Origin of the sequence: Bacteroides fluxus YIT 12057, from assembly GCF_000195635.1 — a bacterium.
GTDB classification, from domain to species: domain Bacteria; phylum Bacteroidota; class Bacteroidia; order Bacteroidales; family Bacteroidaceae; genus Bacteroides; species Bacteroides fluxus.
This window is the reverse complement of sequence record NZ_GL882693.1, coordinates 1-55,388: the sequence shown is the minus strand read 5'-3', so window position 1 is coordinate 55,388 and position 55,388 is coordinate 1. Positions and strand designations below refer to the sequence as shown.

Below are 55,388 nucleotides of genomic sequence, written 5' to 3'. Positions count from 1 at the left end.
CATTTTAGTATCTTTGAACCATTGGAAACAGTTAACGTTATTTGCGGGCAATTTGCCCCGTAGTTGTGATTTGCTTTCATTTTAGTATCTTTGAACCATTGGAAACAGTCGCAACATGGCAAATCGGAGGGGTCAAGCCGTTGTGATTTGCTTTCATTTTAGTATCTTTGAACCATTGGAAACAGTAGAGTATATATAATTATTTGATATGCAAATATTTATATTAAGTATTAGAATCTAAAAAAGGATGCCGTTTTCCAAGAAAAAATCCCGCTATCATGCGGGATTTTCTTTTAAAACAGCTCCAATTGTTGTCCGGGAGTGTTCACATCTACTGTCTTTTTGCCATAGAAAAGCTCTATATTTCCAAATTGCTTGTCCGTAATGCACATAATTCCAACATTTCCATGCTCCGGCAAGAAGGATTTAACTCTTTTTATATGTACCTCTGCATTCTCACTACTTGCACAATGACGAACATATATAGAGAACTGGAACATGGTAAATCCATCCCTTTGCAGATTTTTTTTAAAGTCCGCATACGCCTTTTTATCCTTCTTTGTTTCGGTAGGCAAATCAAACAACACTAGCACCCACATAATGCGATATTCACTAAACCGGTCCATTACATCTCCGGATAAAATATTTTGCGCAATTCACCGCTGAAACATTTATATAGAGAAGCTGTAGTCTGTCCCACAGCCACCATCAAGGGACTACGCTTCCCTGAAATAACAGTTTCTAATATAGGAATTGTCAATAACCTCGCTTTCTGTTCTTTCGTCAACTCACTACAATTCAATCCTTCTTCTTTGAACATGTCATATACCAACCTATCCACATACGGACGATAAGGTTCCATTATATCATCTGCCAGACAATAAGCATTATAACGATTATGGTGATGTATCCCTAAAGTAGGTAAAAGTCCACTTGTAACCAATCCACGGGCAACAACTGCCCGCAAAATGGCATACCCATAATTCAACAGATTATTGGGAGGAATACCTTCTCTATCTCTTGTAAAACCCTCTATCTTAAACAAATTCTTCCAATAATAAGCAGCTGCACGAGCCTCCAAGTTATCCGGATCCCCACTCTTCACATCGGCAGCCCATACCTTCATACACTTTATTTCTTCTCCAGCACACTCACGCAGTACCACTGCCTGATTTTCTATTTTGGCTTTTATTGTTTGCTGCCAAAGTTGCTTCATTAATGGTAAAGAAGCACCTAGTTGATGACGAAACCTTTCGTTCTGTGTAGTATTTCCATATAAAGGAAGCATTAAGCCAACCGGCATACTTTTAGAATCGCAAGTTATGACTGCACAATTATTTTCAAGCAAAGCCTCCAACACTCCCGAAGTAATGGTTATCTGCTTATTGTCCAATACCACTACTCCAATATCTTCTATTGGTTTAGTTATCTCAGACATTTGCTTGAATCTTTCAGGCAAAGTGCTGCTTTTAACCACTTCCGGTAATCTAATTACCAACTGGCCATTTTTTAAAGACAGATAAACCGGATTTCCAAAATAAAGTGTTTTCTTAATCATAGCATATAGATTTTACAATTATTCATTCATCATTTTCAAAGAAAGGAAGTTCTAAAGTATCATCCTGCTTATCGGAATCCGATAGAAAATTTTCAGGAGAAACAACACTTCCACCCAACTCTTTTTCGGCTTGCTCACGAGCCACCCCAGCAACGTTTCCGCCACGCTGTGCCACTTGTTTATTTTTGGTAAATGTATCCGGTTTCTCTTTCTGAGATATTTCGGTAGTAACACGCTCACCAAGCATCGTAAATATCAGTTCCAAATCGGACATGTGGTCACGAAGATTTTGACTTTTCTTTGTCAGTCCTTTATACATTTTATAGTCTGAGGGGATTTCCTGTACACGCTCATACCCCACTTGTGCCAGCCAAAGCTTGAAAGGTTCAGCCTTAGGAGAGGTGAATAATACGAAATAAAGCCTGTACATTTGCCGCCAAAGTTTTTCTTTTTTTTCCTGTATCTGTTACCATTTCTATCTGGGGACAATTTGTCCCTAGATAAGTAGCCAGTTCTTCATCCCGTTTTCGCATCTTCTTCAAATAGTCTGTAGGATTCACACTGTCAGTCAATACACAAACTACATCTACAACAGAGAAATACCATTACTATTCTTCCTCGTTCCACACGGAACGAATCTTTTTTTCTTGAAATAACTTTATATTATTCATTTATTCTATACTTAACTTCTATAATACGACCTAACCTATCAACTTTTACTGGAATACAAATATTCTTTATCATTGCACCATCCCATGACCTTTCTGCTTTATTATTAGCCCCCAATTCTTTAGTGGGAATAATAGCATTTGATATACTTTGAGGTATAAAGAAGCATTGATTACCAGAAGATGAAACCATCTTATAAATCCTTCCCCTATCTATCGGCTCATTTATTCTACCAAATTCCAGTTCTTCTTCAGTTGGCAGATATACCAAATCATTAGGAGACAGCCAAAACAACAGTTTATCTCCCTTTTCATTTTTATCCGGAACAGGAGCAAGTCCTTGTTTCTCACGTTCTATAACCATATTTAAAGGAATAGTCTCATACGTTCTTTTTCCATCCTCCGTTATATAAATAGCGAAAAACAAATTGGTTCCTTTGGCAGCTTCCACCCATTTAGTTCCTTTATTACCAAGTACACCGACACTAAATTTATTTCCACGTGGTTCATATACCCTTACCTTATATATCGGCTGATGCCTTTTACCATTATTCAGCTGCAAAAGATTACGGTTCATTTCCTCTATGCCTTCCGCAGAAAATGCTAAATCGGGCTTTCCTTCCTTTGTACACAAATGATTTAGAAGTATTTTCTGTATGCCGGTGTCTGTTACCGATTCTTTTATTTTCTTCTCATTGAAAGTTGAATCGAGAGGTTTGCGTACTGCAACCAAAGGTTCTGTCGTAGCTTCTGTAAAATAATAAACTGCAACTCTAGCCAAATCCAGTTCTTTCCACAAGACAGCATTCTCTTTAAAATATTTTTCAATTCTCTTCTTATCATATTTATAAGACAGCAGTTCAAACACTTTGTTCTTCACTCTTTTATCAACAATCATGGTAGGAGCATCCAAGGCTACCGATAATCGCACAACTTTTACTTTTCTCAGGTTCACCGCTCCAAAGACTGTATCTTTATGCATCGGTTTACGGATAGCCCAACTATCACCGGTTTTCTGTTTCTCATAAACACGATTCCCAGTTGCATCCAAATGCCGATAAACGTTAGTTGTCTTATTTATAATGCGCAAATTCTGCTTCAAGCTAACCACTATTTTGCTCAATACCTCCCTCGCATCTTGCGTAAAAGTATCCCACGGCTTCTTTATAACCCACTTATAATTGCCATTATCATCTGTCCTACTCTTGTCACACAACAATCTTTGCAAATCATAACGAGAGATTTTCGCATTCCGGCTTGCAGACTCATTGCTTAGGTAGTTCACATGATTCCGCGTAGCACAAGCTATCACTATTGCATCCATAGCGTGATGCCGATGGTCAATGCGTTTCTTGCTGAATCCTTTCTGATATTCAAGAGGCAACTCCGTTTGAAAGACTTTCTTCCCGCTTTTATTCTCCCAATGCCCAAAACTCTGAGTATCAGTCAAGGAGTTTAAACGTTCAAAACGGGGATATACAATACTGTTCCAGACATCATTCATTCCCCAATCCCTTTTCAGCCTGTCCGTCACGCTTCCTGTGCAAACTACTATATTTTTGGAAACAGCCTCCGGTTCATATTCACCGCTATCATTCTTTTCACGAACAATATTTGACAAAAGTCCCTTGATCACCTTACTGATGTACCGGCTATCATTCAACTGCCGTTCTATAAATTGTTCGGGAATATCATCCATCAACATTTTTTTCATTTTCACGGCAGATTTGGCATATTGCTCTTTTACAAATCTTTCGTAACTATCCACAGAAAAGATTTCGACCGATTTTCCAAAACCCACTTCAACTTTCTGCCCATGATGGTTCTTGATAAATTCATATCCCAGCTGATTGTCTTTCAACTTATTCACAGCAGACTCACATATCACCTTATTGGAAAATGAATCATCAAAATAGCGGGATTGAGGAATGACATGCTCTATCTCATAAGCAGCAGTAAACAACTTGCCCAAAGGTATCAGCTCACCGGTATAAGGCGAACGATATTTCTGCTCCAGCCATAATTTATAACGCAGGAACTCTGATTTGGTCGGCACTTTACTGCTATTGAACTTTTTCAATATTGCATCTATCTCTTCAGGCAATTGGTCTTCGGCATGTAAAACCATATCTTCATAAATCCGCAAGATTTCTTGCTGGCTTGGTGAATAAGGACGAACATTCTCTATCTCATATTCCGGATTCATAAATTCAGCAAGCAATGCCTTTATACGCAGATTGGCATTCTCATTTTCCAAAATCTGCGCAGTCATTCTTTTACGTTTATCCGCAGGATTTTTCATCTCACGTCCTAACTCTATATGGATTTCATCAATTCTCCCCACCTGCTTCCAAATATCCCGGACAACACGCAATGTTTCGGTTATCACTTGTTCCACAATAGGATTGCGTAATGAATGTTGCTTAAAAGAAGCCAAATAAGCATCAATATCCGCAGGACTTTCCCACTTGACCGCTTCCTTATCCTCCGAATGACGATTGTACACAATGTAACAGGCCAGCCATAATGGAAGCCTCTTAAAACAAGAAATATCCGATAAGTTCATCACCTTATCCCTAACCTTGACGGCTATTCTCTCATCATACTCACCTGCAACAATCTTTTTGATTCTTTCTTTGGTTGTATCATCAATCGAAGATACATCCCAATATTTTCCGCATCTCATCAAAGGCAACAGTTTTTTTATCGCCTTGGCAGAATAGGCCCCATATTCAGATTTGAATGGAGGGAACTTCTTAAACGCTTCCACAAAAGACTCATCCAACCCATTCTTTGCCGCAAAAGTTCGTAAAGCTTTCTCTATTTCCTGCTTGTCGCTTACAGAATATAGAATATGCCACAAAGCTACCTCTTTCTCATTTGATAAGAAATCAATACAGACATTGGCTTTTTCCAAACGGGAAAGAATAGCATGCCGTGTCTCATTGCACGGATACTGTTTATCTTCTACATAATTCCACCGATAATTACTGATTTCCTTTTTCAATCCAAATTTAGGGTATTTTAGGAAGGTCTTTTGTTCTATTTCCTTCCGAGAATTCAGCCAATCAAACAATGCCACATAATCATCCTCTGTTTTCAAGAACTCTGCTGTCACATCCACATCAAGATGTAAAGTTCCATTTATTTCTTTTTCTTTCTGGTATATCCGAATATTAGAAAGGAAATTCCACAAACGGAACTCTTGAAAAAGAGGGTGTGATTTGGCTATACATTTTAAAGGAGCCTTTTTTATTTCGCCCGTTTCCCGATCTACATATTCATTCTCCTCGTAAGGACAATTGGCTATCAACGACTTTTTGGTTTTTAACGGCCTTTGATAAAACAAGACATCATCCATTAATAAATAAACAAAATCCCGATTGGCTATATTCCTCCGTTGCACTTCATTGTTCGGATACAACGCTTCAACACACCTTGCATATAAAGTTCTGTCCTGCAACTCAGCATGGAAGGCACACTGTTTCTGCAATATCAAGCTCAGTTCGTCCCTATAAAGTTTCCGCTCCACCGTCTTCACCAGTTTTCCTATTATTTTTTGTTGCGGTTTCTGCAACAAAGTATCATAAATATAGGCTCCAACAGTTTTATGAGTATTGGCAATGTCAGCTTCAGTCCTTTTCTTTATCAACATCCAGTCATCCTCCTTAGGAGCTCTGAAAGAACGCTTTACCTCTCCATATTTATCTAATTTCGGAGTACTATCCGGATTCAGGTCAGTAGTTACAATAAACTCTTTTATCTGACCTTCCCAATCCAAAGGCACACTGCTGCTTCTACGATATATCCAACCGTTTTCCAAATGTACATTATACCATACGTCCCGGCCTTTCTTTTCATCAGTCGCTTCCACTGTCAGCACTTTCAACGCATAAAATTCAACTGATTTCCCGGCATTGTCTTCCTCCTCTTCTCCTCTAAGTTGATAATAACCGCGTTTCTGATTAAAGTTCAAAAGAATCCAAGCCAATTCTTCCTTACTAATCATTTCTGTCAAAGCTTTCTTGCGAAGATAATAAATTGTCCAATCGTAAGGTATCTTTTTATCACCAGAAACCAATGAAGGCTGATGTATTGCAAAATCCGCCAACATTTCATCAAATGCAGCTTGAAATAAAAACGTATATTTCCCTTGCTCATCTTTTACCCACGGTAATTTAGGCTCGGCATCGGATAAGAATTTTCCGGGATGCTTCTCAAAATCAATATATTCTAAGTAATGATTGGGCAAAAAACCTAAAATATTCAACACTTTATGTAATCGTTCACGACGTAACAATTGACGTTCGCGCAACCGGCGAACCCCTCTGAGCCGTGTCCTTTCAGATGTCTGCGATATAGAATTTCCTTTGTCGAAATCTCCCAATACAGCAGCATCCATCGGAATAATCCTGCTTCCGGCCATTTCTATCCAAATTCTTTCGGCCTGCTCTTTAATTACAGAGTTTATTACAGCCCATCCTACACTATTGGTTCCCAGATCCAATCCAAGTATCGTTTTCATAGTATCATATTTTGAATATTTTCTTCAAAGGTATTTTTTTTATTTATATAAGCATTGTATTTCCATATTTATTTTATACATTTGCCATACTAAAATGAAGCAAGTCACAATAAGGATTATTCCGTTGTGAAAACATTAGGTTCCCTCGTCCTTAACGGGGGATTTTTGTCTCTCCATATATATTTTATACGCCAAAAGAAAGCAGAAACTTCCTGCAAACTAAAACTTTCCTCCCCAAACACTACCCTTCGTATCGCAATATTTTATACCTTTGTTCACTAAGAATTAATCGTCCCATACCCATTTCTGTTTCGTCCGACAGCTGTCGGACGATAATTAAACAACTGTCGGACGATAATGCAACAGTTGTCGGACGATTAGTTTTTAGGAAGAAGAAAATTAATCTGCTTAGCGACAAAAATAATTCCCCGAAGCGACGAGAACTGTTTATCGCTATAAACAAAAACAACTATCTTATGAGCGCATATTACGACCTTTACGAAACGCCTTCGCCCGACGGGAAAGAAGACAAGAAATCACTCCATGCACGTATCTGCCCGAAAAGGACTTATACCCAAAAGGAGTTTGTGGAACATGTCTCTACATTCCAACATCTGCCCAAGAATGTGATAGGGGCAGCACTGGATGCCTGCATCGACGAACTTTGCGACCTGCTGGCCAACGGAAACATCGTGGAGCTGGGAGAACTCGGATTCTTCAGCACTTCACTGAAATGCTTGCGCGAGACCGACGACGAGAAAAAGAAAATCCGCTCCGAATCCGTCCAGTTCCAAAACGTGCACCTGCGCATCAGCAGCACGTTCCGCAATAACATCAAGAAGAAAATGACGTTGGAACGTGTACACTCCACTACCAAGAAATCGAAAAAGGCAGTAGAGACCACCGAAGAAACAAGAAAAGCCGAATTGGAATTGTTCCTCAAGCAGAATGTATGCATCAACAAAAACGAATACATCCAATTGAGCGGGCTGACCAGGCATGCCGCCATAGACGAACTGAACAAATTCATCCTGCAAGGGTTCCTGCGCCGCCGCGGGATGGGAAGGTCAACGGTCTATGTGCGACAAGAAAAAGACACAGCAAACGAAATTTAGGGGGCGAACACAGAGACAACACAAAGACACAGAAATGAATGCTTTATCTCTTTGAAAAGAGTCTCTGTGCCTCTGTGTTCCCGTGTTCATCCCCCCCTCAAAAAAAAATAATAGAAAACAAGCAATGGAAGATTCAACAGAAATCAAACCCTCCACGCAGTGGTTCGTCTTCTTCAAGGACCAACTGCTATTGAAGAAAGGATATACGGAAAAAGGAGAGATAAAATACAGCGTACCCGTCAGCATAAATCCACCCTTGACACCGGAAAGCGGATGCAATATACACGACGTATTCCCGCCCAACGGCAAGCAGGTGCGTGCATTTGCTGCGGGACAGCCCGTCGCAGAAACCGAAGAATGGGTGATGATAGGCTTGCGGGCTTCATACGACTACATTTCTGCAGACGAATACCGGTCCGCCGGAAAGGCATACCAGATACTCTACTGGGACGAGCACAGCCGCTTCTGTCCCGTATGCGGTACGCCCATGGAACAGCAAACCCCTATCATGAAGAAATGCCCCAACTGCGGCAACGAAATGTATCCGCCCGTTTCCACCGCCATCATCGTATTGATACAAAAAGGCAAAGAAATCTTGCTGGTACATGCCCGTAATTTCCGGGGGACGTTCTACGGACTGGTAGCGGGCTTCCTGGAGGCCGGCGAAACACTGGAAGAATGCGTGGAACGGGAAGTCATGGAAGAAACCGGACTGAAAGTGAAAAATATCCGATACTTCAGTAACCAGCCCTGGCCCTACCCCAGCGGGTTGATGGTGGGCTTCATTGCCGACTACGAAAGTGGGGAAATAAAACTGCAGGAAGATGAACTCAGCGCAGCCGCATTCTTCTCCAAGGAAAATCTGCCGGAAATACCGCGCAAGCTAAGCATTGCACGGAAATTGATAGACTGGTGGCTGGAGAAAAATGAAAAGAAGGAAGGATAAGGAATGAAAAATGGGAAAAGAAGTATTAAAAAGGGAAAGGAAATAAAAACAGATTGCGGAAGGCACGCACTCACAAACGAACAACTACGAATGAAACGACTCTCATTCACATCAACCAATCGGCGTGCGACCGCAATCTGTAGTACAACCTGTCAACTCATTGACTTCTGTCGCATATAGAAACAGCATCCGACGGATAATGATTACGAATACCGGCTTAAAGAAAGCAAAAGAAGCTTAACTCTTCCGGAACTTCCACATTTACAGGCAAAAGAAAAAGGGTACAGACCGCATTCCGGTTGTACCCTTTCATTTTTATTTATGGAAACCGTTCTTTCTGCCAGAACGTACAATCCTTAAATCCCAAGTGACTTGCGCACTGCTTCCACTTTCTTTTCAGCTTCCGCATTGGCACTGACGTAACATTTGGGACATCCCATCTCACCTTTCACCTCGATATAGAACTTGATTTTCGGTTCCGTACCCGAAGGACGAACAGAAATCTTCGTACCGTCTTCCGTGAAATATTGAAGAACATTGGATGATTCCGGCATGTCCAGTCCAACCACCTTACCTGCGGCATCAGTCTGCTTCAAAGTCTTATAGTCCTTGATCAGAGAAACCGCCGAACCGCCGATTTCCTTTGGAGGATTGGCACGGAAATTATCCATCATGGCCTTGATTTCCTCGGCGCCACTCTTGCCCGGTTTCACGACATTCACAGTGGTTTCCTTAGAGAAACCATATTCCACATAGATATCCATCAGCACGTCATAGAGCGTCTTGCCCTGATCTTTTGCCCACGCACAGATTTCTGCCAGTAAGGAACATGCAGAAACGGCATCTTTATCGCGGACGAAATCTTCTGCCAGGAAGCCGTAGCTTTCTTCGCCACCGCCGATGTACTGCTGCTTGCCTTCGCTCAGACGGATTTCACGGGCAATCCATTTGAAACCGGTATAGCAGTCACGCATTTCAATCTTGTTCTTGTCCGCCACAGCCTTGATAAGTTCAGTGGTCACGATGGTCTTCACGATAAAGTCATTCGGCTGCATCTTGCCCATCGCAATACGGTTCTTGATGATGTAATACAAGAAAATCAGGCAAGTCTGGTTACCGTTGATAAGTACCCATTCTCCCTTGTCGTCTTTGCAAGCCATGCCTACACGGTCGGCATCCGGATCACTTGCCATCACAATATCGGCATCAATCTTCTTGGCCAGGGCAATAGCCATGGAAAGAGCTTCGGCATTTTCGGGGTTCGGAGATACCACAGTCGGGAAATTGCCATCCTTCACCATCTGTTCGGGCACACAGTTCACATTCTCAAATCCCCACTCTTTCAGTGAATCGGGAATGAGCACACGTCCTGCACCATGAAGCGGAGTATAAACAATATTAAGGTTCTTCTGACGCTTGATTACTTCCGGATCAATAGAGATAGAATGTACCTTATCCAGATAAACTTGATCGACGTCCTTGCCGATAATCTGAATCAGCTCCTTGTTTCCGTTGAATTTGATGTCGGCTACAGTCACCTTGTTCACTTCGTCAATAATGCCGGTGTCGTGCGGGGCAAGTACCTGGGCACCGTCATCCCAATATGCCTTGTATCCGTTGTATTCTCTCGGATTATGGCTTGCAGTGATGTTGATACCGCTTTGGCAGCCAAAGTGGCGAATGGCGAATGAGACTTCCGGTGTAGGACGAAGGTCATCGAAAAGATAAACTTTGATACCGTTTGCGGAGAAGATGTCGGCAGAAATCTTGGCAAACTTGTCACTATTGTTACGGCAGTCGTAACCCACTACCACAGAAATCGGGCCTTTGCCTGCAAAGCATTTATTCAGATAATTGGACAGACCTTGTGTGGCGGCACCTACGGTATAGATGTTCATGCGGTTTGTACCGGCACCCATGATGCCGCGCAGACCGCCCGTCCCGAATTCCAGATCCTTGTAGAAGCTGTCTATCAATTCGGTTTTATCTGGGTTTTCCAACATGCGTTTCACTTCAGCCTGAGTTTCTGCATCGTATGCCGGGGTAAGCCATTTTTCGGCTTTCTCAGTCACCTGTCTAATCAGTTCCTTATTTTCCATAAGACTATCATTGTTTTTAAAGTTAATATAAACTACTTGTTGAGTCACAAATGTAGGAGAATAAGTTCAAATATCCTAATTTTTTTCAACACAGATTGTGCGGATTGCATACATTTACACAGTTTTTACAAGAGAGATAAACAAACGCTGTAACCCGCACCAATGTTTTATTCAGGCATTTTATATCTGTCTCCTGTCTGCTTGACATACTCCTCCAAAAACTCCTTCGGATAACCCGGACGGACAACACCTGCCGGCTGGCCGATGGAGTTGCGTTCGAACTTACCGTCTTTCATACGTTTCACCACACCGTCATTATATTTTACGATAAGGAATTCGCCGAGACGCTTCCAAGTGTCAAAGGCACTTTGGGCAGTCATATGGGTATAGTTGGTAAGAAGGGCTTTTGCCTTGGCAGGATCTTTCTCCAGCAGTTTTACGGCAGCAGACTCAATGCCTTCCTGTGCCTCATTGAAAGTAGTTTCCAGCTCTGTCTGAGTGGCACGTACATCATCCATCATCAAATCATAACGGGGATAAACCATATTGGCAACCCAATTGAATATCCAGAAAGCGGAATTCCATGAGAAGGTGATATAATCGGCACCATCGACACGGGTGTAGCACACGGGAACTTTGTCTGTGCAACAATATACCGGAGTAAAGACAGCCATATTGGCATCGTCCGTACCAAACCACAGCACACCGCCTACAGCATCGGGCAATGTGGAACGCATCTGTGCCACAAATACAAAACCCGACTGCTGGGTAGAAATCGGACGCTCGTTAAAGTATTCCTGGTCACCTACTTTAAAGGACAGAGGCGAAAGACGGTACGGAGTATGATACGGGCCGGCACCGAAATCCTTGCTGATGTCAAGCGGAGTACCTTCGTAATGGTCGCGCATGGCATTCTTCACATCCTGTACGGAAATTTTACGGTTGGGTTTCACAAACAAAGGCATCGGGGTATCGGTGTCACCCAATATATAAGGCAGAAATTCGTTGCCACGGTCGGTAAACATATTAAAGTAACTCCATACACGGGCCTCACAGTAACGGCGTGCGCCAAAATCAAGGGGCGCATATGCATCGGCAAAACTGAAGTCCTTGTTTACTCCTTCAAAATACCCCTTTTCGCGGGCAAAAGAGATAACATCCGAAGAATACATACAGTTCTCCTTATCGTTCATATTGAATTGATGAATACGACTTTGGTTGGCATGTGCGGAAATACAGTCATCGGGCACACGGACAGCCACCCATACGGCACCGCGTACACCGGGTCCCTTGCCAATCATTTCCATGATCCAGATCTCATTAGGATCGGCAATCGTAAATGACTCGCCGCTGCTGTAGTAGCCGTATTCCTGTACCAGTTCAGTCATCACCTTAATGGCTTCACGAGCTGTACGCGAGCGCTGTAATCCCACATAAATAAGACTTCCATAGTCAATGATTCCGGTCGTATCCACCAGCTCGGGACGCCCGCCGAAAGTGGTTTCACCGATGGTAAGCTGAAACTCATTCATATTACCGATTACGTTATAGGTCTGACGTGCCTGTTCAATTTGTCCCAGATATTTTCCTGTATCCCACTCGTGGATATCAATCAGCGTTCCTTTTTTGTGCAAGCCTGCCGGATAGTGATACAACTCGCCGAACAGTCCGTAAGAATCGGCGGAATAGGACACAATGGTAGAGCCGTCGGCAGAGGCGTTCTTGCCTACTATAAGATTGGTACAAGCCAATGCATTCACTACGGCTGCCACAACAAACAAGACGGAAAGAGTCAGTCTTTTATTTTTCATACTTCTAATAAATTAAGGCCTCATCCCCGTCCCTCTCCGAAAGAGAGGGGAGAAGAGAATGATAGCCTGTTACACATATTTATATTACACTTATTCATTACACTATATACAGCAAAAGTAACTTCCAACCTCCCCTCCCACCGGATTGCTCTCCCCCGATAACGGGGAAGCCGGGGGCAGAGAGGAGGTGTCTTACCACACAAACTCGTACTGTTCCGTTGTCTGGTTGCCGCATCCGTCAGTCACGGTCATTTCCACCAGATGCTTTCCTCCCTTTTCCACATGTTCCGGATCAAGTTCACAAACTAGATTTCCGCTGATGGAGTTCGGCTTGCCAAACAAAGCATATTTACCGTCAATCGTACCACGGTAACTGTTGATGCCCGTCTCTTTGTCCTTGGCCTTGAACACAACACGTCCCGTACGTCCCCATTGGGTCTGGTTTACAGGGGAAATCACCGGCGGAACGGTATCGACAGCAACCGTATACGTACCCAAATCGCGGATACGCACTTTCATAAAACCGTCTTCGTACTTGCCTCCGATACTGTATTTTCCACCACGGGCTGTGACACCCGCCACATAATATTTCGTCATATCCTCCACCGGACGGCGGCGCAAACCGATGCGTAAGTCACAGGCTCCATGCAGGGGGATGCGCGTATCATGAAGCTGATAAGTAAAGGCAATGTCACCGCTATCGGCACGCACGGCATAGTTCAGCCACGCGTCATCATACAACATGCCACGGGGAATAACCAACTCCAGTCCCGGTTCCTGCAGATAGTTCACTTTATCCCACTTGAACACATACTTTTCACGATGTTCCACCGGAAGAATATCCGCTCTCTTGCCCTGCACAGTGAAGCGGACCTTGGAAGTATTACCCAATGCGTCACTCAGGGTATAGACAAACAGATAAGGACGCTCCTCTTTAATATCTACCCATCCGCGGTTACCATTGGATGCATGCAACATACGCAAATGATTGCCCGGCTCAATGAACGACTTCATATATTGTCCGTGCGTCCACGAATTGATATACCGGTTTTCATTATATGCAAAACGATCTACCGTGCTGCGGAACACTTCTTCACCATCTACTTCCAGAACAACGGTCTTTACTCCATACCGGTTATGCACTCCGTCCATATAATCATAGGCACGGATACCGGCGCCCACCGTTCCCCAGGCAGTGATTGTCTTGGCAGGCCTGACAGGAAAAGCCCGGCGTGCCTGCTTCCCATCCACTACCCCTTTGCCGGGACGGGGAAACAGCATGATACCTTCGGCACGCGGAGCCGTATGATCCTTCACTTCCTTCATGAAGAAGGGCAACGGATCCACATACTCGTCCGTTTCGGTTTCAATCATATCCAGGTGCAAATGAGGACCAAAAGAATAACCTGTATTACCACTCAGTGCAATGACCTGTCCCGCCTTGACCGGATATTCCCCCGGCTCGGGAGTGATTTCCACCTCCCAGCTCTCCTCTTCATATTGGAGGTCTTTCACTCTACGGGCTATTTCGCCGACAAAAGCACTGAGATGGCGGTTGATAGTCGAATAACCATTATTATAGACTACATCGAGTACATATCCCGAACCGTGAGTGACACGGATGCGTGAAATGTAGCCGTCGGCCAATGCGTGTACCTGCTTGCCTACAGTCCCCCCGGTCTTGAAGTCCAGCCCGCCATGAAAATGATTGGCACGAATCTCACCGAAATTTCCGGAGAAAGTGATGGGGAAATCAAAAGGAGGAATAAAGGAAGCATTCCGCAAAGGTGTATCCTCCGTTACGGAGGAAACCTCCGCAGCATGTACGGTATCCAATGTGTCGGCTACTTCCTGCGCCTGCATTCCCGACGGCAGCGAGAAGAAGAAAAAAGAATATAAAATGGGATTTGTTATTATTTTCATTACAATAAGTCATTTCAAAACACGGACAAAGATAAAAAGAATCTATATCTTTGCCCCATAAAAGCAAATAAACAATGAGGCATATCCACAAATTCCCATGACAAGCACCTTCATTGTAAGCAACCGGACTACCGAAGAAGCAGAAGGTAGAGCCGATATGGACGTACTCAAAGACAAACTCATTCCGGATACGGCACACCAACTGATTTCCTGTTTTTAAACATGGAGGATACGATAACACCCTACCTTCCATTTTCGTATCTTGCGACATGTTTAACCCCCTAAATTCTTAAGGTTATGATTATCGGAGTACCTAAAGAAATCAAAAACAACGAGAACCGTGTAGGAATGACCCCTGCCGGAGTAGCCGAGTTGGTGAAACGCGGTCATACGGTGTATGTACAAGCCTCTGCAGGTGCAAACAGCGGTTTCTCTGACGACGATTACATCGCCGTAGGTGCACAAATGTTGCCAACCATTGAAGACACTTATGCAGTAGCTGACATGATTGTCAAGGTAAAGGAACCTATCGCACCGGAGTACAAACTGATAAAAAAGGGACAAGTGGTGTTCACCTATTTCCACTTCGCTGCCGATAAATTACTGACCGAAGCCATGATTGAAAGCGGCGCCGTCTGCATCGCCTACGAAACGGTAGAAAAAGAAGACCGCTCATTGCCGCTGTTAACTCCGATGAGTGAAGTGGCCGGACGTATGGCCACCCAGGTAGGAGCCCGTTTCCTTGAAAAGCCCCAAGGCGGAAAAGGTAAATTGATGGGTGGTGTGACAGGGGTACGTCCCGCACGTGTACTGATCCTGGGCGGCGGCATTGTAGGCACCAATGCCGCACAAATAGCTGCCGGAATGGGTGCCGAGGTTCTGATTACAGATATCAACCTTCCCAGACTGCGCTACCTCAGCGAAGTGATGCCCAAGAATGTAAAAACGCTCTACTCTTCAACCCACAACATCAAGATGGAGTTGCCCAATATAGATCTCGTTATCGGTTCCGTCTTGATTCCCGGTGACAAAGCACCTCATCTCATCACCAGAGAGATGCTGAAAATGATGAAGCCCGGCACCGTCCTTGTGGATGTCGCCATTGACCAGGGAGGTTGTTTTGAGACGTCTCATCCTACCACGCACAGTGAACCTACTTATGTGATAGACGGTATCGTACACTATGCAGTAGCCAATATTCCCGGTGCCGTACCGTTCACTTCCACCATGGCATTGACAAACGCTACACTGCCCTATACCGTGGCCTTGGCATGCAAAGGCTGGAAGCAAGCCTGCAAAGACGATCCGGCACTGGCACTTGGCCTGAACATTGTAGAAGGGAAAGTAACCTACAAAGCCGTAGCGGATGTATTCGGACTGAAATACGAACCCATCGGCCTGTAAACCGCCAATATGGATAAATCTCCCGGGCGCGGACTAACGGAGCACCGGATGCGCTCCGCATAGCCCGCGCCTGAAAATGAATATCCATGAATGAACTGTTCCTCTACAATCTATCATCAAACAAGAAACTTTTCCTCCTTGCATACGCCCAATACATGGCAAGCAAAGTGACGCAAAGATTAAAGATGAAGGGGAATTCCTTTGAATGGGAATGAAACAAGTGCTGGAAGGAATCCGTAATAAAGGGAGACAACAGGATAGCCAGATAATTCATCACCATCACAAAAGCCAGTGCCAGTGTCGTCTTCTCCGGCATGGCCGTATCTGCCGTCTTATCATAAACAAGAGGCTGGATCACTCCATATCCCAAACCGACTGACAGACATCCCGGTATAATCAGCCACTCGACAGGTGCAATCCAAATCAGCAACAGTCCCAAGGCAATGGACAACAGACTGTAGAATTTGGTTTTCTCACCCAGAACCTTCACAATACGGTCCAATGCAAATCCAGGAGCCATGACAGCAAGGAAAAACAAGGAAATCATCAATCCGGAATTGCCACTTGAAAAATGATGTGCCTCCATCAAAAACGGCAAATTGAAGGTTACCGCCAAAACAACATAAGTAACCAGACCATAGAACAGCATCAGATGCAAAAGATGCGGAAGATGAATACCGTATTTTCCGGAAATGGCAGGTGACTGCTCTACAGGAACAGCAGCAGCCTGCACCGTCGTTTCAACCGGCCGGCTATCGTCATTTTTTAAGTATGCAGAAAGCAGAAGGGAAATCAGAGGCAACAGATAAACAACAAACGGCAAGTGCCAATTGACCTCTGCCAAATATCCGGTTACCGCTGTAGCTACCACCAGCGTTACATTGGTAATTGCCGAACTGTAGCCGAACTGTTTCACCCTGTAGGTTCCCGTGAAGTAACGCGATATCAGACCGGTGGAAAGTGGAATAATCAACCCCGAACCTATCCCCAACAATGCACTGACCGCCATCAGTTGCCACATCTTGCTTGAAAACAGATAAAGCACTCCACTGGCGGCAAACATCCATAATCCGGCCCGCAGCAAACGGATAAAGTCCCGTTTTTCGGCCAACTTGCCCGCCAGCAACACAAAAGGTATAATCAGCAGTGAAGGCAGGGAGGCAAGCATCTGTATATCCAGTTCCGTAGCCTTCGGAAAAATGGCGGAAAGTTGTCCGAGGATAGGCGATACAGCCAAACCAGGCAACGAGGTCAATGCTGAAATAGACCAGATGCCTATAAGCGTGATAAGAGGAATCGTTCCCCTTCCGGTATTGACTTGCATATAGATAAATATTTTATATGAATAATGTGGAAACAACAAACCACTCCTAAGAATGTTCGTTTTTTAAGATGTTACCAGCCTCCGCTTTAATAAACGCCAAATAATGTAAAACCCCGGAACTTTCCTCAATGAATGCCGTTGTTGTGGAAAATCAGACGGGGAAAAGCCCCGCCGCCTAAACCTTTAAAAACATTATTTATATGGAAGATTTGAATTTCAGAAAAGGAGATGCCAAAACTGACGTGTTCGGCTCAGACCGTATGTTGCAACCGTCACCGGTAGAGAAAATACCCGATGGGCCCACTACCCCGGAAGTCGCCTACCAGATGGTAAAAGACGAGACCTTTGCCCAGACACAGCCGCGCCTGAACTTAGCCACATTCGTCACCACCTATATGGATGACTATGCCACCAAGCTGATGAACGAAGCCATCAACATCAACTACATTGATGAAACCGAATACCCTCGCATCGCCGTAATGAACGGCAAATGTATCAACATTGTCGCCAATTTGTGGAATTCGCCCGAAAAGGATACCTGGAAAACCGGCGCGCTCGCCATCGGTTCTTCAGAAGCCTGTATGCTGGGTGGTGTGGCAGCCTGGCTACGCTGGCGCAAGAAACGCCAGGCTCAGGGCAAACCGTTCGACAAACCGAACTTTGTCATCTCAACCGGTTTCCAGGTGGTATGGGAGAAATTTGCCCAACTGTGGCAGATTGAAATGCGTGAAGTACCCTTGACTTTGGAAAAGACCACGCTCGACCCCGAAGAAGCACTGAAGATGTGTGATGAAAACACCATTTGCGTAGTACCCATCCAGGGCGTTACATGGACAGGACTGAACGATGACGTTGAAGCTCTCGACAAAGCCCTCGACGCATATAATGCCAAGACCGGCTATGACATTCCTATCCACGTAGATGCCGCCAGCGGCGGTTTCATCCTTCCCTTCCTCTATCCCGACACCAAATGGGACTTCCGCCTGAAGTGGGTACTTTCCATCAGTGTCAGCGGCCACAAATTCGGACTGGTTTATCCGGGTCTGGGTTGGGTCTGCTGGAAAGGCAAGGAATATCTGCCCGAAGAAATGGCGTTCAGCGTCAACTACCTCGGCGCCAACATTACCCAGGTCGGCCTGAACTTCTCCCGCCCTGCCGCACAGATTCTGGGACAGTATTACCAATTCATCCGCTTAGGATTCCAAGGATACAAGGAAGTACAATACAATTCACTGATGATTGCCAAATACATTCATGATGAAATCGGCAAGATGGCTCCATTCGTAAACTACTCCGACGAAGTTGTGAACCCGTTGTTCATCTGGTACTTGAAACCGGAATATGCAAAGACCGCCAAATGGACCCTGTATGACTTGCAGGATAAGCTGTCTCAACACGGCTGGATGGTACCTGCCTATACATTGCCCGAAAAGTTGGAAGACTACATAGTCATGCGTGTCGTTGTCCGCCAAGGTTTCAGCCGCGATATGGCAGATATGCTGTTGGGCGACATCAAAAATGCCATTACCGAACTGGAGAAACTGGATTACCCGACCCCTACCCGTATGGCACAGGAAAAGAATCTACCGGTAGAAGCCAAACTGTTCAACCACGGCGGCCGTCGTCACAAGAAAGCCGCTAAATAAACCAACAGAGGATTAGACGACCAGACGATTTACGATGTACGGTTACAGCATGTCCTGAACCAAAATTCAGCCTACAGTAATCTCAATCGTAAATCGTCCATCGTCCAACCGTAAATATTACAAATGTATGGAAAAGAAAATATCAATTTCACAGATCAAGGAAGTTGCACAGCAAGCCTACAATGAAGTCAAGGGCCATACGGGAGGGAAGAATGCCGACTACATCCCCTACCTTGCCAATATAGATTCCCACCTGTTCGGCCTCAGCATTTGCCTGATGGACGGACAGACCATCAACATCGGTGACACGGATTATCATTTTGGCATAGAGTCTGTATCAAAGGTGCACACCGCCATTCTTATCCTGCGCCAATACGGTGCACAGAAAGTATTGGATATGATCGGAGCCGATGCCACGGGCCTGCCGTTCAACTCAATCATCGCCATCCTGCTGGAAAACGACCACCCTTCTACCCCGTTGGTAAACGCAGGTGCCATTTCTGCCTGCTCCATGGTACAGCCGGTGGGGAACTCCGACAAAAAATGGGCTGCCATCGTGCAGAACATCACCGAACTTTGCGGCTCTGCCCCGCAACTTATTGACGAACTGTACAAATCGGAAACAGCCACCAACTTCAATAACCGTTCCATTGCCTGGTTGTTGAAGAACTATAACCGTATCTATGACGATCCGGATATGGCTCTCGACCTCTATACCCGCCAATGCTCCCTGGGCATCACCGCCCGACAGCTGGCCATTGCAGCAGGAACCGTTGCCAACAACGGCGTAAACCCCGTAACCAAACAGACAGTATTCGAGGCCGGCCTCGCACCGAAAATCACTTCAATGATTTCCACCGTAGGTTTCTACGAACATTCAGGCGACTGGATGTACACGGCCGGAATTCCCGCCAAAAGCGGTGTAGGAGGCGGTGTTATGGCAGTGTTACCCGGTGTAATGGGAGTCTCAGCTTTCGCTCCTCCTTTGGATACGGCAGGCAACTCCGTCAAATCACAGCTGGCAATCAAGTTCATCATGAACAAACTCGGACTGGGTGTGTTCAACGGTGACAATGTGACAATTACCGAATAAAGACAGGTTGTCTTCATCATGAAAATGGCTCTATCAGAATTTTCTTTGCGGGAGAAAGGCATTTATGGCATACTGCATGTCATCATCCTGCTGCTTTCGCTTTTCCTGGTTATCAGCATCTCCATCGACACATTCAAAGGAATACCCTTCTACGAACAGTCGGTATATATGAAAGTACAGTTATGGATTTGCGCCCTGTTCCTGGCAGATTTCGTATTGGAATGGATTCTGGCGGAAAACAAGGCACGCTATGTATCCACACACTTCATTTTCCTGCTGGTAGCCATACCCTATCAGAACATCATTGCCTATATGGGATGGACCTTCTCGCCCGAAATCACCTATATGTTGCGCTTCATCCCGTTGGTACGGGGCGGATACGCCATGGCTATCGTAGTGGGGTGGCTGACGTACAACCGTGCGTCAGGACTATTCGTATCCTACCTGACAATGCTGTTGGCCACCGTTTACTTTTCCAGCCTCGCCTTTTACGTCATGGAGCATGGCACCAATCCTTTGGTCAAAGGTTACGGTGATGCTCTGTGGTGGGCATTCATGGATGTAACGACGGTAGGCTCCAATATCATAGCGGTCACCCCCACCGGACGGGTACTGTCCGTACTGCTTGCAGCACTGGGCATGATGATGTTCCCTATCTTTACAGTCTATGTAACAAGCCTGGTACAGCGGCGCAACAAAGAAAAAGAAGATTTCTACAGCCGGATGACGCAAAAGCGGGTACAAACGCAGCAGGAAGCATCTTCCTCTGCCCCCACTGCCGATGCGTCCTGACTGTTAAAACCCGATTTTTCTCCAACACGCCGGAAACAACTGCTACCGGGCATTGTTATAAACGCTGATTTTGAATATATTTTTCACCAAAAACCTTAACTTATGGCAAATATCAAACAAACTGTGAAGCTGGGAGTATTCACCCTGGCTATCATGAATGTGACGGCTGTAGTATCTCTGCGTGGACTACCGGCCGAGGCCGTATACGGAATGAGTTCGGCCTTCTACTACTTATTCGCAGCCATCGTATTCCTCATCCCGACATCACTTGTCGCTGCGGAACTGGCTGCCATGTTTCAGGACAAACAAGGCGGTGTGTTCCGCTGGGTGGGTGAAGCCTACGGCAAGAAACTGGGTTTCCTCGCCATCTGGGTACAATGGATTGAAAGTACAATCTGGTATCCTACAGTCTTGACATTCGGTGCCGTTTCCATCGCCTTCATCGGCATGAACGACGTACATGACATGTCCCTGGCAAACAACAAGTATTACACGCTGGCCGTTGTGCTCATCATCTACTGGCTCGCCACTTTCATCTCATTGAAAGGTATGGGATGGGTAGGCAAGGTAGCCAAAGTCGGCGGTATGGTCGGCACGATTATCCCGGCAGCCCTGCTGATTATCCTGGGAATCGCTTACCTGGCAAGCGGAGGACACTCCAACCTCGATTTCCACAGCAGCTTCTTCCCGGACCTTACCAACTTCGACAACGTCGTACTGGCAGCAAGCATCTTCCTCTTTTATGCAGGTATGGAAATGGGCGGTATCCACGTAAAGGATATGGATAACCCCTCCAAGAATTATCCGAAGGCTGTATTCATCGGCGCTGCCATCACGGTCATCATCTTCGTGCTGGGCACGTTCTCACTGGGAGTCATCATCCCGGCCAACGACATCAGCCTGACACAGAGTCTACTCGTAGGCTTCGACAACTACTTCAAGTATATCCATGCCTCCTGGCTGTCACCGATTATCGCCATCGCATTGGCATTCGGCGTGTTGGCTGGCGTGTTGACATGGGTTGCCGGTCCTTCCAAAGGTATCTTTGCCGTAGGCAAAGCAGGTTATATGCCTCCGTTCTTCCAGAAGACCAACAAACTGGGTGTACAGAAGAATATCCTGTTCGTGCAAGGTGGCGCCGTAACCGTATTGAGCCTCTTGTTCGTGGTTATGCCTTCCGTACAGAGTTTCTACCAGATACTCTCTCAGTTGACGGTAGTCCTTTACCTCATCATGTATATGTTGATGTTCTCCGGAGCCATCGCCCTGCGTTATAAGATGAAGAAACTGAACCGTCCGTTCCGTATCGGTAAAGCAGGCAACGGACTGATGTGGTTTGTCGGCGGACTTGGTTTCTGCGGCTCATTGCTGGCATTCATCCTGAGCTTCATTCCGCCCAGCCAGATTTCAACAGGCAGCAATACCGTATGGTTCTCCGTACTTATCATCGGTGCCCTTGTCGTAGTGATTGCCCCGTTCATCATCTACGCTTCCAAGAAACCGTCCTGGATTGACCCGAACAGTACTTTCGAACCCTTCCATTGGGAAGAACAGCCTGCAGATAAAGAAATACAGGCATAAAGAAGAAAAGGAATATCACCGGTAATCCGGAGGTATTCCTTTTTTTTTAATGTTTACGTTCTATGATTTAAATACAATCCAACGGATTACGTTTAACAACAAGAGGATAACATTCTTCTTCCTTCATTTTACCAAGACACTTCCTGCATCCTTTCCCATGCCCTTTTATACTCCTCCACCAGTTCCCGCATCACCGCCGGTACAGACTGTACCCCTTTTCCATGAAGCAAAGAAGCAACCTGTCCTATCTCCAGTTCACCCTCTTCAAGATCACCTTCAAAGATACCGCGTTTGGCACGGCCACGACCTAAAAGAACGCGAAGTTCCTCTTCCGTTGCACCCACAGCCTCGGCAGCTTCCACGGCATCACGGAAGTTATTGCGTACAAGACGGACAGGCGCCAGCTTTTTCAATAACAAGCGCGTATCACCCTCTTCCAGGTGCAGGCAATAATCCTTGAATATCTCACTGGCAGAACTCTCGGCTGTCAATGCAAAACGCGTACCGACCTGCACTCCTTCAGCTCCCAATGCCCGCACGGCAAGCATCGCTTCTCCGGTAGCAATACCTCCGGCCGCAATCAGCGGTAGCGTGGTCGCGGCACGTACGGCAGGTATCAGACACAAAGTAGTCGTCTCTTCTCTCCCGTTATGGCCCCCCGCCTCAAAGCCTTCGGCAACAATGGCATCCACTCCCGCCTCTTCCGCTTTCCCGGCAAAACGGGAAGATGAAATGACATGTACCACAGTGATGCCACGGTCGTGCAGCCAACCCGTCCATTTCTTAGGACTACCGGCAGATGTAAATACAACCTTTACCCCTTCCTCTGCCACTATCTGCATGATTTCTTCTATCTGGGGATACATCAAAGGAATATTCACACCAAACGGATGAGGGGTAGCCGCACGGCATTTGCGAATATGTTCCCGCAGCGTTTCGGGATGCATGGATCCCGCTCCCAACAGGCCCAATCCTCCCGCATTACTTACCGCGGAAGCAAGCCTCCAGCCACTGCACCACACCATTCCCGCTTGAACAATCGGATATTTTATCCCCAAAAGAGAAGTTACTCTGTTCATTGTTATTTTTTTTAAGGGTTATCAAAGAATAACAAGAAAAAAAAGAAGAAAGTTCATTTCAATTCTTTCACCGGATGCTTGATTAAAACCGTCGTCGAGTCTCCATACGCTTTCAAAACCTCCAATGTACGCGCACGGCGTCTGCGTCCTTTAAAATTCCAGAACTCACGGGTAAAAGGAGTCATTAAATCAAGGCTGCCTATTCCGCCGCCACCGACTCCCTGCCAGCTTCCTACCGGCATATTGTTGGCACGTTCCGTAACCCGATAACGTTGTCCGGTAGCTTCAATCTGTTCCACACTCTCACGGGGGCCGATATCCAAAGGCGTCTTCGCCCAATTCGTATAGATAAAGAGCGTTTTGAGTTCATAATAAGGATCCCCCCTCCAAGTATTCTTCCCGACATTGATCTTCTTCTGATAGACAGGATCCCAATTGTATTTCGTATTGGCCGTATAGGGACGCAGAGTCAGTTTGATTTCTTGCTTGGGTTCTTTCTGCAACGAAGTGGGCAAAGTGGGGTCAAAGTCCATCCAAGACTTGTTTACCGATACTTCCGGAGTCCCCAAAATATTCCTTTCGAGTTCCTTCAAAGCATCCGGATTCACCTTTACCTCCCCGTTTCCCTTCAGCAACTGCTGCAACTTCAAGGAATCCTGCGGCGTCCAGTTTTGGGCGCAAAGAGGAAAGGCTACCGCATAGAGCAGCCCTATTATAAGTATAGATTTCCTCACCTGATAATTTTGATTACTTAATACCTGATACCTGATCTTTAATACCTGAAATACATTCTACCACCACATATACCCGCTTCCGCAAAGCGGCTCATCATAGCAGGGGTCAATAGTCCACATGGTACGCGGATACTTCCGGCCTTCCCACCAGCGGCGGTAACGGGCAGCGGCATCCAGCACCTCCTCATCCGTAAGGAAATAGATTCCTTCGTAATTCTCGGCATCCGCATGCACCATCTTACATCCCATCGAGGCATTGTGCCCAAGACGGATCGTCTCGACCGTCCATAAGATGCACTCGCCTAAACGAAGTTTCCCGCCAGCCGAATAAGACACCGGAGCCAAGGGAAAAGCAGGAATCACGGTCAGATCTTCGGCATACTTCAGCAATTCCTCTATATCCTCGGCAGTAAATTTCGGCATGCTGCTCAGCCCATCCGGACTTTGGGTGGAATATTTACCGGCTTTCAATTGCTTTACAAACAAATCCACGTCCGGATGGTTGTAGTCCAATGCTTCTTTTGCACAGGAAGCCAATGAGAGAGTAAAGAACACGAGCAGTAAAATACGCCCGAATATAGGTAAGTTATCAGATAGAGTTTTCATCTTCATATTCCATTTAAGATTAATAAGTCATGCGTACCCCGCACAATAAGTTCAGATTAACGGGACGTTCCGTACGCAATGATTTCGTTGGTGAATCCGTATCAAAGTGATGGGAAACGGACGGTTCGGCAAACAGGGCAAAACGGTCATTCACCTTATACCGGACTCCCACCCCGGCAGCCACAGACAACTGCACCGGTTCTGCCTTGAAACTATTGTCGGGCGCACCTGCAATGCACTTTTCAATGGCACCTCCCAAGGTAGCATAAAAATCCACTTTAGGAGAGCTTGCAAGCATGGCATTCAGTTTTACGGGAACTGCCAGCGTATGCAGAGTATGGTCGGCAGGCAGGCAATTATACTGTAGCCCTGTCTCCAAAGCCAAATATTTATTCAAGCGGCGTTCTACTGTCACTCCGGCAGTGAAAGGCATATCAAAATTGCTTTGGGGCAAAGAAGTTCCCACGGCAGCCTTTATTGCCCAATAACGAGGCTTCAAGGTAGTTTCTGTTCCGGCCGTTGCCGTCTTGTCATCACCGGATGCCGCAGTGTTCATGTCCGGATTTGTATTTTTACAGTCCGAATCTGCCTGGTACATACCATTCCGGGCTGAATTCTGACTGCTGTAGTAACCGTTCCCCGGCTGACGGTTATTGCCGTAAACCCGCTGTGTAATTGTGATGGAAACATGAAGTGAAACAGACTCTTCGTCCGCATCGGCCACCAGTCCTGCCGGTGCACCGTTTGCCGGCTGTTTTATTCCGGGCTTATTCGCTGTGGGATTCGTCTGATGAATGGACGGGAAACTTTCCTGTACGACATCCCCTTTCAGACTGCCCTCGGGTGTCAAGGCTGCCACTTGCGTAAAGGCTTCCTTTATCTCTTCTTTAGGAGAGAAATACCAAAAAGCCGCGGAAGCCGCTCCCAACACGAAGACTACCGATGCGGCTGCAGCCACCCGACAAAATCTCGGAGAAAGAAGAATTCGCTTCTGACGTCCTGCTTCCTTCCGGGACAAATCGCATTGCAACTCTTCCCAAAAGTTATCCCGCACAGTCATCCCTGCACCGCCCAGACGGCTACGGAACAAATCGGTTATTTCATCTTTTTCTCTCATCATCAGTATATTCTTTAATTCTTTTTGCTAACAAACATTTGGCACGATGCAACTGCGAAGTAGATGAATGCTCCTTGATATGAAGTATTTCGGCGATCTCCTTGTGGGATTTCTCCTCAAAAACATACAAGTTGAACACGGTACGGCATCCGTCCGGAAGTTCCGCAACAAATGCCATCAACGCCTTCTCGGAAATACGAGTGCCGCTTTCTGCGACACCGGTTTCATCCGGAATATCAGGAAGCTGCTCCTCGTTCACCACCAGTTGGCTGAAACGCTGCCGTTTCCGCAAGTAATCTATAGCCTGCGTCACCATTACTCTTGTCACCCACGTGCTCAATGCACATTCTCCACGAAAAGTGAAGTGGGTAAAGATTTTGATGAAACCATCGTGCAATACGTCATGGGCCGCATCGACATCGCCCGTATAGCGGTAACACACCGCCAGCATCTGCTTGGAGTAGAGGGTGTATAGTTCCTTTCGGGCGGAATCCCTTCCTGCCCGGCAGCCCTCAATCAGTTCTATCTCATTTTCCAATGTCAGTGCTCGTTTTTACGGACGCCTCTTCGCGTCGTTTGTTAGTTAGACGCAGCATTCTTGAAAATGCTGCTGAATTCATTCTAAAAAGAAGTTAAAGGCCGGAGATTATTTCATACTACTTCCACTCTATCATCCATCACCCTGAAACGCATCATCCGTTGCAGCCAAACGCATCATCTGTTTGGGACGAACAGATGATGCGTTTCACCCGAATACATCATCTGTTTTTCAAGAATCGTCAATACTCTGATTATGAAGAAAAAAGCCTCTCATAAATCTGCCATATCGCAGCATTCTTTATGAGAGGCTTTCCTATTATTCTGTAATATTACTTTCTGCCTTTGTCAACACGCTTTAAAACTCATATCCAATCCTTTTACGGAATGGGTCAAAGCGCCCACTGATATAAAGTCTACACCACATTCGGCATAATCACGCAATGTATCGAAAGTGATACCACCGGATGATTCGGTTTCGTAACGACCGGCTACCATCTCCACAGCCTTCTTCGTCATTTCGGGTGTGAAGTTATCAAACATGATACGGTCTACCCCACCCAAGTCGAGCACTTGCTGCAATTCGTCGAAACTGCGTACTTCGATTTCAATCTTGAGGTCCTTACCTTTCTCCTTGCAATAGTCTTTGGCACGGGTAATGGCTTTGTCGATACCTCCGGCAAAATCCACATGATTGTCTTTCAGCAGAATCATGTCGAACAAGCCGATGCGATGATTTACGCCTCCACCAATCTTGACTGCCATCTTTTCGAGGATGCGCATGCCCGGAGTAGTCTTACGGGTGTCGAGTACACGGGTATTCGTACCTTTCAGCTTCTCGGCATATTTGTGGGTCATGGTAGCAATACCACTCATACGTTGCATGATATTCAGCATCAAGCGCTCGGTCTGCAACAAAGATTGTATCTTACCTTCTACAATCATGGCAACATCGCCCGGTTTCACTGCCGTGCCATCGTTGATAAAGACTTCCACTTTCATAGTGGGGTCAAAACGGCGGAATACCTCCTTAGCTATTTCAATACCGGCAAGAATACCCGCTTCCTTAATCAGCAGTTTGGACTTACCCATTGCCGTAGCAGGGATGCACGAAAGGGTGGTATGGTCACCATCGCCTATGTCTTCGGCGAAAGCCAGGTCAATCAGCCTGTCAATCAATTCTTCTTCTTTATTCATTGGTCTTATCTATTCTTATTTGATGTATGACATATTTGTTTTGCACTCTTCTGAAGAAACAATTCACCCGAAAGTTTCCATTGGCTGTCGTCAAGGTACCGATGACGAAACTGGATTCATCACGCTGGCCTTGATGGTTCACATTGAAACCGCTGACCTTGTTGCTGGAGAAGAAACCGGACAAGGTTCCCTCTGCCGTCCCCCGGTCAACGTTGGTCGATTTATTCTGAATAATCAGATCCACCTTATCACCCAGATACCTGTTAAGTTCCTGAGAGTTTCCTTTCTTGAAGGCCACAATCACCCCCACAGGCACATCCTGGGCAAAGAGCGAGGACATCCAAATGAAGAGACCGGTCAACAACAAAACTACTCGTTTTTTCATTTTCACAAGTATTAATGATAGGCAAAGGTAAGCATTTATCGCAAAATACAATAAAAAAGTGCTAAATTTGTGCACGAATCAAAACAGAACCGATATGAAAACAACCCTGCTCGTAGTAGGACGAACCGTAGAACAACATTTTATTACGGCCATCAACGACTATGTACAGCGCACCAAACGCTACCTTTCCTTCGATATGGAAGTCATTCCCGAACTGAAAAACACCAAAAGTCTTTCTATGGAGGTACAAAAGGAAAAGGAAGGCGAGCTGATACTGAAAGCGCTCCAGCCGGGAGATGTCATTGTCCTGCTGGATGAAGGCGGAAAAGAAATGCGCTCCATAGAGTTCGCAGACTATATGAAGCGCAAGATGAATACCGTCAACAAACGGTTAGTCTTTATTATCGGCGGGCCTTACGGATTCTCCCGTAAGGTATATGAAACCGCACACGAGAAAATGTCCTTGTCACGCATGACCTTCTCGCACCAGATGGTACGCCTTATTTTCGTAGAGCAGCTCTACAGGGCAATGACCATATTGAACGGAGGACCCTATCACCACGAATGATTTCCTGTTTACGAACGGGACACCTGGAATCCCTTGTCAGAGAGTGACATTTCCACAAATCTCGCTCTCGGGTTCGGGGCATTCTGTGTCAGAATCTCACGGATGCGGACCGCTGCCTGCGGATCCTTGGCCACCATATACAGATAACCTCCCCCACCGGCTCCCGGCAACTTATATCCTAACGTGTAATCCTTTATCTGATTGATAATAGCCTCCACAGCCGGAGGATTCGTGCCATAATCCAAGGCCTTGTTCTGCGCCCAGGTCTTTCCGACCAGTGCACCAAAGCCCATGAAATCATTCCGCTGGACTGCTTCCGCCATATCAAGGGCATGCGCTTTCATTTCCTCCAACAATCCTAAATGCAAGGACGAGTTCAGGAACATCGACCTGACGATTTCAGCAAGGATACCTTTTGCCGTCCGCGTAATTCCCGTGTAGTACAGCAAGTGGCAATCCCTGTATTCCGGATGGGTGAACAAGTGTTCGGGCAGCCAGCGCACCAACGGCTGCTGGGCAAACCCGGTTTCGGTCTGCAAAAGTTTGATGCCCTGCAATACACCGCCATATTGGTCTTGCCAGCCTCCACCCGTCGTCAGCAGCTGCTCCAAAGCAAGGGTACGGCGGCATATTTCATTCTTGTCCCACATCAGCCCGCAGAAATCACTCAACGAACCCAAGACTGTAGAAGCCAATATGGAGCTGGTACCCAGACCGGAACCTGCCGGTATCGCAGAAAGCAACGTGATTTCAATGCCCGTTCCGAAAGCTTCCAGCAGCTTTTCAAGCGAAGGATAGTTCTTTTCCGAGAATGCAGGCACAAAACCCGCCAATGCCAATGCGGCTTTCGGAATGGAGAAAGGAGACCCTACCTTACAGTAATCTTGCAGTTCTTCGAAAGTATTCACCACTTCCATCGCCCCCATATCTATGGAACGCAACACGATGCGATATTCCCGGCACGGCTTGACATATACCTGCAAAGGAGGCTGTCCGTTCAGTTCAATGGCGATATTCACCACATTTCCTCCGGCAAACAAAGAATAAGGAGGGGTATCCGTCCACCCACCTGCCATATCTATGCGCACGGGGCTACGCCCCCATACTATCTGGTCACTATATACATTCAGGTGGGGCAAGCTCTTGCGTTCATACAAATCGGCCAGCAAGCCCTCGCGCAACAAGCCGAATGCCGCCTGTTCATCTACTTGAAAGTCTTCACCGTTCAGTTTCTCCACCTGCGCCCGCAACATGCGGTTATGGATGCGTTGCATCAACGGGGCGTCCGCAGGCAGGACTTCCGGCTTTCTGAGACCGAATTTATGGAACTCACCGGCCACATCGGCCAAATCGAGCTGATAGAACACACTCTTTTCATGGTTACGTGCCAACACCTCCCAATTCCCTCTGCAGAAGTTCGCCCGCTGTGCATACAGCATACGTAAATCCGCCTGTGCAGAGATTTCATCGGCAGACAGACGACCGCTCTTCAGCCAGACTGATTTCCCTGCTTCCAAGGCAGGTTCGGAAACCATCCAGCGAAGTACCTGTCCCATTTCCGCCTCATCTTCTACTATCGGAAAGATGGAGGCAGCCTGCAAGTCATCTTTTCTACCCTTTATATCTTCTGTGGTCAAGCCACGTTCTCCCAGCCAGGTCTGGAAAGGCACTCCCAGGAACAATGTCTTTTCGTCACGGATATCTCCTTTGAAAACATCATCAAAACCGTACGGGCGCACCGCCCAACGTCTGTCTCCCAAGGGAACCACGTCAATACAGACCCCGTCGGGAACAGCCAGCATCCAGTCATTTTCCGGCACTCCGGTAATGATTTGCCGCGCACCCAGAGTCCATGAAGCGCCGATAAAACTATTTTCAATCCAAAGGCTGTCATTCTTGGGAGAGAGCTGTACCTTCACTTCCGCATTCTGCACAAAGATAGCCGGATTGGGTTTCACCTTCCGGTGCATTATCTGCCGCTGGTCATATACCTTATTCTGCAAAGTCACCGTAGATGACAGCAGTTCACGGCTTGTACCGTAATGGTAGAATTCACCGCCCGGCAACGGAAGTATGGCTACAGACAAACTGTTTAACTCCTCATCGGCAATGCGCGGATGATTTCCCAAAGACAAGCCGAAATCGGAGTACAGGTCATAATACTTCAAGTCAGCATACGGCATGCCCCCCTCCGAAGCACCGTCTTCTTTCTGCGAACGTTTCATCAACAGTTCCACTGCCCGGTCACTCAACAGCCAGATGCCGATATCCATCAGAAACAGATGTGTCTTGGAGAGATTCTCCAATTCTTCCAATGAGGGCTTCTGCAACATGAAGTCAAGTGCCTCCGGATGTTTGCGATCCGAAACGAACACGCCATGGTGGGTAGCCAACAGCGGGTCAACCCATAAGCCATAGCACACGACGTCCGCATCGGGTATCTCCTGCAAAGGTTTCTCGGCACGGATATAGACATCACCGCTTGCAATCAGCGTACGCAGATTTTCCGGTGCACGCTCCATTATTTTCTCATAAAGCGGAAGTTGGAGGGAAAGCAGGTTCTGTCCCAGCTTCTGCCCGCGCGCCCAACGGAATACCGGTATCGGAGTCAGGATCTTTCCCGAAGGCGCATACCCCGGTAAACGCCTGCTCTGCCCTCCGGCATGGAGCAAGATACGTTTCTCCGCCGAGTGTTCCATTTTTCGATTCTTATACCATTCACGCAAGAGCCAGGTCGTTCCCCCACCCGAACCCAGTTTCATACCTACCGGGTCGGAAGTGCAAAACCATTCCGTACGATCTACATTTTCCAGTTCATAGAATGCCGACACCAGATTAGGCGGCAAAGACAATAATTTCTGCATATCCGTTTGCTATATTGCTTAATATTCAGCGGCAAAGTAAAGCATTCTTGAGCAATTAACATAAAAAGTTTCAACTTATTTAGGGAACATAAAAAGAAAAGGCGGTAAAGATTCAAAATCTCCACCGCCTTCCGATACAATTATGGTTTAACTGTCAGCTATGATCATGCATTCATTACATCCCCTCTACTTTACGGTTGGCTTCTTTCACTCCTTTTTCAACAGATTGTGCGGCGCTTTTCAATGCCTTTTGCACTTTCTCCAGTATTTCCGGAATCCCGACGTGTCAAAGCATACAAAATCTTCAGTAACGAGATCTTGGCACTTACATAGAATGTTACTTCTCCCTTGTCTTTTTGAATGTGCAAGTATAGGATTGCCCCCTCCTTGCTTTCCTTATTGTCGGCCTTAACAAACTGTCCGGCAGCACCGCCGTCTATAGATTCGGCAGGTAGGGCTTTTTCGGATTTGTCCAATCACCCGTTATCTTACTATAGCCTCTTTTATGCACTCTACAATATAGTGCACATCTTCATCGGTCACCCATGGACCGGCAGGAAGACACATGCCGATTTTAAAAATGGCTTCGGATACCCCATTGATATAAGCCGGAGCATCCTTATAGACAGGTTGCTTGTGCATAGGTTTCCAAACCGGGCGTGCCTCTATTTTCTTGTCAAGCATAAAAGCACGCAAAGCTTCCACATTCTCGTTGGGCTGGCAGTCCGTTGTTGCACAATCTACGGCATGAATCACACCTGCAGCACCGCCTACGGCAGTCTTGACAACATCCTTATAGGCATTTTCCTGCCCTTTGACGCGAAGTAAAGGATCCAGGGTAATTGTACAGAGCCAGAAGTTGGAATCATAATCAGCCGAAGGCGCTTCATGGAGTAATACACCTTCCACATCCTTGAGCAGTTTCCTATAAAGAGCCTGTACATGCCGGTGATGTGCAATATGCTTATCGGCAACGGTCATCTGACCACGGCCAATACCTGCACAGATATTACTCATGCGATAGTTATACCCTATCGTCTCGTGCTGGTAATAAGGATAAGCCTCACGAGCCTGCGTGGCATACCACATGATTTGATTCTTGCTTTCGGTATCATTGCAAATCAACGCACCTCCGCCACTGGTAGTAATCATCTTGTTACCGTTAAAACTCAGCACTCCAAACTTACCGAACGTACCCAGCACCTGTCCCTTAAAACGAGAGCCAAAACCTTCGGCAGCATCTTCCACCACCGGAATGGCATACCTGTCGGCGATCTCCATGATACGTGTACAGTCATAGGGCATGCCGTACAATGCTACAGGAACAATAGCTTTCGGCTTCTTGCCTGTCTTGGCAATGCGGTCCTTGATGGCTTCTTCCAACAAATCCGGAGACATGTTCCAGGTTTCTTTCTCGGAATCCACAAATACCGGAACGGCACCCAGATAAGTGATCGGATGTGAAGACGCACAGAATGTGAAGCTTTGTACAATCACTTCGTCACCCTGTCCCACTCCGCAAGCCAGCAGAGCCAAATGTACTGCCGCCGTACCAGCCGAAAGTGCCACCACTTCCTTGCCTTCACCTACAAAACGTTTCAAATCCTCTTCAAAGGCATTCACGTTAGGACCGAGAGGAACCACCCAATTCGTATCGAAGGCTTCTTTTACATATTTCTGTTCAATACCCTCCTCGCTCATGTGGGCAAGGCAGAGATAAATGGTTTTATCCATAAATATATATGTGATTATTTAATGATCAGACTTCGGATTCCTCACATAGTGGGGAATAAAAAGAAAGGAAAGAAGCTTATAAATCCTTTCCAGATATCGGGAGAATTTGCTCATAAATGTTTCCATGACCGGGATACAGACTGCAATCCTTTATTAATTCCATGATACGTTCTTTCGAAATCCGTGCATCTTCCCTATCGCTGTTAGGGAATGAGGCAATGACTTTAACACCCGGGATATATGAATCACCCGAGAAAACATTGTTCTCAACCTTATAAGTAAGACAACTTTTATCATGTCCGGGAGTTTCAAACACTTCCACGAAAATTCCCGGAAATATTTCCACTTTATCATTCTCATGTAAAACCGTCACATTATCTCCCACCCATATTACAGGATCATTGTGATAACGGGAAAAATTAAGTTTATCCGAACCTAGAGCCTCTTTGCCGAAAGAGGAAGTGTAAACCATGCAATTAGGATACGATCGTAATAAATCTTTTATACCATAAATATGGTCGTAATGAGTATGAGTCAGAAACAAGGCTTGTACCGTTCCGCCTTTTTCTTGAACAAACTGCTTTATAGGGGTAATATCTCCAATGTCTATCAATACAAGTCCATCTTTCCCCTCAACAGATAATATATAAGTATTGGAGGTGAAAACAGTATTGACAATCTGATGAATGTTCATTTCAGTTATGGCCGTTGAAAGCCTCAGTGGTAGCATTACCTTCCTTATTGATCCCTTCTCTAACGAAGACCTTCTTTATGGTCAGTAAAACAATTTTCACATCCAACCAAAAAGAGACATGATCCACGTACCACACATCCAGTTCAAACTTACGTTTCCAACTGATATCATTCCGTCCGTTTACCTGTGCCCACCCTGTAATTCCCGGACGGACTTCATGGCGACGGAACTGTTCTTCCGAATATAAAGGAAGATACTTAGGCAGTAAAGGACGGGGGCCAACCAATGCCATATCCCCCTTTAATACATTAATTAATTGTGGTAATTCATCTATAGAAAGAGAACGGACTATTTTCCCAACCTTTGTCAGGCGATCAGCATCCGGCAACAAGTTTCCTTCAGAATCCCGCTCATCTGTCATTGTCTTAAACTTTATGGCTTTGAATATTCTGGCATTTTTTCCGGGGCGATCCTGGGTAAAGAAGACACCGGCACCCTTATTGGTGAAATGGAGGAAAATGATTAGAAGAAGTAATATGGGCCAGATAACCAACAGAGTTATAAAAACAATTACAAAGTCTAACCCACGCTTTAATCCTCTTTTATACATAAGCCTATAATTCTATTAACGGTTGTTTACTCCAATTTATTTCCTTTGCTGCCTGCCCTACATTGCAGAAAACATAAGTTTGCAACAGAACTTCTAATTTATTCAAAGCCTCTCCCTTACCTATATTTGCCTTAGCATAACGGATTATACGATTTTTTAATGTTCCAGTTTCTTTAAAGTATTCCTCAAATTCTGCCTTAGTCATAAACTTTGAATTTTGCTCTATCAAATCATTAATATGAAAATAAAACATCACATAATCCATACGTCCAATAAAGTTTTTCTGTAACCATAATGGAATAAGTCTAAAATATCCTCCTCCTGAAAAAGTTACACTCTTACCCACTAGCGTAGCAGGACAAATAGGAAATTCCTTTATTGTATATACTCCTTTCTTTATTAACGCAGGCACCGATGAGGTAAAATGAGGAAATCCCCCAAAATCGCGATTGGCAGGAAATACAGAGCAATCATATTCTATACCGTTTTCCGCCAATACATCAAAAGCCCAGTCGTTGTTTTTCCCTATGGAAAATGCAGGGGCACGGAAACTTTTTACTTTTCTCCCTATAAGATTTTCTATCTCTCCTATTGCAATACGTGTGTCTTCGGCAAATTCTTGTCGAGTCATTTTATTTACCCACAAATGCTTATTTGAATGGCTTCCTATTTCATGTCCTGCATTCGCTATTTTTTTTAATACATCAGGAAACTCAACTGCCAATTGTCCTACACAAAAAAAGGTCGCTTTGGTATTATTCTTTTCGAGAGTATTCAAAATCCAATCCAGCAATTCGTCATACTGCCGATATTTTTCTTTTCTCCCCCCTTTAAAATGTTTTTCAATATACCACTCCTCGGTATCAAAAGTCAATATTTTCATAAATAATATACAAAATCCAAATCTGAATCTGCAGATGTAATCAACAAAGAGCACTCTTTATTTATATGTGGAATAGTAGTGCCACCGTACAATTTTTTACTTGTTCGCAATATAATAGGGAAAAAATCAAGCACTTTTCTTTTCAATGAAGACAATGTTAAATAAAAGCCAATACGGTTCATTTTAGCAATTTCAGAAACAGCTTTGTGTATGCTATTTACATAGTCCTCTTTTCTATATCGAAAGTCAACTAATGAGATTACATCAAATCCTTTATAGTGTGCCACACGTACAACAAAGTAGCAAACTAAATTTCCACACAAATAACCTTCGTAAACAACATACTTTTTATAAATATTAAAAAAGCGCTTTTCAAAGAATGATTTATCACGTATTATTTCAATATCATCATTTTGCCAGAAGCCGTCAGAAGTAAAAGACATTTGTTCCAATTTATCTATTCGATAAAACATCATGCCTCTTACCGCCATTTTCAGTGGATAAAACACATCCTCTATTCCTCGTCTGTAGTGTAAACACCTCCTATACAAACTGTTTAAGAGGAAACGGTTTACAGATAAATACACATAAACCGGATTAATAGGCCGAAAACAAGGAATAATCTTAGGCTGTATATTGTATGCGGCATCAGTAAGACCAACTACACATCTATCCGAAAACCTCCCCATTTGTTCATAAATCATTCGCCCCACTCCCTTACCGCGATAAGTTTTCAAAACAATGGTATTACCTTCCCAATAAAAATCTTGCTTTTTACCATGTATCTTTATCTCATTCCAATTAGCAGTAGTACAAGCTATTATCTTACCTTTATCTTCTACTAGAAAAGTACGGTTCAAAAGATTTTTTTCACACGAATATTGCTTTAACCACCAATCAAAATACCTTTTGTCCCTATTAGGAAAACTCTCAACAAGAAACAATATAAGCTGTTCATATAAATCGGGAGTATAAGGAATGATTTCCATATTATATACCTGCTTTTGATTTACGAAAAGAAGAAGAACATATCTTTTTCAAACCAGAAAAGAGAGAAAAAAAGATTGCCCCACTTTCTTGATAGTATAAATTTCGGGAAAAAAAGATGAACCAAGAAGGAATACAAGAAAAACGTCTGTTTGATGATATAAACCACATAATATCAAGTCCTAAATATCGCAATTGCTTATTAGGAACATAAGTATAAGGGGAGATTTTTATACCCAAAATATCATTGACTATCAAAGCCGGGAAATTAATACCCGAAACTTCTGCTGCACGAATAGAAGCAGGAACACGAGGATTAATCTCTATAATCTTGAAATCCCCATCTTTAGTTTGCAAAATATCAAAATCCGCGAAACCTATCCAATTCAAAACTTCCAATGTCTTCTTACAAATTTCAGATAACTCTTTCGACTCTATAGTCCTGCAAAAAGAACTACTTCCTCCTTTTATTGGATAATATCTGATAATCTCTATTATTACAGTGTTGACTATATTCCCTTTTTCATCTCTGTACATCATCACATTATAATAAGGTGCACCAGAAGTGTCAATGTATTCCTGTAGAGTACATTCACCGTATTTTCTTAATATTCCATCATACTTGTCTTGCAAATCAGACAAAGAACAGACCATCGTAATGCCTCTTGCTCCCACTGAAATATTAGGTTTTATCAAAGCTGGAAATCCTATGGCATCTGCCGCTTCCTGTAAGTTACTTGAGGTCAACAACTGTGTTTGAGGATGAGGAATGAAATTTTCCTTACATAAAGCTAAAAGTTGCCATTTATCATTTGCCTTTTGAAAAATATCATAGTTAGGGATTGCGCACTTAAGATGGTATTCATGTTCTAATTCCACTTTATTTATACTTAAAAACTCAGCAGTTACATCACTTAAAGGAATAATTACAGAAATAGCATGTACTTGCAAAACACGATGCACAAAAAACAAATACTCCTTTTTGTGTGTTGGAGTTATATCAATAGTATAAAGTTTATCTATATATTTTGACTTTGTCGAAATATCTCCTCTATGCAACAATGCAATGACACTATATCTTTCTTTTTTTAAAGAACGTGCTACAGATAATGCTTGGAGTCCACCACCAACAATCAAAATATTCATACTATAACCAAATTATATCAGGCACAACCATAGGTTTCGTCTTCATCCACATTGTCCCCCAGCTTAATCCAAGCCCGAAAGAGGACATCAACAAGGTAGTCTCTTCCTGCATCAGCCGTTCACGCAAGCGGCTCACCATTAATGAAGGAATAGAAGCTCCACCCAAGTTTCCAAACTCCTCCAGGTTATAAGGAACCTTCTCTTTGGGCAACTTCAATTTCTTCACAATACGATCCACAATCATCTTGTTCGCCTGATGAATCAAGAAATAGTCTATATCCGCTTCACGATTGATTTTATAATTATCTAAAAAGGCTTCGACGGATTTAGGAGGACGGGATATGGCGAACGAAAAGACATTCATTCCATTTATCAATGTATGGATGGGAGCACGCACAATGCCGTTGCCAAAATCTTCATATTCAAAGGAAGCTGGTGTAGCCAGATGGCGGAAACCACCGTGAGGGGTCATCAAAGCTTCATATCCCTTACCGTAGGTATGAAAATCAACTACAATATCATTGGCAGTCTCATCATATTCCAAAGCTATGGCTGTACCGCAGTCACCGAACAAAGGTACACGGCTTTTGTCTTTCATGGATCCCATCCGCAAAGCCGTATCACCTACAAGCAACAAGGCACGTTTTACATTACCTGCCGTCAACAGGTTACCGGCAACCGTTATGGCATACATACACCCACAACACCCCATTGGAATATCCATACAGAAACAATTTTCCGACAACCCAAGCCTGTCTTGCAATATGCAAGAAGTAGGAGGAGTACGATAATCACCCGTAACAGACTCAAACAGCAATACATCAATACTGTCCTTCTCCCACCCCAGCTCTTCAAGCAGTTTCTCGGCAGCAGCCTGGCACATATCCGAAGCGCACATTGTGTCCGGAGCAATATGCCTTTCTTTTATACCGACTGTATTGTCGAATACATCAGCTTCCTCTTGGGAAAGAAGTCCCAGTTCGGAAGTTTTTACCACATTCTCCGGAACGGTCATAGCCACTCCCTTCATGCCGACATTCTTAATTTCCCATCTTGCCATTACCTTGACCCTTAAAGTTCAACTTCGTATTTTTTCAATATCTCACGTCCCTTTCCATAGGAAGTAAACTCCATGATATCCTCTGGGTCAAACATTACGTCAAAGGACTCTTCCAGCAATGCGATTATATTCAGTTGGTGAACAGAATCCCAGGATTCCACGCTGTCTTTTGAAAAACTATCGTTCAACACTGCACTATCCACCCCAAACACTTCTACAAAAGCGTCATTATACTTTTCAATATTTGTCATCGTTCCTATCTTTTTTATGAATTCAACTTACTATACAATATTTTTCCCGCCTCATTCTTAGGTATGTCAGCAATCACTTTTACCCCAAAAGCCGAGGCTACCAGTTTGGTCTTTTCAACCAGTATCTCCTTTACAGCCACCGCATATTTTTCATCGGTCAAATAGACGGTCATCTTATCGTCTGTACCCACACAAGCACACTCTATCGGATATTTCCCTTTGATTATCTGCTCGCACTCATCCAGACCGATACGCATACCAAACAGCTTCAAAAAACGTCCCATACGCCCCACAATGTAATAACAGCCGTCCTCATCCCTGTAAGCCAAGTCACCGGTACGCATAAAGCCATTACGTTCATCGCCCAGTAACAAATCTTCCCGACTGCGGGCATATCCCATTGTCACATTCCTGCCACGATAGCACATTTCACCTTCCGTGTGAGAACCTTCTATCACATTTCCGTCACTATCTATCAAGGACAGTTCCGCATTGGGAACTGCCCGGCCTATGCTCCCGCATTTGGATATTGCATATTCAGCAGGAAGATAGGCCATGCGGGCAGTACCTTCAGACTGGCCGTAAGTAGCTATCCAGCGTTTGCCGGTGTCACGACAATATTCAGCAAACTTCAGATTCAGTTGGCGAGGCATCTTACCGCCACCCTGAGTAAGCAAAGTCAAATCAGGTAAATCCATACGAAAGAAACGCATCAGATTCAAAATTTCAAAACTGTAGGGCACTCCTGTAAAACTGGTGGCCCGCTGCTCCTTCATGAAACTCCAGAAAGCCTTGTCTGTCATGCTTTGGTGGGTTATCAATATAGTGGCACCCACATATAGGTGGCTAAATACTACGGACAGCCCCATTGTATAATACAATGGCAGCACCAGCAATGGACGGTCAGCGGAGGTCAGTCCAAAGAAAGTGGAGATATTCAGAGCTGCCGCCTCTATATTCTCATATTTATGACGAACCAATTTGGGACTTCCCGTAGAGCCGGAAGTCGGCAGCAGATGGGACAAGTCATCATGTACCCTACATGATTCCATTCCGGTACACAGTAAAGTATAGCCATAATACTCATACACAGGTTCATATTGCAGTGTGTCCGCCATCGATGATGGTACACACACATAAGGAGGACGGTAAATCTCAAACAAATTATGAAAAAGCCCTTCCTCAATATGAGCGTTCAATATCAAGGGGACATTACCGGAATTAATGCTACCGATACTCCATGCTATCCCACCAACATTATTTTCTGTCAACAAGAACAACAGGGAACGCCGGGGAAGTAAAGCACCGATTTTCTCCGAAAATGCCGACAACTCCCCGTACTTCAAGATAGTCCCTGAAGCATCTATTACAGCAACCGCCTCTTGTGGTCGCTCGTTCAAACTTAATATCATCTTATTTTTATCTTAAATGGAAGCGCAACCGTCAACCCCCAATATCTGTCCCGATATATAGGATGAACGGTCTGATGCCAGAAAGGCACAAGCATTGGCCACGTCCAAGGGAGTCCCCAAACGGCCCAATGCGATTCTCTGGATACGGTTGTCTATTTTCTCACCGCTTTCTTCGTAAAGTTCGGAAAAACGCTCTGTTTTTACAATACCCGGAGCCACCGCATTCACACGGATTCCTTGAGATGCCAGTTCCTTGGCCGCAGACTTGGTGAAAGCCATGATCGCCCCCTTGGTTGCCGAATAGGCAGACTGACCGGGAGAGCCAAGTACGGCTGTCACCGAAGCTATATTCACAATGGAGCCGCCATGTCCCCTGGCCATCAGCCGGGAAACCAGCTGTACCATTTCTATCACAGCTATGACATTCACCCTAAACATAAGCTCGGTCTCCGGACGAAGTATCATGCCGATTTTCTTGTTGAACACAACACCCGCATTGTTCACCAATACATCAATCCGTCCTTCCTGCTTGAATACAGACATAAAGGCGGATTTTACAGCCACAGCATCGGTCACGTCAAAATACAAAGGACACACGCGTGTACCGTATTTCTCCGAACAGACTTCCGCCCATTCATCCATAGCTCCCTCTGCACGGTCACAGGCATAAACCAAGGCACCGTCCGAAGCAAAGCGTTCGGCTATCGATTTGCCGATGCCTTGTGCTGCACCGGTAATGATACATACCTTATTCTCTAAAAATCTTTCCATATCAATCATTTCAGGCTACGCCCACCATCGATTACCAGATTAGTTCCGGTAACCCATGATGCGGCATCCGACAACAAATAGATGATGGCATGAGCCACCTCGCTTGGTTCTCCGTAACGTTTCAAAGGATATTGTTCTACATCTTTGGATACATCTTCTTCTGTCAACATCCGATTGGATATCAAAGGGGTGTTTATTCTTCCTGGATGTACAGCATTACATCGAATCCCCTTTCCCGCCAACTCTAAAGCCGCATATTTCATATAAGCACTCAATGCGCTTTTAGAAGCTCCATAAATGCCATTGGCCGGAGCAACATTATTGTAACCGGATATTGAAGCGGTAAACACCACAGAAGAATGATTTTCAAGCCTCTTTCTCTTCACTAACAATTTTAATAAAAGCATTGGAGAAAAACAGTTTATCCGAAAGACCTCATCTAATGCCTCCAAAGAATAAAATTGTAAAGGAAGCATCTTTCCTATTCCGGCATTACTGACAAACCCGTCCAACAAAGGAAGCCGAGAAACCAAATCTTCACAAGCTTCTTCATTCGTCAAATCAGCAACAAGAATAGAATGACCATTGCCTAAATCTGCCAATTGTTCCTTGGTTTCCTGTAAGGCTTCCTCATTTCGACCTGTCAAAACCAACGTAGCTCCCAATCTTGAACACTCTATAGCAGTAGCTCGTCCAATACCAGATGAAGCACCTGTTACAAGTATTGTCTTGCTTCTCAAAGAGAAAGGATTATACATCTATTTCCTATCCGCTATTCTGTTAAACAAATCACTAATTGTTTGAGAACTACGAATATCCTCACCATTTATGGTTATCCCATAAACCTCATCCACCATTGCAATGACTGACAAAGCAATCAATGAAGACCATTCATCCAATTCTCTAAATTTGGTTTCAGCACTTAACATTTCAACAGCTGTATCATCAAACTGTTCTGCAAAATTTTCAATAAAATCTTTGATTTCCATAACTATATATATTTAAACTAATTTCTTAGCGGGATTGCCGAATACAGTTGTACCAGCTTTAACTCTTCTAATAACAAAACTACATGCACCCACATGGGCATTATCTTCGACTATCACTTTATGATTAATGACCGCAGAAGTGTGAATTGTTGTCTCATTTCCTATTTGAATTCCTCCGACACAAGTAACATGAGTATCTATTCTGTTAAAATCACCAATCTTAGCATCATGCCCTATCACTGTGTACGATTGAATCATGTTGTAACTACCTACGCTACAATCAGCTCCCAAAGAGGTAAAGGCACCTATCACATTACCTTCGCCCATACGAACATTTGATCCTATTCGAGCCGTACAGTGAACGATATTGATAAACTTGGCATTCCGCTCCATCAAGCACTCAACACAAGCCCTTCTTGATTCGCCACCAATAGAGAATGTAAAGACATCATCCACTTCGGGCAAATAATGGGATATTGTCCCCAACATAGGAGGATAATCCTCAAAACCATCCAGTGCAGATAAGTTATCATCTATGAATCCCTTGATGGTGTACTCTATGCCATAACCTATACTATCACGAGCTACGTCAAAAATGGTACGTCCCATACCACCAGCACCGATTATTACTAAATTCTTCATTATGTCAATCAAAAAATGTGGGCATAAAATCATCATAGTAGAGCCGAGTATCCAAATAACACTGCCTATTGTGTTCTTTTTCTAAAATAGACAAAGACCGCAATGAATACTCATCTATCAAATCATCTTCGAATGAAAAGATTATATAGCCCCTTGTTCTGTAGTAATTGAGCAACGTATTATCATTTCGCAAAAAGACTTTCACGCCATTTCTCAATAGTTGGATAATATTACCTGATGCCTCTTGACGTCGCTGTCCGAAGATGGCAACATCCACCTTTTCAAGTAATCTGAAATACTCTTCCTTCGGTAAATAAGTAGTTATCGGAAAAAATGAATTTCCAAACAACTTGTCGCCCATCTTAACGATACCCCGCTTCACCCAACTACTGCCATAAGATAATGGTACCATCACATCGTATTGTTTGGTACAATTAAGCTCCTTAAGCCTACGAAATACAGTTTTATGATTACCGAAAGCTGAAGCCTGATGATTTACCATGATTGTTGCAGTCTGCCTATCTTTCAAGTCAAAAAGATAAGGTGGTACTTCTCCTCTCTTGCTGGCTGAGTAAGCAAAAAACTTATACTTTATAGGAACATCAAAGTATTTCTTCAACAAATCATAATCATCCTTAAACCAAAAACAGAAATAATCGATACGAGGAAGCATTTCCATCACTACTGACGGCAAATAACGTCCACACAACTTACGAATGAGTTTACTACATGCATTAGGTACATAATAAGAAGATATTTTTAAAGGCGAAAAAGGTTCATCCAATAATTTATAGTTCTTTTCATACCCCAACGTCTGATAAAGTTCATATCCCCAAAACAGCCAGTACACAGTAAACTTTCTTTTCGTCTGGAGGAATTTCAAAATTGCTGCAAACTTAATCGAACACCCATGAAGCACTATCTTATCAACATCATTGTCTACGCATAACCTCCAAAGTTTCTCAAAGTTTCGTTCATCATAAAGATTCAAAATGACAAAATTCTCTGGATGTTTGATTATTCTCAATGCGCCTGTTTTCTTTAGGATTACGAAAGTATTCGTGTTGGGATAATACTCTTCAAACACACGCCTTGAATGTTCTATAAAGTTATGGTCAAAACCTATATGTAAAGCCGACATAATTTATTTATTTTCTAATTTCAAAATGGGTAAACTCAATATAAAAAGGTAGAGCCATATTGGTTTCAAAGGATAATCACGGATTAAGTTACCTACTATGAATACTATCAAGAAGCCCAAAGCCCAAATAGAGCGATAATTCCAATAATAAGCCACCAGAAACAGCAGTAACAACACTGTACCCAACACCCCTCGGATAAAGAAATATCGTTTGTAACCAGCACATCCAATTGTAATGTTTTGATTGGCATTTTTCTCACTGCCGAATGCATCCCTTCCCATACCCGTCCACACCTTACTACTAGATAGATACTTATCAAATTCCGCATCGAAGTACATGGATGTTCTATTATTACCCACCATCTCACCATCTTCAAATTCTATACGATGGAAAATCATCTGATAAAGTACATTATCTCCATTGTTGTAAAAATAAGATATTATACCAACTGTAGTAAAAAGACTTCCAAATACAATAATCCAAATAGTTTTTCTCATTTGGATGAAATATATTATCACTGCCCCGACCAACAAGCCATACGCCGCAAGCGACAAAGAGAACAACACCCCTACCAGCAATATTTTATTTCCCAATTCACGCAAACGAAAACGGTTTATACAAAGCAAGAACACACACATCGTACCCAGATGTCCTGGTTCTAAAAAAAATCCGGCAAAACGGGGTACAAGTTGTAGATCCGGATCGCCATTCAGATTGAATAAATAATAGATAGTGTGATAATAATATGGGTCTGAAGCATCCGTATAATGAGGCAATGGAAACTTCAACAAGAACAATATCCAACCAACCAATGAAATACCTACACAAAACTGAATCACCTTTATGACAAAGTTTAGTATCTGCCTTTTGAACTGAGTAGGAGTAAGTATCAGTATTTCGGTGCAAAACAGCGTTGATACAGAAGCTAGGATAGCTATCGGATTCAAGTCAGATACGCACAAAGTTTCATATGCGAACAAGAAAAGAAGCAAAGCCATACTATGAAATACACCAGCACATGTATATTTAAAATAATTTACATACAATCTTAGGTGAAACAAAAAAACAGTTAGGGCAAAAACAACGATAATAATCTCAGGTATTGGTCTTACCCACAGAATACGTTGAGACTTGAACATCAGCAACAGCACGGCAAAAGCCAACACAAAGATGTCAAATCTTGGCTTTGTAATAGCTACTTTACTTTCGTACAGGGATTCAGTCATTCTTAGAAAAATGATTGTATAGTAGTTTGATTAACGGCTTATGTATATCGTTATACCCATCAATATATTCTGATGAACTACCGCTGCATATAATGACAAAGCCCATTTGATGCTTCGGATCGAATATCATTGCACTTTTCAGTCCAAATCCCCCCCCAGTCTGTCCGTACAATGTTGTATTGGGAACTAAACCACGATACTGTCGAAATGCAAAACCGTAATTGTTCTTTCCTACATAATTCTCACGCATCATCATTTCACTTCTTAATGACAGTATGGTAGTTTTCTTGAGAGTGCCACCTTTCATGTGCATCATCATATACTTGGCCAAATCTGTAGTAGTTATTTTCATGCCAGAACTAGGATAAACCAACCCTGTAGATTTACCTAATGTGTAATGAGTCTGGATTTGATATCTATAAGGACGATAGGCTTCATCGTCCTCTCTAAAAGCGCCCGATTCCTTATTATAACGATAGAGCCTAACAAACTTGGTTGAATCCAACAAATTGCAATTAAAACCACCTTGAATACCAAGCGGCTTCATTATTCTGCTATCAATCTCAGCATCAAATCTATTTCCAGTAGCCCCCTCTATCACTGCACCGAGTAGCAAATAATTATAATTACAATACTTGTACTCCACACCAGGTTGGGTTTCAGAAAAGCACTTAGCATAATTGTCAGAAGTAATAGGATTGATTATGTCAAGCGACCACCAACGTTGTGAATCGTTAATGCTTGATGTGTGAGTAAGCAACATCCTTACGGTTATAGGCTTATCTTTATAGGAAGGATTTCGCAAAGGGAATTTGAGAAAATTCTGAACATCATCATCCAAGTTCAAAACACCTTCTTCTACAAGTTGCAATATGGCGGTAGCCACAAAGGTTTTTGATACAGAAGCAATACGAAATAAGTCATCATTCTTCAAAAACATTCCTTGATTGTTTGCTGTTGGTACTTCTTTATAGCCCCAAGAATGAACATAAACAATAGAATCTCCTTTGACAACCGCAATTCCCAAACCTGTCATTTTCATCTTGTTGAAAACGACCTCTATCTGAGCCTCAAGAGATGAATGATTGCCATTATCAGAAGCTGCACTGGAAAATGTACATTCCAACAAGACAAAAAAGAATAATATCGTTTTACAGCCTACTCGCAGCATAGCTATTCCTTAAATGTCTCACCTTCTTGACAAATACGGAAAATGAATAATCGCCACGCTCCATCCATTCCTCATAGTCTGCCCTCAAAAGAGAATATACACACTGATCATGATACTTCCCATCCTTATAGATGGCTTCACGATATATTCCTTCCAATTTATATCCACTAGCTTCCATGATTACTCTTGAAGCGATATGTTCTGATAAACATTTACCTTCGTATCGGTTGATATTAAGATGATTGAATACCAATTCTCGGATAAGCATTCCTACCTCATACCTAATGATACCATCTTGATAAAGAGGGTCTATTACTATACCCCCACCCACGGCTGTACGGTTGAGATAATTTATATTGTTAACAGATACATATCCCACCATTCTTCGGCTATCATCATTCAAGCAAATAGCTAGATAAATATCCTTTCGGTTATCCATTATCTTGGATTTCACCCACTCTTTTTCTATATCTAGTGAAACATACTTGAAAGAAGTTGAAACTAACTTTTGAATTTCTGGATTATTCCTCCACCTATTGATAAGCGGGGCATCTTCCATCTCAAATCCTCTCAAAAAAACACTATTTCCCATCAAACTAAAAGTTTTATTATATAATCCATTTCCTCACTCCCATATCTTTGGTCTATAGGTAATGCTATTATATTATTAGTCAATTCATATTCCAACTTATCTTCCGAACACCATTTCAAAACATTCGGCCAATATGTAGCCACATATATTCTGTTATCTATCAATTTCTTGCGTAACGTTTTATCATCCACATAATAAGGATAAATCATAGGACATTCAAAAAAGCCAAAATCGCTCATATCCAATAAATTCCTATTCATCAGCGCTTCATGAAGCTTTTCAAAATTCTGTATCCTTTTTTTCCGAATAGCTAAAAAATCAATGGAAGAAAGTATTTTTCTAGACAATAATGACATCACACTAATAGGTTGGCCTATCAATTTACCACTATTGATTCTGAAATCATTATACCCCTCAATAGCCTCCATCTCCAATCTTTTCAATAAATGCATACATCGACCATAAGAAACATCCTGCGCATAATTAGGTATTTCGACCATATTATTCGTATATGCTATTCCGCCGTCAGGAATTCCAACGAACTTTCGCGGACTATAAAAAGTCTTGATATTCTCCATTCTAACAGCATACAAAGCCTGCGCATTATCTACTATCAACTTTTGTCCATATAATTTTGACAAATAACTGATATACTGATCCTTGATTCCATAATAGTTTGTGTACAACAGATATTCACTTTCACCCAACTGCAATAATTCCTCAATTTCTAGCCGTTCATTTATTGGATAAAAAGAATATGGAATATTCAACTTTCTAATAGGCTCCAATATAACTTCACAAGTAAAATAAGGAATCCATATTTTTGAAATCCCACTACAAGAAATTAAGATATACTCTAAAGCATTCCTTCCACTATTCAAGCATATGCCGTCAGAATGAAGAAAGTCCCCTCTATCTTCAAGTTCTAGCTCCAGATAACCACCTATTTCTTTCATTACTCTATATATAAGCTTACATACCTTTCGGGAGAATCAAAAAAGGTATCCATTTCCTTTCTGGAATCAAACTCTAACAACAATATTCCAATGGTTTGATTGGAGCCAAGAAAAGCTCCTATTTTATCCCCATTTTTAAGAAAAATATATGAATTCTTTATATTAAGCCTAAAGGTTTTCTCTAATTCATATCCTCTGTAAATACCCTCTTTCGAAGCGTGTAACGCATAATAAGCATAACATTTTGTATTATTTGACGGACACACAGGCATGCTGTTTCCCAAAGCTGCTTCTACAGCAATAGCTACCAAATTTACATTTGTATAGTACTGTATAACTTCCGGAATACAATTACCACCATTACGTGGACCTATTTCCATCAAATAAATATTCTCAGCCTCATCTATCATTACTTCCAGATTAAACGACAAATCGTGTAGACCTGATAATCCAATGGCACGTTCAATATCATGCGTTATACGTTGTTCAAGAGACGAAGACAACAAAGCCGGAAACTTCATTCCACAAGGAACATAACCATTTATTTTCTCATCAACAACCTGTTCCCCATAACAAATAAATTCTAGTTTATCCTTACCATAAAACCCATCCCCTCCGATCTGAGAGCCTACACGTTCTATAAATTCTTCTATGAGAACAATTTTTAATCGAGAATACGACAAGGCATAATCAAATGCGCTTTCTAAGTCTAATGCCGAAGTTACTTTCGTAATTCCCTTGCTTCCGGAAGAATCTACAGGCTTAACCATCACGGGAAAACGCCAATCTGTAACATCAATATCTTCGGCCCTTTGGTAAGGAATAGCCTTGGGTACATTAAAACCGTTTTCTCTAAGAAACTGTCTCCATAGATGCTTCTCTCCAAAACGACAGATATTATCAAAAGTATTCCCTGGTAATCCTAAAACTTCCGAAACATAAGCTGCGGTAGGAGCCGCCGGATCGGAAGCAAAACATAATATTCCATCAACAGATAGACTCCTTGCCAAAGCCAATACTGCATTCTTATCAGTCGTACTTATGTTGTAATATTCATCTGCCAATTTATGCCCTGGATTGTCCGGTAAATAATCACAGGTAATTACATGATATCCTTGTGACTTAGCATATTTTATTGCTGGAATTTGAAAATGGGTTCCCCCAAGAATTAATATTTTTTTCATTGGTTCTAACCTATCGACAAATTATAATATCCAAAACCGCTTGGATATCTGAATCATTCAGATTATGATACATCGGCAAGCAAATCACACTATCGGCTACTTTAGAGGCAACCGGTAAATTTTCGGGTTGAGCAGATTCCAGTCCGCGATAAGCAGAAAATTCGCTGATCAAAGGATAGAAATAACGACGTCCCAACACATTCTGTCTTTTCATCTTGAAATAGAGTTCATCACGTGTCATTCCATATTTTTCTGCATCAATAAAAATAGGAAAATAAGAATAGTTATGACGTACGCCAGGCATATCTTCCATAAAACTGATTCCCTCCACACCACGTAATGCTTCACGGTATTTTACAGCTGTCCGATGGCGAGATTCAATGACAGCATCCACCTGCTTCAGATTCAGTAAACCATAGGCACTACGCACTTCATCCATCTTGCCATTTATGCCGGGAGCCACAATCGTAGTTTCATCTGCAAAACCAAAATTCTTCAAATAATCAATACGCCTTTTCGTTTTTTCATCTTTGCATATCAAAGCACCACCTTCAATGGTATTATAAACCTTTGTAGCGTGAAAACTTAAAGTGGACATATCACCAGCCTCCAAAATAGACTTACCGTTCACTTCTACTCCGAAAGCATGGGCAGCATCATAAATTACTTTCAATCCATATTTGTCAGCTATTTCCTGAATACGTACAGTATCGCAAGGCTTACCATAAACATGGACAGGCATTATAGCCGTAGTTTTTGGAGTAATGGCAGCCTCTATTTTATCCGGATCAATATTACAAGTAACAGGGTTGATATCCACAAACACAGGCTTGATGCCGTTCCACCACAAAGAATGGGTAGTAGCCACAAAACTATAAGGAGTAGTAATTACTTCACCGGTAATGCGCAACGCTTGCAATGCACACATCAAAGGCAACGTACCGTTTGTAAAAAGACTGACATAAGGTACTTTCAGATACTCGCACAAGGCTTTCTCCAATTCTTTATGATAATATCCATTATTGGTCAACCACTTACGATTCCATATATCCTTCAAATAAGGTATAAAATCTTCTAAGGAAGGGAGTAACGGAGAAGTTACTGTAATAACTTTATTTTCCATTTTTATTTAAGTTTATGATTTCCGCTTTAAAAAAGAAAGAGCCACTTGCCTTAATTCAAGATATTCCGGAAAAGCAGTTCTTTCATAAACCAGATAAGCAAGAGAAACTCCTAACAGTAATTGCAAAGGAAGAAGCAGGTAAACAGACAATCTGAAAAAAGACAATCCCCACATGACCGCAGCCACAGCCATAGACACACAAAATGTAGGCAATATGTCCTTTATCTGTTTCACAGTAGGATAGTTTATCAAATCGGCTGAATAATAACTGTTCAGGAAATAAGCGACAAAAGAATTAAGTACACTACCCCATAACATACACTCTATCCCCAAAAAGATCCCTAATACGATAGGACCTATGGCAAGAATTTTCTTTATTATTTCCAGTTTCAAGAATAAATCCGAACGACCTTTGACTTTCAAGATATTCAGATTGATGGCATGAAGCGGATAAAGCATGCCTGAAAAGCAAATAATCTGCAAATAGCCGACTGCAGGCAGCCACTTCTCTCCTATTAAGATTATAATTAACGGCTTTGCTACCGCTGCCAATCCAAGCATACATGCAAACGTCACCAACATTGTTGATTTTATGACCCTCCTGTAAGCTTCGCGCAAACGCTCCGGCTCATTTTGAATGGAACTGAGTACAGGATAGCTGACCCGTTGAACAACAGTAGTCAAATTACTGGAAAATATAGTATTGAATTGTTTGGCCCGGGTATATTGTCCCAATACGAATGAAGTAAAGAAACGACCTATGACCAGATAATAGATATCTTTATAGATGGTATCCAATAGACCGGAGACAAGCAGTTTGGATCCAAAACCAAACATCTCCTTAAAACTCTTGCCAGAAAACTCAAAAATAGGTTTCCATTTACAATATCCCCACAAGAAAACTGTATTCAATAACTGACGGGACAGCTGTTGCCCGACCAAACTCCACACTCCCATTCCGGATAGAGCCATCCCTATACCAACAACACCGCTGCTGATGGAAGCTATTAAAGAAACTTTAGTTTGTGTCTTAAAGTTAATATTCCGAATAAATATCGTACGAGGAATAATAGCCAGTGCATTTACAATCAGCACAAAACCTATAACCCTCATCACATCAACCAAAACAGGCTCTCTGAAAAAAGCACTGATGGCGGGAGAAGCAAAGAACAGAAGAATATAGAGTGAAATGCTGACTGCAAGATTAAAATAGAAAACAGTATTGTAATCAATGCGTTCGATATCTACCTTACGTATCAATGCATTGGAAAAGCCACTATCTATAATCGAATCGGACACCGCTATAAAAATAGCAATCATAGCCATAATCCCATACTCTTCCGGTGTCAATAAACGCGCTAAGACAAGCCCTACCAAAAAGGTTATGCCCGAATTTGCTATGTTGTCAATAAAACTCCACCCCACTCCACGAGCGGCCTTATCTCTCAAAGATCCTTGCATACAATGGACAGAATACTATCTTAACAATCCGGAATTTCCTTTTTCCTCATACTACAAAATAAATCCCTTCCTATAATGACCCAACCAATACATCCCATCCCCGTCAGGAAAATTATCCCTATCAATATTATGGCTTTGCTTGGTTTTGACGACTTTACAGGAATAGTGGCAGGCTCAACAATAGTATAAACCGGAGTTATCTCCTGCACCTTTGCCTCTGCTATCTGCAACTGCTGTGCAACGGATGTATAGACTTGATAGGCAAGATTCATCTCATTCTCCAATCGCACTTGTTCGGCACGGTAACTCTGGAGGATGATATTCTTGTTGGCATCGGCAAACCTAGCATAGTTTTCCTGAGCTTGTTCGTACTCCTTCTTCTTACGCTCAAAAAGCTTTTCTTGAAAATGAAAATCCTTACGTGCTTTATTAGTCCGATAATCAATAATATAAGACTGTAACCTGTTTACAACAGTATCTGTCAGACATGCTGAAATACGGGGATCCTGCATCGTGACAGAAATCGTAGTGACCCCGGTCTTCTTATCTACCGAGACACCTATATGATCACTCAATGCTTTCACAATATCAGTCTGCTCTTTTGTCAACTGAAAAGGATCTAATTTATCCCCCTCTGCTTCTGATTCCTTAAACAGAGAAATTGTCCAGCCTAAAGCCTTGAAAGGGGCAGATATGATATATGACCACCAAGCAGAACGCTGGTATTCATTCATGTAGTCATAAAGCGTAGTATTTATTTCCCCATCCATATCCCGGACAGGGACATCAAACAGCCCTGTCACAAAAGGCGTGGAACTCACAATATCAGGATATAAATCAGGATAAATCGCATCAGACCCCGAAGATGTATTCAGACTAATGCCTGCCAAACTTGCCAGTGAGGAAAGGCTCCCTCCCTTATTATCAGAAGCTTCCGGAGCAATCATTACACTTGTTGTATATTCCTTAGGAATACTGAAAGCAATCACCAGACCCACAATCACTGCATAGCCACAACACTTCAATATCCACCTGCGCTCTGCCCAAACTTTAAGGGCAAGCTCAAGCAAATCAATCTCCTCTTCTTGTGGACGTTTATTCTGTTGTTCATCACTCATACCGGCATCTTTTCTTTTTATATCTTCCACTTGTTTCTTATTTAAAAGTATTAGCCAAAGTAGCTACCATCGCCGCAATAGTCGCAGTCATGGAGCTCATACCCATAATCTCGGAAAGCTGGAGACGCTTCCTCTCGGACTTCGTAGGAACCACAATCTCACAACCCGGCTGGATTAAATCACTGTCACTCTTTTTCGCACGGGCTACCGTACCGTTCAGATAAATGATGTATGCCTTCTTCTTTTTCGCATTCTCGCCATAACCGCCTGCCATATTGATATAATGTTTCAACTTGGCACTTTTCTCCCAGGTTACTGTATTGGGATACATCACCGAACCGCTGATTTTCACCGTATTGACGTATTCGGGAATATAAATGATATCCCCCTCACGCAAAACAATGTCATAATCACTGCCCGGATGTGACAGAGCCTTTTCCATGTCAATGCCTACCGTGTAAGTATCGGAGATGGCAAGTTTGTTCACTGCAATGCTATCGGAACCCTCACCGCTCTGCGCCATGCGGAGCACATCCGCCTCACGGCGGCGCTCATCGTCATTGCGCTTGCGTATCAGTCGTCCGCCCTTTACATAGGCCTCCGGAGTAATCCCGCCTGCACGGCCTATCACGTCACTCAGACGCTCGTTCTTCTTCAGCAACGAATAGCTGCCGCTGAAAAGCACCTCACCCGCAACCGTCACCGTGCGCTGAACTTGATAGGCAGGACTGCGACGAACCTGGACCACATCAAAAGGCTGCAGGCGGAAACTACCGGCACCCGTCAGAAGGCCGTCCCTGATGTCAAAGGTGAATGTCTCTGCAAGCTTGCTGCTGCAGGCAGTACTCTTGGGATCCTTGATACGGCGCGTCACGCTCACACGGGTAGTGGCGGCAGCCTCGGTAAGACCTCCCGCCTGGACAATCATATCCTCTACCGTCAGGTTATCGGAATACAGGAAAGTGCCGGGATTGAGCACCTCGCCATAGATGGAGACCGTCTCGCTCTCCTTCAGGTCATGGATACCGGGAATATACAGATGGTCGTTTTTCTGAAGGGGTATATCAGAAACCGTACCGTTCATGATACCTTCCAGGTCAACAGCAACCATTTCGTGCGTAAGATCTTCACGCTCGCGGTCCAGAAGGACACGGGCAAGGAAAGCATCCCCCCGAAGTCCCTCAGCCTTCCTGATCAGCTGCTTCACCGTGTTCACCTCACCGTCTAACTGATAAAGCCCCGGACGATAGACGGCACCGCTGACCTCAACCTTGTTCTCAAAACGGTCAAGTACCGCATCAACCGTCACCAGGTCACCGTCATCCAAACGGAATACGGAATAGTCCATCTCGTCCACATTATAGACCTGGTGCTCGCGCCCGCTCTTGCGGATGATACGTACCGCCTTCTTATAGGCATCTCCTGTAAAGTCACCCGCATATTTCAATAATGAAGCGACCGTCTCGGCAGGCTTCATCTCATAATACATGGGACGTTTCACCTTGCCCACAATCTCGACCAGCGACTGGTAGGGACTCACGATAATCACATCGCCCTCCTGCAGACGCACATCGTCATTCATTCTGCCTTGCATGATGAACTCATAGACGTCCAGGTGTTCTATCGTCTTTCCGTTACGGACCAGGCGGATGTCACGCAGGCTGCCGATGCTGTTCACACCACCGGCACGGTACAGGGCATGGAAGACCGTGGAAAAGGCCGAAAGCGTATAAGTACCCGGCACCGTGACCTCACCCATGATATGGATCTGGATGGTACGTATATCGCCCAGGGTCAGGCGAATCTGTGAATTGGGATCCCCCCCTCCGATACCGGAATAGATCTTGGACAGTTCCCGTTGCAGATAAGCGTTGGCTTCTTTAACGGTCATGCCGTTCAGATAGACGGGACCGAGATCCTTCACCTGGATGCTTCCTTCGGGACTGATGGTCTGGCGGATGGTATTCTCGGAAGCTCCCCAAATGTCTATGATCACCTCGTCACCGGGACCCAGACGATAATTTGCCGGAGTGGCCAGATTCACACTGGGTTCAAAGGAGAGGTTACGGTTCCGGAACAGATTATGACCGAAAATACGTATGCCGGCAGCCTCGGGGGCGGACTGGCTTTCAAGTCTCTCATCAACAACCGCTTTCTGGTCATCAAGTTCGGCAGCCTCGTAGGATTCTCCTACAGCAACCGAACGCTTGCGCATCTGTGAGGGAGCCTCGGAACCAGGAGCAGAGACGCCCGGGTTCTCATATGTATCCTTGATGCGGAGCACCTGCTCGCGGGTCACACCGCGGCGCAGCAGTTCGGCAGTCATCTGCTTCTGAGATTTTCCGGCAGCCTGTGCCTGTTTCACATATTCAACCACTTGCTCGTCGGACATGCGCTGGGCATAGGCAGAACCGGAGAAAATGAAAAGACATAAAATCAGAAATAGGATTCGACGCATAGTTTAATGTTTGTTAGATTCTTATATGTCACACACTGAAAAAAATCAAACTAATCCGGGAAGGCGGAACCAAAGGTGATTTATATTTATTACTTCGCGTAGTAATGAAAGAATTAGTACCACGCTTCCCGGATATCCAATAGATATTGGGCATCTATTTTTTATCTAATATCTCAAAACAGGAGTTCTTGCTGACAAATTCCGGA

General features: G+C 43.8%; 49 protein-coding genes. 9 read left to right on the top strand and 40 right to left on the bottom strand.

Translation table 11 applies throughout. The features are described from left to right. Positions 1 to 293: 293 nt before the first annotated feature. The 4 genes from cas2 to cas9 form a co-directional block, all read right to left on the bottom strand. Positions 294 to 626, bottom strand: coding sequence for a CRISPR-associated endonuclease Cas2 (gene cas2 / locus HMPREF9446_RS16615; RefSeq protein ID WP_004292917.1), 333 nt, complete (start codon positions 624 to 626; stop codon positions 294 to 296). Further along, positions 626 to 1,558 (bottom strand): type II CRISPR-associated endonuclease Cas1, encoded by a 933-nt coding sequence (cas1, locus tag HMPREF9446_RS16610; protein ID WP_009126921.1) that lies wholly within the window; start codon positions 1,556 to 1,558, stop codon positions 626 to 628. Before cas1 ends, cas2 begins: the two co-directional genes overlap by 1 nt. A 22-nt stretch (positions 1,559 to 1,580) precedes the next feature. Further along, on the bottom strand, positions 1,581 to 1,988 hold the full coding sequence (locus tag HMPREF9446_RS19240; protein WP_009126920.1) for a hypothetical protein: 408 nt from the start codon (positions 1,986 to 1,988) through the stop codon (positions 1,581 to 1,583). A gap of 233 nt (positions 1,989 to 2,221) precedes the next feature. Then, the gene (cas9, locus tag HMPREF9446_RS16600; protein WP_009126918.1) at positions 2,222 to 6,751 is read right to left on the bottom strand and encodes a type II CRISPR RNA-guided endonuclease Cas9; all 4,530 of its coding nucleotides are present in this window, start codon (positions 6,749 to 6,751) and stop codon (positions 2,222 to 2,224) included. 476 nt (positions 6,752 to 7,227) lie between these two features. On the opposite strand from cas9, the gene HMPREF9446_RS16595 reads away from it, so the two are divergent. Beyond that, positions 7,228 to 7,866 (top strand): HU family DNA-binding protein, encoded by a 639-nt coding sequence (locus HMPREF9446_RS16595; protein WP_009126917.1) that lies wholly within the window; start codon positions 7,228 to 7,230, stop codon positions 7,864 to 7,866. Positions 7,867 to 7,990: 124 nt separating this feature from the next. Beyond that, positions 7,991 to 8,812, top strand: coding sequence for an NAD(+) diphosphatase (nudC, locus tag HMPREF9446_RS16590; RefSeq protein ID WP_009126916.1), 822 nt, complete (start codon positions 7,991 to 7,993; stop codon positions 8,810 to 8,812). A gap of 356 nt (positions 8,813 to 9,168) precedes the next feature. Here the strand turns inward: nudC and HMPREF9446_RS16585 are convergent, their stop codons facing one another. The 3 genes from HMPREF9446_RS16585 to HMPREF9446_RS16575 form a co-directional block, all read right to left on the bottom strand. Beyond that, on the bottom strand, positions 9,169 to 10,911 hold the full coding sequence (locus HMPREF9446_RS16585; protein WP_039969877.1) for a phospho-sugar mutase: 1,743 nt from the start codon (positions 10,909 to 10,911) through the stop codon (positions 9,169 to 9,171). Between the two features lie 167 nt (positions 10,912 to 11,078). Continuing rightward, positions 11,079 to 12,722: a C69 family dipeptidase gene (locus HMPREF9446_RS16580; protein WP_009126914.1), complete on the bottom strand. Its 1,644-nt coding sequence runs from the start codon at positions 12,720 to 12,722 to the stop codon at positions 11,079 to 11,081. Between the two features lie 192 nt (positions 12,723 to 12,914). Beyond that, positions 12,915 to 14,645, bottom strand: a complete 1,731-nt coding sequence (locus HMPREF9446_RS16575) for a M23 family metallopeptidase (protein WP_039969876.1) — start codon at positions 14,643 to 14,645, stop codon at positions 12,915 to 12,917. Between the two features lie 97 nt (positions 14,646 to 14,742). Between HMPREF9446_RS16575 and HMPREF9446_RS19335 the strand changes: the two genes are divergently transcribed. Beyond that, complete coding sequence (locus HMPREF9446_RS19335; protein WP_262360215.1) at positions 14,743 to 14,865, top strand: hypothetical protein; 123 nt, start codon at positions 14,743 to 14,745, stop codon at positions 14,863 to 14,865. A 77-nt stretch (positions 14,866 to 14,942) separates the two neighbouring features. Then, positions 14,943 to 16,049, top strand: a complete 1,107-nt coding sequence (ald, locus tag HMPREF9446_RS16570; protein WP_009126910.1) for an alanine dehydrogenase — start codon at positions 14,943 to 14,945, stop codon at positions 16,047 to 16,049. A 103-nt stretch (positions 16,050 to 16,152) separates the two neighbouring features. Here ald and HMPREF9446_RS16565 read toward each other — a convergent pair whose 3' ends face one another. After that, on the bottom strand, positions 16,153 to 17,373 hold the full coding sequence (locus HMPREF9446_RS16565; RefSeq protein WP_009126909.1) for an MFS transporter: 1,221 nt from the start codon (positions 17,371 to 17,373) through the stop codon (positions 16,153 to 16,155). Positions 17,374 to 17,573: 200 nt separating this feature from the next. Here HMPREF9446_RS16565 and HMPREF9446_RS16560 point away from each other — a divergent pair, with 200 nt between their 5' ends. The 4 genes from HMPREF9446_RS16560 (at position 17,574) to gadC (ending at position 22,485) form a co-directional block, all read left to right on the top strand. Next, complete coding sequence (locus HMPREF9446_RS16560; RefSeq protein ID WP_009126908.1) at positions 17,574 to 19,019, top strand: glutamate decarboxylase; 1,446 nt, start codon at positions 17,574 to 17,576, stop codon at positions 19,017 to 19,019. 127 nt (positions 19,020 to 19,146) lie between these two features. Continuing rightward, positions 19,147 to 20,112 carry a glutaminase A gene (gene glsA / locus HMPREF9446_RS16555; RefSeq protein WP_009126907.1) on the top strand — a complete coding sequence of 322 codons (966 nt, stop codon included), beginning with the start codon at positions 19,147 to 19,149 and terminating at the stop codon, positions 20,110 to 20,112. An 18-nt stretch (positions 20,113 to 20,130) separates the two neighbouring features. Next, complete coding sequence (locus tag HMPREF9446_RS16550) at positions 20,131 to 20,904, top strand: potassium channel family protein (protein ID WP_009126906.1); 774 nt, start codon at positions 20,131 to 20,133, stop codon at positions 20,902 to 20,904. 102 nt (positions 20,905 to 21,006) lie between these two features. Continuing rightward, entirely contained in the window at positions 21,007 to 22,485 is a 1,479-nt protein-coding gene (gadC, locus tag HMPREF9446_RS16545) for a putative glutamine/gamma-aminobutyrate antiporter GadC (protein WP_009126905.1), read from the top strand. 128 nt (positions 22,486 to 22,613) lie between these two features. Here the strand turns inward: gadC and HMPREF9446_RS16540 are convergent, their stop codons facing one another. From HMPREF9446_RS16540 to HMPREF9446_RS16510, 7 genes are all read right to left on the bottom strand, one after another. Beyond that, complete coding sequence (locus tag HMPREF9446_RS16540) at positions 22,614 to 23,564, bottom strand: NAD(P)H-dependent flavin oxidoreductase (protein ID WP_009126904.1); 951 nt, start codon at positions 23,562 to 23,564, stop codon at positions 22,614 to 22,616. Between the two features lie 53 nt (positions 23,565 to 23,617). Continuing rightward, positions 23,618 to 24,298, bottom strand: coding sequence for a DUF4858 domain-containing protein (locus HMPREF9446_RS16535; RefSeq protein ID WP_009126903.1), 681 nt, complete (start codon positions 24,296 to 24,298; stop codon positions 23,618 to 23,620). Between the two features lie 57 nt (positions 24,299 to 24,355). Beyond that, positions 24,356 to 24,904, bottom strand: coding sequence for a DUF4943 family protein (locus HMPREF9446_RS16530; RefSeq protein WP_039969885.1), 549 nt, complete (start codon positions 24,902 to 24,904; stop codon positions 24,356 to 24,358). A 19-nt stretch (positions 24,905 to 24,923) separates the two neighbouring features. After that, complete coding sequence (locus HMPREF9446_RS16525; RefSeq protein ID WP_039969884.1) at positions 24,924 to 26,021, bottom strand: porin family protein; 1,098 nt, start codon at positions 26,019 to 26,021, stop codon at positions 24,924 to 24,926. Further along, complete coding sequence (locus HMPREF9446_RS16520) at positions 26,005 to 26,559, bottom strand: RNA polymerase sigma factor (RefSeq protein ID WP_009126900.1); 555 nt, start codon at positions 26,557 to 26,559, stop codon at positions 26,005 to 26,007. Before HMPREF9446_RS16520 ends, HMPREF9446_RS16525 begins: the two co-directional genes overlap by 17 nt. 347 nt (positions 26,560 to 26,906) lie before the next feature. Continuing rightward, positions 26,907 to 27,755, bottom strand: coding sequence for a carboxylating nicotinate-nucleotide diphosphorylase (nadC, locus tag HMPREF9446_RS16515; RefSeq protein WP_009126899.1), 849 nt, complete (start codon positions 27,753 to 27,755; stop codon positions 26,907 to 26,909). Further along, on the bottom strand, positions 27,748 to 28,140 hold the full coding sequence (locus HMPREF9446_RS16510; protein ID WP_009126898.1) for a DUF4783 domain-containing protein: 393 nt from the start codon (positions 28,138 to 28,140) through the stop codon (positions 27,748 to 27,750). The genes nadC and HMPREF9446_RS16510 overlap by 8 nt, the downstream gene beginning before the upstream one ends. A gap of 94 nt (positions 28,141 to 28,234) precedes the next feature. Here HMPREF9446_RS16510 and rlmH point away from each other — a divergent pair, with 94 nt between their 5' ends. Next, the gene (gene rlmH / locus HMPREF9446_RS16505; RefSeq protein WP_009126897.1) at positions 28,235 to 28,708 is read left to right on the top strand and encodes a 23S rRNA (pseudouridine(1915)-N(3))-methyltransferase RlmH; all 474 of its coding nucleotides are present in this window, start codon (positions 28,235 to 28,237) and stop codon (positions 28,706 to 28,708) included. An 8-nt stretch (positions 28,709 to 28,716) separates the two neighbouring features. Here rlmH and HMPREF9446_RS16500 read toward each other — a convergent pair whose 3' ends face one another. The 25 genes from HMPREF9446_RS16500 to HMPREF9446_RS16380 all read right to left on the bottom strand — a co-directional run bounded on the left by HMPREF9446_RS16500 (position 28,717) and on the right by HMPREF9446_RS16380 (position 55,182). Further along, positions 28,717 to 31,572 carry a bifunctional fucokinase/fucose-1-phosphate guanylyltransferase gene (locus HMPREF9446_RS16500; RefSeq protein WP_009126896.1) on the bottom strand — a complete coding sequence of 952 codons (2,856 nt, stop codon included), beginning with the start codon at positions 31,570 to 31,572 and terminating at the stop codon, positions 28,717 to 28,719. A gap of 218 nt (positions 31,573 to 31,790) precedes the next feature. Next, entirely contained in the window at positions 31,791 to 32,048 is a 258-nt protein-coding gene (locus HMPREF9446_RS16495) for a hypothetical protein (RefSeq protein ID WP_009126895.1), read from the bottom strand. Positions 32,049 to 32,055: 7 nt separating this feature from the next. Then, entirely contained in the window at positions 32,056 to 33,306 is a 1,251-nt protein-coding gene (locus tag HMPREF9446_RS16490; RefSeq protein ID WP_009126894.1) for a DegT/DnrJ/EryC1/StrS family aminotransferase, read from the bottom strand. A gap of 76 nt (positions 33,307 to 33,382) precedes the next feature. Next, on the bottom strand, positions 33,383 to 34,000 hold the full coding sequence (locus HMPREF9446_RS16485; RefSeq protein WP_009126893.1) for an MBL fold metallo-hydrolase: 618 nt from the start codon (positions 33,998 to 34,000) through the stop codon (positions 33,383 to 33,385). Position 34,001: 1 nt separating this feature from the next. Further along, positions 34,002 to 34,610, bottom strand: coding sequence for a sugar transferase (locus HMPREF9446_RS16480; protein ID WP_009126892.1), 609 nt, complete (start codon positions 34,608 to 34,610; stop codon positions 34,002 to 34,004). A gap of 4 nt (positions 34,611 to 34,614) precedes the next feature. Beyond that, positions 34,615 to 35,493: a polysaccharide deacetylase family protein gene (locus tag HMPREF9446_RS16475; RefSeq protein WP_009126891.1), complete on the bottom strand. Its 879-nt coding sequence runs from the start codon at positions 35,491 to 35,493 to the stop codon at positions 34,615 to 34,617. Next, positions 35,490 to 36,482, bottom strand: coding sequence for a GNAT family N-acetyltransferase (locus HMPREF9446_RS16470; protein WP_009126890.1), 993 nt, complete (start codon positions 36,480 to 36,482; stop codon positions 35,490 to 35,492). Before HMPREF9446_RS16470 ends, HMPREF9446_RS16475 begins: the two co-directional genes overlap by 4 nt. Before the next feature lies 1 nt (position 36,483). Beyond that, complete coding sequence (locus HMPREF9446_RS16465; protein ID WP_009126889.1) at positions 36,484 to 37,626, bottom strand: carboxylate--amine ligase; 1,143 nt, start codon at positions 37,624 to 37,626, stop codon at positions 36,484 to 36,486. Position 37,627: 1 nt separating this feature from the next. Further along, entirely contained in the window at positions 37,628 to 38,686 is a 1,059-nt protein-coding gene (locus tag HMPREF9446_RS16460; RefSeq protein ID WP_009126888.1) for a ketoacyl-ACP synthase III, read from the bottom strand. Positions 38,687 to 38,697: 11 nt separating this feature from the next. After that, on the bottom strand, positions 38,698 to 38,937 hold the full coding sequence (locus HMPREF9446_RS16455) for an acyl carrier protein (protein ID WP_009126887.1): 240 nt from the start codon (positions 38,935 to 38,937) through the stop codon (positions 38,698 to 38,700). 14 nt (positions 38,938 to 38,951) lie between these two features. After that, a complete protein-coding gene (locus HMPREF9446_RS16450; RefSeq protein WP_009126886.1) occupies positions 38,952 to 40,349 on the bottom strand; it encodes an AMP-binding protein in 1,398 nt (465 codons plus the stop codon). 12 nt (positions 40,350 to 40,361) lie between these two features. Then, positions 40,362 to 41,120 (bottom strand): SDR family NAD(P)-dependent oxidoreductase, encoded by a 759-nt coding sequence (locus HMPREF9446_RS16445; RefSeq protein WP_039969883.1) that lies wholly within the window; start codon positions 41,118 to 41,120, stop codon positions 40,362 to 40,364. Positions 41,121 to 41,125: 5 nt separating this feature from the next. Next, positions 41,126 to 41,878, bottom strand: coding sequence for an SDR family NAD(P)-dependent oxidoreductase (locus HMPREF9446_RS16440; RefSeq protein ID WP_009126884.1), 753 nt, complete (start codon positions 41,876 to 41,878; stop codon positions 41,126 to 41,128). Further along, on the bottom strand, positions 41,879 to 42,109 hold the full coding sequence (locus tag HMPREF9446_RS16435) for a phosphopantetheine-binding protein (RefSeq protein ID WP_009126883.1): 231 nt from the start codon (positions 42,107 to 42,109) through the stop codon (positions 41,879 to 41,881). Between the two features lie 12 nt (positions 42,110 to 42,121). Further along, positions 42,122 to 42,751, bottom strand: coding sequence for an acetyltransferase (locus HMPREF9446_RS16430; protein WP_039969882.1), 630 nt, complete (start codon positions 42,749 to 42,751; stop codon positions 42,122 to 42,124). Positions 42,752 to 42,755: 4 nt separating this feature from the next. Beyond that, the gene (locus tag HMPREF9446_RS16425) at positions 42,756 to 43,892 is read right to left on the bottom strand and encodes a hypothetical protein (RefSeq protein ID WP_009126881.1); all 1,137 of its coding nucleotides are present in this window, start codon (positions 43,890 to 43,892) and stop codon (positions 42,756 to 42,758) included. Between the two features lie 3 nt (positions 43,893 to 43,895). Beyond that, entirely contained in the window at positions 43,896 to 45,119 is a 1,224-nt protein-coding gene (locus HMPREF9446_RS16420; protein WP_009126880.1) for a hypothetical protein, read from the bottom strand. Further along, entirely contained in the window at positions 45,112 to 46,290 is a 1,179-nt protein-coding gene (locus HMPREF9446_RS16415) for a serine hydrolase domain-containing protein (RefSeq protein WP_009126879.1), read from the bottom strand. Before HMPREF9446_RS16415 ends, HMPREF9446_RS16420 begins: the two co-directional genes overlap by 8 nt. Then, positions 46,271 to 46,882 (bottom strand): GNAT family N-acetyltransferase, encoded by a 612-nt coding sequence (locus tag HMPREF9446_RS16410; protein ID WP_009126878.1) that lies wholly within the window; start codon positions 46,880 to 46,882, stop codon positions 46,271 to 46,273. Before HMPREF9446_RS16410 ends, HMPREF9446_RS16415 begins: the two co-directional genes overlap by 20 nt. Continuing rightward, complete coding sequence (locus HMPREF9446_RS16405; RefSeq protein WP_009126877.1) at positions 46,882 to 47,838, bottom strand: PLP-dependent aminotransferase family protein; 957 nt, start codon at positions 47,836 to 47,838, stop codon at positions 46,882 to 46,884. Before HMPREF9446_RS16405 ends, HMPREF9446_RS16410 begins: the two co-directional genes overlap by 1 nt. Beyond that, positions 47,838 to 49,022: an ATP-grasp domain-containing protein gene (locus HMPREF9446_RS16400; RefSeq protein WP_009126876.1), complete on the bottom strand. Its 1,185-nt coding sequence runs from the start codon at positions 49,020 to 49,022 to the stop codon at positions 47,838 to 47,840. Before HMPREF9446_RS16400 ends, HMPREF9446_RS16405 begins: the two co-directional genes overlap by 1 nt. A gap of 10 nt (positions 49,023 to 49,032) precedes the next feature. Beyond that, positions 49,033 to 50,145: a DegT/DnrJ/EryC1/StrS family aminotransferase gene (locus tag HMPREF9446_RS16395; protein ID WP_009126875.1), complete on the bottom strand. Its 1,113-nt coding sequence runs from the start codon at positions 50,143 to 50,145 to the stop codon at positions 49,033 to 49,035. A gap of 12 nt (positions 50,146 to 50,157) precedes the next feature. Then, a complete protein-coding gene (locus HMPREF9446_RS16390) occupies positions 50,158 to 51,606 on the bottom strand; it encodes a lipopolysaccharide biosynthesis protein (protein ID WP_009126874.1) in 1,449 nt (482 codons plus the stop codon). Between the two features lie 20 nt (positions 51,607 to 51,626). Beyond that, complete coding sequence (locus HMPREF9446_RS16385) at positions 51,627 to 52,724, bottom strand: Wzz/FepE/Etk N-terminal domain-containing protein (protein ID WP_039969880.1); 1,098 nt, start codon at positions 52,722 to 52,724, stop codon at positions 51,627 to 51,629. Positions 52,725 to 52,761: 37 nt separating this feature from the next. Further along, on the bottom strand, positions 52,762 to 55,182 hold the full coding sequence (locus HMPREF9446_RS16380; protein WP_009126872.1) for an SLBB domain-containing protein: 2,421 nt from the start codon (positions 55,180 to 55,182) through the stop codon (positions 52,762 to 52,764). Positions 55,183 to 55,388: the final 206 nt, after the last annotated feature.

Bases quoted from the DNA above. Each gene is read 5' to 3' on its own strand.
- cas2 (WP_004292917.1), bottom strand. From the start codon at position 626: ATGGACCGGTTTAGTGAATATCGCATTATGTGGGTGCTAGTGTTGTTT.
- cas1 (WP_009126921.1), bottom strand. From the start codon at position 1,558: ATGATTAAGAAAACACTTTATTTTGGAAATCCGGTTTATCTGTCTTTA.
- HMPREF9446_RS19240 (WP_009126920.1), bottom strand. From the start codon at position 1,988: ATGTACAGGCTTTATTTCGTATTATTCACCTCTCCTAAGGCTGAACCT.
- cas9 (WP_009126918.1), bottom strand. From the start codon at position 6,751: ATGAAAACGATACTTGGATTGGATCTGGGAACCAATAGTGTAGGATGG.
- HMPREF9446_RS16595 (WP_009126917.1), top strand. From the start codon at position 7,228: ATGAGCGCATATTACGACCTTTACGAAACGCCTTCGCCCGACGGGAAA.
- nudC (WP_009126916.1), top strand. From the start codon at position 7,991: ATGGAAGATTCAACAGAAATCAAACCCTCCACGCAGTGGTTCGTCTTC.
- HMPREF9446_RS16585 (WP_039969877.1), bottom strand. From the start codon at position 10,911: ATGGAAAATAAGGAACTGATTAGACAGGTGACTGAGAAAGCCGAAAAA.
- HMPREF9446_RS16580 (WP_009126914.1), bottom strand. From the start codon at position 12,722: ATGAAAAATAAAAGACTGACTCTTTCCGTCTTGTTTGTTGTGGCAGCC.
- HMPREF9446_RS16575 (WP_039969876.1), bottom strand. From the start codon at position 14,645: ATGAAAATAATAACAAATCCCATTTTATATTCTTTTTTCTTCTTCTCG.
- HMPREF9446_RS19335 (WP_262360215.1), top strand. From the start codon at position 14,743: ATGACAAGCACCTTCATTGTAAGCAACCGGACTACCGAAGAAGCAGAA.
- ald (WP_009126910.1), top strand. From the start codon at position 14,943: ATGATTATCGGAGTACCTAAAGAAATCAAAAACAACGAGAACCGTGTA.
- HMPREF9446_RS16565 (WP_009126909.1), bottom strand. From the start codon at position 17,373: ATGCAAGTCAATACCGGAAGGGGAACGATTCCTCTTATCACGCTTATA.
- HMPREF9446_RS16560 (WP_009126908.1), top strand. From the start codon at position 17,574: ATGGAAGATTTGAATTTCAGAAAAGGAGATGCCAAAACTGACGTGTTC.
- glsA (WP_009126907.1), top strand. From the start codon at position 19,147: ATGGAAAAGAAAATATCAATTTCACAGATCAAGGAAGTTGCACAGCAA.
- HMPREF9446_RS16550 (WP_009126906.1), top strand. From the start codon at position 20,131: ATGAAAATGGCTCTATCAGAATTTTCTTTGCGGGAGAAAGGCATTTAT.
- gadC (WP_009126905.1), top strand. From the start codon at position 21,007: ATGGCAAATATCAAACAAACTGTGAAGCTGGGAGTATTCACCCTGGCT.
- HMPREF9446_RS16540 (WP_009126904.1), bottom strand. From the start codon at position 23,564: ATGAACAGAGTAACTTCTCTTTTGGGGATAAAATATCCGATTGTTCAA.
- HMPREF9446_RS16530 (WP_039969885.1), bottom strand. From the start codon at position 24,904: ATGAAAACTCTATCTGATAACTTACCTATATTCGGGCGTATTTTACTG.
- HMPREF9446_RS16525 (WP_039969884.1), bottom strand. From the start codon at position 26,021: ATGAGAGAAAAAGATGAAATAACCGATTTGTTCCGTAGCCGTCTGGGC.
- nadC (WP_009126899.1), bottom strand. From the start codon at position 27,755: ATGAATAAAGAAGAAGAATTGATTGACAGGCTGATTGACCTGGCTTTC.
- HMPREF9446_RS16510 (WP_009126898.1), bottom strand. From the start codon at position 28,140: ATGAAAAAACGAGTAGTTTTGTTGTTGACCGGTCTCTTCATTTGGATG.
- rlmH (WP_009126897.1), top strand. From the start codon at position 28,235: ATGAAAACAACCCTGCTCGTAGTAGGACGAACCGTAGAACAACATTTT.
- HMPREF9446_RS16500 (WP_009126896.1), bottom strand. From the start codon at position 31,572: ATGCAGAAATTATTGTCTTTGCCGCCTAATCTGGTGTCGGCATTCTAT.
- HMPREF9446_RS16490 (WP_009126894.1), bottom strand. From the start codon at position 33,306: ATGGATAAAACCATTTATCTCTGCCTTGCCCACATGAGCGAGGAGGGT.
- HMPREF9446_RS16485 (WP_009126893.1), bottom strand. From the start codon at position 34,000: ATGAACATTCATCAGATTGTCAATACTGTTTTCACCTCCAATACTTAT.
- HMPREF9446_RS16480 (WP_009126892.1), bottom strand. From the start codon at position 34,610: ATGTATAAAAGAGGATTAAAGCGTGGGTTAGACTTTGTAATTGTTTTT.
- HMPREF9446_RS16475 (WP_009126891.1), bottom strand. From the start codon at position 35,493: ATGAAAATATTGACTTTTGATACCGAGGAGTGGTATATTGAAAAACAT.
- HMPREF9446_RS16470 (WP_009126890.1), bottom strand. From the start codon at position 36,482: ATGGAAATCATTCCTTATACTCCCGATTTATATGAACAGCTTATATTG.
- HMPREF9446_RS16465 (WP_009126889.1), bottom strand. From the start codon at position 37,626: ATGAATATTTTGATTGTTGGTGGTGGACTCCAAGCATTATCTGTAGCA.
- HMPREF9446_RS16460 (WP_009126888.1), bottom strand. From the start codon at position 38,686: ATGGCAAGATGGGAAATTAAGAATGTCGGCATGAAGGGAGTGGCTATG.
- HMPREF9446_RS16455 (WP_009126887.1), bottom strand. From the start codon at position 38,937: ATGACAAATATTGAAAAGTATAATGACGCTTTTGTAGAAGTGTTTGGG.
- HMPREF9446_RS16450 (WP_009126886.1), bottom strand. From the start codon at position 40,349: ATGATATTAAGTTTGAACGAGCGACCACAAGAGGCGGTTGCTGTAATA.
- HMPREF9446_RS16445 (WP_039969883.1), bottom strand. From the start codon at position 41,120: ATGGAAAGATTTTTAGAGAATAAGGTATGTATCATTACCGGTGCAGCA.
- HMPREF9446_RS16440 (WP_009126884.1), bottom strand. From the start codon at position 41,878: ATGTATAATCCTTTCTCTTTGAGAAGCAAGACAATACTTGTAACAGGT.
- HMPREF9446_RS16435 (WP_009126883.1), bottom strand. From the start codon at position 42,109: ATGGAAATCAAAGATTTTATTGAAAATTTTGCAGAACAGTTTGATGAT.
- HMPREF9446_RS16430 (WP_039969882.1), bottom strand. From the start codon at position 42,751: ATGAAGAATTTAGTAATAATCGGTGCTGGTGGTATGGGACGTACCATT.
- HMPREF9446_RS16425 (WP_009126881.1), bottom strand. From the start codon at position 43,892: ATGTCGGCTTTACATATAGGTTTTGACCATAACTTTATAGAACATTCA.
- HMPREF9446_RS16420 (WP_009126880.1), bottom strand. From the start codon at position 45,119: ATGACTGAATCCCTGTACGAAAGTAAAGTAGCTATTACAAAGCCAAGA.
- HMPREF9446_RS16415 (WP_009126879.1), bottom strand. From the start codon at position 46,290: ATGCTGCGAGTAGGCTGTAAAACGATATTATTCTTTTTTGTCTTGTTG.
- HMPREF9446_RS16410 (WP_009126878.1), bottom strand. From the start codon at position 46,882: ATGGGAAATAGTGTTTTTTTGAGAGGATTTGAGATGGAAGATGCCCCG.
- HMPREF9446_RS16405 (WP_009126877.1), bottom strand. From the start codon at position 47,838: ATGAAAGAAATAGGTGGTTATCTGGAGCTAGAACTTGAAGATAGAGGG.
- HMPREF9446_RS16400 (WP_009126876.1), bottom strand. From the start codon at position 49,022: ATGAAAAAAATATTAATTCTTGGGGGAACCCATTTTCAAATTCCAGCA.
- HMPREF9446_RS16395 (WP_009126875.1), bottom strand. From the start codon at position 50,145: ATGGAAAATAAAGTTATTACAGTAACTTCTCCGTTACTCCCTTCCTTA.
- HMPREF9446_RS16390 (WP_009126874.1), bottom strand. From the start codon at position 51,606: ATGCAAGGATCTTTGAGAGATAAGGCCGCTCGTGGAGTGGGGTGGAGT.
- HMPREF9446_RS16385 (WP_039969880.1), bottom strand. From the start codon at position 52,724: ATGAGTGATGAACAACAGAATAAACGTCCACAAGAAGAGGAGATTGAT.
- HMPREF9446_RS16380 (WP_009126872.1), bottom strand. From the start codon at position 55,182: ATGCGTCGAATCCTATTTCTGATTTTATGTCTTTTCATTTTCTCCGGT.